At 63.8% G+C, this 40,858-nt stretch carries 37 protein-coding genes and 1 pseudogene; 26 read left to right on the top strand and 12 right to left on the bottom strand.

Annotation, left to right across the window (positions count from 1 at the left end; translation table 11 throughout):
* Window positions 1-357 (top strand): annotated as a pseudogene (locus AC1RRW_RS21295) (hypothetical protein); the annotation flags it as partial.
* 112 nt (window positions 358-469) lie between these two features.
* Here AC1RRW_RS21295 and AC1RRW_RS21290 read toward each other — a convergent pair.
* On the bottom strand, window positions 470-2,839 hold the full coding sequence (locus tag AC1RRW_RS21290) for a hypothetical protein (protein ID WP_492903581.1): 2,370 nt from the start codon (window positions 2,837-2,839) through the stop codon (window positions 470-472).
* 395 nt (window positions 2,840-3,234) lie between these two features.
* Here AC1RRW_RS21290 and AC1RRW_RS21285 point away from each other — a divergent pair, with 395 nt between their 5' ends.
* The 6 genes from AC1RRW_RS21285 to AC1RRW_RS21260 all read left to right on the top strand — a co-directional run bounded on the left by AC1RRW_RS21285 (window position 3,235) and on the right by AC1RRW_RS21260 (window position 9,099).
* Window positions 3,235-4,038: a DNA adenine methylase gene (locus tag AC1RRW_RS21285; protein ID WP_492903579.1), complete on the top strand. Its 804-nt coding sequence runs from the start codon at window positions 3,235-3,237 to the stop codon at window positions 4,036-4,038.
* Window positions 4,035-4,562 carry a hypothetical protein gene (locus AC1RRW_RS21280; RefSeq protein WP_492903578.1) on the top strand — a complete coding sequence of 176 codons (528 nt, stop codon included), beginning with the start codon at window positions 4,035-4,037 and terminating at the stop codon, window positions 4,560-4,562. Before AC1RRW_RS21285 ends, AC1RRW_RS21280 begins: the two co-directional genes overlap by 4 nt.
* Window positions 4,550-6,652: a DEAD/DEAH box helicase family protein gene (locus AC1RRW_RS21275; RefSeq protein ID WP_492903577.1), complete on the top strand. Its 2,103-nt coding sequence runs from the start codon at window positions 4,550-4,552 to the stop codon at window positions 6,650-6,652. The genes AC1RRW_RS21280 and AC1RRW_RS21275 overlap by 13 nt, the downstream gene beginning before the upstream one ends.
* The gene (locus tag AC1RRW_RS21270; protein WP_492903575.1) at window positions 6,639-6,824 is read left to right on the top strand and encodes a hypothetical protein; all 186 of its coding nucleotides are present in this window, start codon (window positions 6,639-6,641) and stop codon (window positions 6,822-6,824) included. Before AC1RRW_RS21275 ends, AC1RRW_RS21270 begins: the two co-directional genes overlap by 14 nt.
* On the top strand, window positions 6,824-8,755 hold the full coding sequence (locus tag AC1RRW_RS21265; RefSeq protein WP_492903573.1) for an AAA family ATPase: 1,932 nt from the start codon (window positions 6,824-6,826) through the stop codon (window positions 8,753-8,755). Before AC1RRW_RS21270 ends, AC1RRW_RS21265 begins: the two co-directional genes overlap by 1 nt.
* Window positions 8,756-8,817: 62 nt before the next feature.
* Window positions 8,818-9,099, top strand: a complete 282-nt coding sequence (locus tag AC1RRW_RS21260; RefSeq protein WP_492903571.1) for a hypothetical protein — start codon at window positions 8,818-8,820, stop codon at window positions 9,097-9,099.
* A gap of 65 nt (window positions 9,100-9,164) precedes the next feature.
* On the opposite strand, the gene AC1RRW_RS21255 is transcribed toward AC1RRW_RS21260, so the two are convergent.
* Together AC1RRW_RS21255 and AC1RRW_RS21250 are read right to left on the bottom strand one after the other, a co-directional pair.
* Complete coding sequence (locus AC1RRW_RS21255) at window positions 9,165-9,365, bottom strand: hypothetical protein (protein WP_492903569.1); 201 nt, start codon at window positions 9,363-9,365, stop codon at window positions 9,165-9,167.
* Between the two features lie 69 nt (window positions 9,366-9,434).
* The gene (locus AC1RRW_RS21250; protein ID WP_492903568.1) at window positions 9,435-10,397 is read right to left on the bottom strand and encodes a C-terminal binding protein; all 963 of its coding nucleotides are present in this window, start codon (window positions 10,395-10,397) and stop codon (window positions 9,435-9,437) included.
* Between the two features lie 151 nt (window positions 10,398-10,548).
* Between AC1RRW_RS21250 and AC1RRW_RS21245 the strand changes: the two genes are divergently transcribed.
* Window positions 10,549-11,517, top strand: a complete 969-nt coding sequence (locus AC1RRW_RS21245) for a Bug family tripartite tricarboxylate transporter substrate binding protein (RefSeq protein WP_492903567.1) — start codon at window positions 10,549-10,551, stop codon at window positions 11,515-11,517.
* A 100-nt stretch (window positions 11,518-11,617) separates the two neighbouring features.
* Here the strand turns inward: AC1RRW_RS21245 and AC1RRW_RS21240 are convergent, their stop codons facing one another.
* The gene (locus tag AC1RRW_RS21240; RefSeq protein ID WP_492903565.1) at window positions 11,618-12,556 is read right to left on the bottom strand and encodes a LysR family transcriptional regulator; all 939 of its coding nucleotides are present in this window, start codon (window positions 12,554-12,556) and stop codon (window positions 11,618-11,620) included.
* A 101-nt stretch (window positions 12,557-12,657) separates the two neighbouring features.
* On the opposite strand from AC1RRW_RS21240, the gene AC1RRW_RS21235 reads away from it, so the two are divergent.
* The 18 genes from AC1RRW_RS21235 to AC1RRW_RS21150 all read left to right on the top strand — a co-directional run bounded on the left by AC1RRW_RS21235 (window position 12,658) and on the right by AC1RRW_RS21150 (window position 35,206).
* Window positions 12,658-13,308 carry an RraA family protein gene (locus tag AC1RRW_RS21235; protein WP_492903563.1) on the top strand — a complete coding sequence of 217 codons (651 nt, stop codon included), beginning with the start codon at window positions 12,658-12,660 and terminating at the stop codon, window positions 13,306-13,308.
* 174 nt (window positions 13,309-13,482) lie between these two features.
* Window positions 13,483-14,397: a transporter substrate-binding domain-containing protein gene (locus AC1RRW_RS21230; protein WP_492903562.1), complete on the top strand. Its 915-nt coding sequence runs from the start codon at window positions 13,483-13,485 to the stop codon at window positions 14,395-14,397.
* Window positions 14,398-14,437: 40 nt separating this feature from the next.
* Window positions 14,438-15,178 carry an amino acid ABC transporter permease gene (locus tag AC1RRW_RS21225; protein ID WP_492903560.1) on the top strand — a complete coding sequence of 247 codons (741 nt, stop codon included), beginning with the start codon at window positions 14,438-14,440 and terminating at the stop codon, window positions 15,176-15,178.
* Window position 15,179: 1 nt separating this feature from the next.
* The gene (locus tag AC1RRW_RS21220) at window positions 15,180-15,878 is read left to right on the top strand and encodes an amino acid ABC transporter permease (RefSeq protein WP_492903558.1); all 699 of its coding nucleotides are present in this window, start codon (window positions 15,180-15,182) and stop codon (window positions 15,876-15,878) included.
* A 9-nt stretch (window positions 15,879-15,887) separates the two neighbouring features.
* The gene (locus tag AC1RRW_RS21215; protein WP_492903556.1) at window positions 15,888-16,625 is read left to right on the top strand and encodes an amino acid ABC transporter ATP-binding protein; all 738 of its coding nucleotides are present in this window, start codon (window positions 15,888-15,890) and stop codon (window positions 16,623-16,625) included.
* A 99-nt stretch (window positions 16,626-16,724) separates the two neighbouring features.
* Complete coding sequence (locus tag AC1RRW_RS21210) at window positions 16,725-18,254, top strand: acyl-CoA carboxylase subunit beta (RefSeq protein ID WP_492903555.1); 1,530 nt, start codon at window positions 16,725-16,727, stop codon at window positions 18,252-18,254.
* A gap of 28 nt (window positions 18,255-18,282) precedes the next feature.
* Window positions 18,283-18,495, top strand: a complete 213-nt coding sequence (locus tag AC1RRW_RS21205; RefSeq protein ID WP_492903553.1) for a hypothetical protein — start codon at window positions 18,283-18,285, stop codon at window positions 18,493-18,495.
* Complete coding sequence (locus AC1RRW_RS21200) at window positions 18,489-19,121, top strand: biotin transporter BioY (protein ID WP_492903551.1); 633 nt, start codon at window positions 18,489-18,491, stop codon at window positions 19,119-19,121. The genes AC1RRW_RS21205 and AC1RRW_RS21200 overlap by 7 nt, the downstream gene beginning before the upstream one ends.
* A 43-nt stretch (window positions 19,122-19,164) precedes the next feature.
* Window positions 19,165-21,165: an acetyl-CoA carboxylase biotin carboxylase subunit gene (locus tag AC1RRW_RS21195; protein ID WP_492903549.1), complete on the top strand. Its 2,001-nt coding sequence runs from the start codon at window positions 19,165-19,167 to the stop codon at window positions 21,163-21,165.
* Window positions 21,165-23,144, top strand: coding sequence for a methylmalonyl-CoA mutase family protein (locus AC1RRW_RS21190; RefSeq protein WP_492903547.1), 1,980 nt, complete (start codon window positions 21,165-21,167; stop codon window positions 23,142-23,144). Before AC1RRW_RS21195 ends, AC1RRW_RS21190 begins: the two co-directional genes overlap by 1 nt.
* The gene (gene scpA, locus AC1RRW_RS21185) at window positions 23,141-25,306 is read left to right on the top strand and encodes a methylmalonyl-CoA mutase (RefSeq protein WP_492903546.1); all 2,166 of its coding nucleotides are present in this window, start codon (window positions 23,141-23,143) and stop codon (window positions 25,304-25,306) included. Before AC1RRW_RS21190 ends, scpA begins: the two co-directional genes overlap by 4 nt.
* A 353-nt stretch (window positions 25,307-25,659) precedes the next feature.
* Window positions 25,660-26,289: an RraA family protein gene (locus AC1RRW_RS21180; protein ID WP_492903545.1), complete on the top strand. Its 630-nt coding sequence runs from the start codon at window positions 25,660-25,662 to the stop codon at window positions 26,287-26,289.
* A gap of 121 nt (window positions 26,290-26,410) precedes the next feature.
* On the top strand, window positions 26,411-27,094 hold the full coding sequence (locus AC1RRW_RS21175) for an RraA family protein (RefSeq protein WP_492903544.1): 684 nt from the start codon (window positions 26,411-26,413) through the stop codon (window positions 27,092-27,094).
* A gap of 101 nt (window positions 27,095-27,195) precedes the next feature.
* Window positions 27,196-28,344, top strand: a complete 1,149-nt coding sequence (locus AC1RRW_RS21170; protein ID WP_492903586.1) for a pyridoxal phosphate-dependent aminotransferase — start codon at window positions 27,196-27,198, stop codon at window positions 28,342-28,344.
* Window positions 28,345-28,428: 84 nt separating this feature from the next.
* Window positions 28,429-31,104 (top strand): alpha-ketoglutarate dehydrogenase, encoded by a 2,676-nt coding sequence (gene mdeB, locus AC1RRW_RS21165; RefSeq protein WP_492903584.1) that lies wholly within the window; start codon window positions 28,429-28,431, stop codon window positions 31,102-31,104.
* A gap of 54 nt (window positions 31,105-31,158) precedes the next feature.
* Window positions 31,159-32,442, top strand: coding sequence for a 2-oxo acid dehydrogenase subunit E2 (locus tag AC1RRW_RS21160; protein ID WP_492903542.1), 1,284 nt, complete (start codon window positions 31,159-31,161; stop codon window positions 32,440-32,442).
* A 10-nt stretch (window positions 32,443-32,452) separates the two neighbouring features.
* A complete protein-coding gene (gene lpdA, locus AC1RRW_RS21155; protein ID WP_492903541.1) occupies window positions 32,453-34,186 on the top strand; it encodes a dihydrolipoyl dehydrogenase in 1,734 nt (577 codons plus the stop codon).
* A gap of 120 nt (window positions 34,187-34,306) precedes the next feature.
* On the top strand, window positions 34,307-35,206 hold the full coding sequence (locus AC1RRW_RS21150; protein WP_492903582.1) for a LysR family transcriptional regulator: 900 nt from the start codon (window positions 34,307-34,309) through the stop codon (window positions 35,204-35,206).
* 38 nt (window positions 35,207-35,244) lie between these two features.
* On the opposite strand, the gene AC1RRW_RS21145 is transcribed toward AC1RRW_RS21150, so the two are convergent.
* The 8 genes from AC1RRW_RS21145 to AC1RRW_RS21110 all read right to left on the bottom strand — a co-directional run.
* A complete protein-coding gene (locus tag AC1RRW_RS21145; RefSeq protein WP_492903539.1) occupies window positions 35,245-35,469 on the bottom strand; it encodes a DUF2274 domain-containing protein in 225 nt (74 codons plus the stop codon).
* Window positions 35,469-36,599, bottom strand: coding sequence for a TraB/TrbI/VirB10 family type IV secretion system protein (locus AC1RRW_RS21140; RefSeq protein WP_492903537.1), 1,131 nt, complete (start codon window positions 36,597-36,599; stop codon window positions 35,469-35,471). Before AC1RRW_RS21140 ends, AC1RRW_RS21145 begins: the two co-directional genes overlap by 1 nt.
* A complete protein-coding gene (trbG, locus tag AC1RRW_RS21135; RefSeq protein ID WP_492903536.1) occupies window positions 36,596-37,573 on the bottom strand; it encodes a P-type conjugative transfer protein TrbG in 978 nt (325 codons plus the stop codon). Before trbG ends, AC1RRW_RS21140 begins: the two co-directional genes overlap by 4 nt.
* The gene (gene trbF / locus AC1RRW_RS21130; RefSeq protein ID WP_492903534.1) at window positions 37,570-38,259 is read right to left on the bottom strand and encodes a conjugal transfer protein TrbF; all 690 of its coding nucleotides are present in this window, start codon (window positions 38,257-38,259) and stop codon (window positions 37,570-37,572) included. Before trbF ends, trbG begins: the two co-directional genes overlap by 4 nt.
* The gene (gene trbL, locus AC1RRW_RS21125; protein WP_492903532.1) at window positions 38,256-39,611 is read right to left on the bottom strand and encodes a P-type conjugative transfer protein TrbL; all 1,356 of its coding nucleotides are present in this window, start codon (window positions 39,609-39,611) and stop codon (window positions 38,256-38,258) included. The genes trbF and trbL overlap by 4 nt, the downstream gene beginning before the upstream one ends.
* Window positions 39,612-39,614: 3 nt before the next feature.
* Window positions 39,615-39,893, bottom strand: a complete 279-nt coding sequence (gene trbK-alt / locus AC1RRW_RS21120; protein WP_492903530.1) for a putative entry exclusion protein TrbK-alt — start codon at window positions 39,891-39,893, stop codon at window positions 39,615-39,617.
* 21 nt (window positions 39,894-39,914) lie between these two features.
* The gene (trbJ, locus tag AC1RRW_RS21115) at window positions 39,915-40,676 is read right to left on the bottom strand and encodes a P-type conjugative transfer protein TrbJ (protein WP_492903528.1); all 762 of its coding nucleotides are present in this window, start codon (window positions 40,674-40,676) and stop codon (window positions 39,915-39,917) included.
* The coding region (locus AC1RRW_RS21110) for a hypothetical protein (RefSeq protein WP_492903526.1) at window positions 40,673-40,858 on the bottom strand (186 nt) is incomplete at its 5' end. The genes AC1RRW_RS21110 and trbJ, both read right to left, overlap by 4 nt.

The raw sequence follows: 40,858 nt of genomic DNA, 5'->3' as shown, positions 1-40,858 counted from the left end.
GACGCCAATTCGCGTTCCCGACCCATCCGCCGCCCCACCGCTCGCCAAATTCACCAGGTATTCGCGGGCGCCCAGATCATTCTGACGCCGGACGACGGCGCTCTCCAGATCGACGTTCGCGGCGATCTGGCGGGCATCCTGACGATGTCTCTCAAGGGCCAAAAGGCGGCCGCCGCGACCGGATCGCTCAGAATGCAAAAAAGCCGCCCTGGAGAGGCGGCTGATTTGGCATCGCAAGTTGAAATGGTTGCGGGGGCGCGCAACTATCTCAACTTGCTTTATTATTCAAAGGATTATTCCCTCTTGTCACAGATGGCTGCGGCGTCTTGTGGTGGACTGTTTCGCAGCGCTGCGTAGAAGCTACTGCTGCCCGAGATCACCGCTTCGCAACATGGCCCGCCTGCCACAGTGCAGGCCGTTTGGCGGAGCCGCTCTACTCATTCGGCGGAAATCGTCAATTGGCTTGACCTCAAGCCGCTTCCCAAACCTGGTTTAGGATCTTGGCCGCCAACGCTGCCTTGTCCTGCGGAAGGAAACGACCGTAGTGGTTCTGAACCATCTCCGGCGTGTCCTGAATGGCATAGCTCGCCTGCTCGTAAGAGCCAGTCTGCTTGAGGATGTGCGTCGCCAGCACGTCGCGGACGTTGTGAGGGCCGTGCGGCAGCAGGCCCTTGATGGCACCGCGGCCGGTGAACGGGTTGTAGATGCCATAGCGCTGGATGGTCAGCCTCCAGGCCTCGTAGAACGTGGTCTGGTCGTAAGCGGGATCCGTGCTCGTCTGCTTCACTGTCTTGACGAAGAAGGTGCCGGAATCCTCGGCTCCTGAGAGCAAAATCTTGCGATGCAGAGTGATGTAGGTCTCGATATGATCATTGAGGCCACCAAGGTTCGGTAGGACCAGCCGGAACGGCTTGCTGCCGAAATATGACGAGTTCGCGTTCTTGAAGGCAACGGCCGGGATCAGAACCTCCCATCCGCCATCCCTGTCACTCCATCGCAGCTCGCCCCGCTTCATGTCCTCAAGCTGGCGTTCCGAGCGTGGCAACTGGCCGCGTGGGCAGACCATCAGCTGCCGTAGGTTCTTCTGCCGCAGCCCAAGGTGCAGGCCGAGGCGCAGCAGGAGAAAGGCACGCACGGCTTCTGCGGCGCCGCGCGGATAGCGAGCAGGATCGGGCATCCGCTTCAGGATCTCCTCGGTGATCTTGCGATACTCCCCGACCGGGCTCGGCGCCTCCAATACCGGCATGATCGGCTCGAACGGATCACGGTGAACTCGCGCGACCCGCTGGATCTCCTTGGCCCGGCCGGTGGCGTGCTTGAAGAAGGCGTCACATGCTCCATCCCAATCGTTCCGCGCGCGTTCGATCTCCTCGGGCGAGACCAAGCCCGGAATCGGACGGACGCGGTGGACGAGTTGTCCATGCTGGCGAAGCCAACCGGTCTCCTGGCGCGCCAAGGCAAGTGCAATGCGCAGCATGTCGACTTCCCAGGCCGTGTAGAAGCCACGGCGGCGCTCGCGCCACTGGACGTACCAGTCCCAGACGCCCGGGAAGACGAGTAGACCGAGGGTCAGGTGCTGGAGCGGAACGCCGTATCCGCGGATAGCGCCTTTCGGCGACGCCGCCAGCCCTCCCAACATCAGACCCAAGTGCTCGATCTTCTGCGAGGTGGTTTCCTCGCCCCACACGCCGTTGCGCTGAAGACCGAATGCCGTGAGCGTCGATGTCTTGAAGCGGATCAGACCCGCCATCTTCATGGTGAGTTGCGGCGGCGCATCGACGACGCCCGACAGGAGATCGGGATCGGTCTCAGGCATCCCGCTGTCCTCCGTGTCACTCTGATCGAATCCCCGCACAGGCTCAGTTCGGCCATACGCGACACCCGGGAATCGGATGGCATAGCGCTGTTTGACCGTGGCGGCCTGGAAACGGCGGTAGTCAGTTGCGCCGCTGATGATCACACGCCTGACCCACTCGACAATCTTTTCTCGCTCCGCAAGAGGCAGAGAATTGAAGTTGTCTGGAAGATGCCAGGCCAATCGCCGGCGCTCCGATGGGCTGATATCATCCAGTTCGTGACCTCTGACGGCTCGGCCCTGATGGGGCAACTTCGCCCGGAAATACCCCTCGGGAAGTCGATAACGTCGCTCGACGCGGCGCAAGATTTCCATGCTCTCGACGCTGATCGGCGCCTTCATGCCCTGAACCCAGCTTCGGATGGCCTTGACGTCGAAGCTCTCGTCGGCGCGGACGATGGCCCGGTGCAGGTGCCAATAGCTCTCGCCATGACGTTGCATGTGCAGGGTCAAGGCCTCGCGAAACGTGGCCGGGTCGTCCCAGCGTCCGTCTATCGGCTGAGGAAACTCCTTCACCGGCTTCGGCTTGGCGCCCCGCTTCTGCTTTTGGCGAAACGGCTCCGATTTAGGGGTGGACGCGGGCGATCCGAAAAGATCCGGCTGAAGGTGAGCCCCGCAGACAGACGGTAGCCGCTTCTCTTTCCTCGAAGGCGAGGTAACGTTGTCGTTGCCTGCCGTGACGCGCAAGCGAGGTTCGAGTTCTATTCTGGCTGCGGCATCGAGCGCGCGCACAATTGCGTCGAGCGCCGGCCGAATCTCTTCCTTGATCTCGATCAGCCGCGGATGAACGATGCCGCAATTCTCCGAGATAGCCCTCCAATCGACACCCCTGCCCCTGGCGGGCGGGTATTCTCGATGGGCGATCAAGCTCAGCAGATAGGATTGGAGGCGCCCGGTATCGGCATGCAGGAAAGGCGTCAGACGCTTTCGGCAGAAGTCGGCGATCTTGGCGGAGAGAAGGTGGGAATTCCATTCGGTATGCATATGACGCGATCTGCCACATAGGTTTGTGAGATCGCGCAGCTACCCGATTCGATCGGCATAAGGCTCCATGCGCTGACGTTCGAAAGCAGCCAAAAAGTGGGCGCTACTCAGAGCCCGCCTTGGGCGTGCCCTTCCGGCCTATAGCGGCAATCCGCGCCAAGAACTCGGAGTGGAACGAGCACAATTCCGGATTCGGCAACTTGCGGTATTGCACTCTTAGGCCGAAAGCCTGTTCCTGTTGCCTTGAGCTTGTCGCAATCTATGAAGGATGCAAAATTGACCGCGGCCATTCGAGACAAAATGCCTACTCTGCTCCTCCGCATTGTTGATTTGGTGCTGCGTGCTGCGTCGCAACCTGCCTGCATCCCACTCTCGGACGCGTGGGGCTGCAAGTAGTGCCGCAATCCAAACCGCTGCGCCCCTTTTTTAGCTATTATGGCGGAAAATGGCGCGATGCCGTCAAGCTCTACCCAGCGCCTAAGCATAATACGATCATCGAACCGTTTGCAGGCTCGGCGGGCTATAGCCTACGTCACCATCAGAAGTCGGTAATCCTATACGAGATCGACCCGGTGGTCGTCGCGGTTTGGAAGTATCTGATCGGCGTCAAGCCCAGCGAAATCCTGGCCATACCGGACTTGAAACCCGACGAGAGCTGCGACGATCTTCATGTGGCGCAGGAGGCGCGATGGCTTGTCGGCTTTTGGCTAAACCGTGCCGTGTCGAGCCCACGTAAGTCGCCTTCAGCGTGGATGCGCGCCGGCATCCGTCCGGGCTCATTCTGGGGCGAGCGAGTACGCAACACGATCGCAACCCAAGTCGACGCGATCCGACATTGGGAGGTCCACAACAGTGGCTATATCGAATGCCCGGACGCTCTAGAGGCGACCTGGTTTATCGACCCGCCCTATCAGGTCGCCGGGCGCCATTATCGCTTCGGTTCCGAGATCATTGACTATGCCGCACTTGGCGAATGGTGCCACGCGCGCCAGGGGCAAACCATCGTCTGCGAAAATGAAGGCGCCGACTGGTTGCCGTTCCGGGGTCTCGCGTCGACTAAGACAACGCGAGCCAGTCGCTCGTCCGAAGTCTATTGGTTGAATGATTTCGCCGCCGAGCAGGACGATGACGGACCACAAGACGAGGCTCAATCCAAGACGCAGGCGGATCTCTTCTCAGATGCGGTGCGCAAGGAATGACTGCTCGGACGCGCCTTCTCCACGCTGCGCTGCTACAGGCGTTAGATGGAACAATCGCGTACAATAGTGAGATCGCGCGGAAACCGCTGCTAGTTGATCTGCAGCCCCCCGAGACGCTGCGCCTTAGGGTCTATATGTATTCGCTGGTCGGCGGCATAGGCGAGCGAGCGCGACGTGAATATAAAGTGGTGCTTCGCGTTCCGGCACAGGATGTCGGCGCCTATGGCAGCTTCGACCATTCGGACGGACGGTTCACGTGCGTCATTGGTTATGACGCCGCGCTCGAGCTGTTCGTGCTGTGGGATGCGAGCCTGCACCCGCGTTTCAAGAATGGTGGAAATTTGCAGGTGCGCGAGGATGTTGTTCGCACGGCAGCGGCAGCGGGTAGAGCAGAGGCAGTCCGAACGCTGACCAGTGGTGCCCGTGAAATCGTGCTTGCCTGTCAATCCACAGGCCTACGCGATGCCCTGCGGCGGCGCATCGCGACTACTGGCGGTCTGATGGAGGGCGAATGCCTGACCTAGCCGCTTTAAATCTGCAGGTCGCTTATCACAAAGGTCGCGATGATATCGCGCGCGACTTTTATCTACCTTGCATGAAGCGCACCATACGCTATGACCGGGCGGTCGGCTATTTCCGCAGCACAGCGTTTCTGATTGCTTGGCCCGCACTTAAAGGCTTTATCGCCCGCGATGCAAAAATGCGGGTGCTTTGCTCGCAAGTGCTTGCAGATGAAGATGTTACTGCGCTCGAGCAAGGCTATACGGCCCGCGCCGATGCGGTACTCGGCGCCCGACTGCGCGCGGAAGTAGCCTTGATGCTCGGAGACCCAATGCTCCGCGATCCCGCCAGGGTGCTCGCTGGACTGGTGGCGAGCGGGACTCTCCAACTCCAAATAGCAATTCTGCGCGCGTCGGGCTCAGCATCCGCGCAAGCGCGGATTTTTCACGACAAGCTCGGCCTCTTTCATGATGCGGCGGGCAATATCGTCGTCTTCAAGGGATCGATGAACGAGACTTGGTCTGGCCTGGCGGCCGACGGGAACCTTGAGTCGATCGATGTTGCGGCGAGCTGGCTCGGCGGGCGCGATCTGGAGCGCTGCCGGGTCGAGCAGGCCTATTTCGACGATCTATGGGCGCGCCGCTATCCGGGATTGCTCGTGCGGCCTTTTCCCGAAGTTGCACGCGAGGAACTCACCCGCGCAGCGCCTGCCGATCTCGACGAGGCGATTGATCGGCTGATCGCGCTCGAGCGCTCGAGCGCCGATGCTCGCGGTCGTGTGCTCAAATCGCACCAAGCGCTCGGGCTTGCCTCCTGGGCAGCCAATGACCGGCGCGGTATTTTGGCTTTCGCAACGGGTGCGGGCAAGACCTTCACTGCGATCACCGCGATCCGCGAGGCGCTCTCTCGCTTTGGTGAAGCGATAATGGTCGTAGTGCCTGACCGCACGCTGTTCGCGCAATGGGACAAGGAGTTGCGAGAGACACTCGCCGATCTCGATCCGCGCATCCTGCGTGCGGGGGCCGGGCATAGTGGTTGGCGGAGGAACCTCAGTTACTGGACCCAGCCAAGCGACCAACCCCGCCTGGTTCTTGCAACCATCAAGACTGCGTCGAGTGCAGATTTTCTCGGGCGCCTGGCCGGCGGCCCCAAGCTGATGCTGGTCGCCGATGAGGTACATCGCCTTGGATCGGTCCAGCATCGTCAATTGATGTGCGAAGATCGGTTTGGCGCGCGTCTGGGATTGAGCGCGACGCCGGAGCGTTTCGGTGATCCCGCGGGCACGTACGCGATCCTCGATTTCTTCAAGGCCATCCTGACGCCGCGCTATAATCTTGTCGATGCGATCCGCGACAGTGTGCTCACGCCCTATTTTTATCGTCCCCACGGCGTCGAACTTGAAGCGGATGAAGCGAAGGCCTGGCATGCAGCCAGCCAAGAGATCGCGCGGCTGCGGGCGCGTCAGTTGTCCGGCGATGCATCGCCCAATCTTGGCCAACGGCTTCAGCAAGCACTCTTTGCGCGGGCGCGGATCGTTAAGCAGGCGCGCTCCAAGGTCCGTCTGGCCGTTGACATTCTCCGTGGACACTATCGGTCCGGCGAACGCTGGTTAATCTATTGCGACGACGGCAGGCAGCTTGCCGAGGTCGACGCCGCCCTTGCGGCAATAGGCATCAACACGGTTCCCTATCATTCAACAATGGCTGGCGATCGTGCTGCGACCTTGCGATGGCTTGAGGTCCGCGGCGGTGTCGTCACTGCGATCAAATGCCTCGACGAGGGAGTCGATGTGCCTTCGATCACTCATGCTTTGATTCTTGCCTCATCGAAGAACCCGCGCGAGTTCATCCAGCGCCGCGGGCGGGTGCTTCGGCGCGCCGAAGGTAAGGCACTCGCCTATATCCATGATGCTATCGTGTTGCCGCCCCTAGAAGAAGACGCCGCCCGTGCGGACGCAGACGTGATGACCGCGGGTGAGCTTGCGCGCGCGATCGAATTCGCGTCATTTGCCGCGAACCCGGCCGCTGGCGCGGACCTTGAGCGATTCGCGGTTCGCGCGGGCATCGATTGGGAGCAGCTGGGTCAAGCCGGAGAAGAAGATGCGCAAGACTGACCTCGAGGGCATCCGCGCAGTAATCCACCGCGTTCGAGCGGAGCGCTTTGCGGATCTGAGCGAGACGTTTCTTGATGCGGTACTCGACATTGAAGCAACATCAGTCGAGGACGATGCCGGTGCGCAACGCCGCATCCGTGAGGCCGTCGCACAACTTGATGAGCAGGTCTGATGCTTCGGCTAAACCAGCTCGAAATCGAAGGTTTCGGACCTTTTGCCGACCGACAGATCGTCAAGTTCCCGCCTGGCGACGGCGTTGTCGTGATCTATGGCGAGAATATGCGCGGCAAGACCACGCTGCTCAATGCGATCCGCTATGTCTTTTTCGGCCGGGTGTTGGGCCGCGCCCGGCGCGAGCGTCATATCCATGTCCTGTCGAATCGCGAACGCGCCGCGCAGAACAAATTCGGGTTCAGCGTAACGCTCAGTTTCGACTTCGATGGTGATGGCTATGAACTGTACCGTAGCCACCGTCCAAGAGTTGCGCAACCTTCGACTGACAGCGACTATCAAAGCGAAATACTGCTTAAGCGTGGACGCGACGTGCTCAGCCAACAGGATCTTGAGCGTGTGCTCGCCCAAATCTTTCCCTGGGAGATTTCACGCTTCTTCCTGTTCGATGGCGAGTTGCTTCAGGAATACGAAGAACTTATTATCAACGATAGCGAGAGCGGCCCCCAGATTTCGAGTGCCATTGAGCGCATTCTGGGCGTCCCTATCCTAAAGGCGGGACGCCGCCACCTGCGCACTCTCGCCGAAGAAGCGCAGCGCGATGTTGCTGCGGAAGCATCTCGACACACTGATACCGCCATCCTGGGCAATGCGTTGGCCCAAGCGATCACAATCCGACAGGCGCAGCGAGGTGAGCTCGAGCGGCAGGAGCAGGAACTGGCCGATCTCAACAAGAAGAAGATCGAACTCGACGAGAGGTTAACTTCGAACAGTCGTGCCGCCGATCTGATGGCGCGTCGACAGGATGCGCTCGATAGGGCAGTGGCAGCGGCCAAGGAACAAGGCCCGCTGCGGACCGAGGTCAAGCGATTAATGGCTGAGGGTTGGCGCGCAGTAGTGCTGCCGCCGGTCCGGCGCCTGCGCGAACAAGCGACCGCGTCGCTCGGCGAGTTGCTTGATGCCAGCGTGCTCGACTTGCGCGCCCGCGCGATTGCAACAGGGCATTGCGATGTATGCGAGCAGACGGTTGGTGAAGACACGCGCGCTAAACTCCGCGCCGGGCTGCAACAAACCGCTTCCCCTACCAGCATAGCTGCGCTGGCACAGCTGCGTGCGCTTAATGGTTTTAACGACACGGACGTTTCAGGCGAAGTGCGCCAGCTTGTCCGTCGAATCGAAGCCTTGCAGGTCGAACAACAGCACCGGACCGAAGAAGCAGGCGAGCTTCTCGGGCAGTTGGCCGATTCCGATCAGGAGTCGGTGCGCAGCACCAGCGCAAACCATGCAGAGGTGCTCAAGCATATTGGCATCGTTGAGAAGGGAATCGAACAACAGCGCGCCGCACTAGAGGAGCAGGAGCGCGTCGTCGAACGGCTCAATCGGCAACTCCAGCAGCGATCTTCACCAGGAAACCTCGCGGGCCTCGAAAGTCGTGCGAAGCTGCTCAGCGACAGCGAAGCTGTGTTCGATGCGGCGATTCAAGAATACAAGCAGGATCTCCGCATGCGCGTGGAGAAGAGTGCAACCGAACTATTCCTCGCCATGAGCACGGAACGTACCGATTATGCCGGACTGCGGATCAACGAGGACTACGGCCTCACCATTCTTCACCAGGACGGCACCCCGGAGGATGCTCGTTCGGCGGGAGCTGAGCACGTGGTAGCCTTGTCGCTGATGGGTGCGCTTCAACAGAACGCGCCGTTACGCGGGCCTATCGTCATGGACTCGCCTTTCGGTCGCCTTGATGATGGACACACCTCCAACGTGTTGCGAGGACTGTATCGAATGGCGAGCCAGGTCATACTGCTCGTGTATGAAGCGGAAGTTGGGCGCGGACGCGCGCGTGAGCTACTTGGATCTCGGCTGCTTGCAGAATATGAGCTCCGTAAGATCAACAGCCGGCGGACCGAAATCGTCGAGGTCCAGCAATGAGCGAGCAGGACCGCCGTAGCATTGGACTCACCCCCGAGTCTCAACGCCTAATGGATGAGATCATGCATCTCGATTGGTTCAACGAGCAGCAGGATGTCGCTCGATTGGCCATGGCTTGTGCGTTACGTGCCGATCTCACACCAAGCAGCACCCCAGGAGTTGATACGCGCTGGAACAGCGGCTTGTTCGATCCTTCGGGCGATCTTATCGCGTTGGTCGGCGCCTTTCATCCCACCATCACCACACCGGTGCGTGCGGCGGAATCCTTAGTAAATTCAGGCCTGCGCATCATTCATGAACGGCTTGTTGCCCGAGGAGATGCGCTTGATGCATTGCTGACGTAGATGTCGACAGCCTACTTCATAGGGGTCTCGGCCCTCCTGCGACCATCGCCTTCCAAATGCTGCGATCAGCTTCGATAGTTATGCGAACCGGCCATGTTGGCCTTGCTCATTGAAGGAATCGATTGGCGGCGGACGGTCGCCCCGGAACCGGTCAGGCGCCCTGAGGCTGTCTCCCCGCCTTCACCGACTTCGGCATCAAAAGCCTGGCCGACTTCATCCGCGAGCACAAAGCCAATCGTGGCGACAGCAAAAACCGCGGCGGGCAAAAGCCCGGGTCATGACCGGACGCTTACGTTTGAAAGACCGGGTTCTCCGCCCTTCCCAGCGAAGAGCCGTCACGCCCGCCCGACCTGCCCGACCACGTTCCACGGAGGCTTTCCCTCGAGGACACGCATGGCATTGCGGGCGACCGTTTCGCGCATCTCGATTTCCGCTTCACGTGAATAGTATGCCGTGTGGGGATTGATCAGGCAGCGCCCCGCCAACCACGGCTCGCCATTGCACCAGGCGTCGATCAATCTGCCGGCTTTCGGCGGCTCGTCAGGAAGCACATCCAGGGCGACCGCCGCGAGATGTCCGGATTTCAGCGGCTCATAAAGTATGTCGAGGTTGGCGATGACGCCGCCCCGGGCCGTGTTCACCAGCATCGAACCCGAGCGCATCCGTTCGATGAAGTCTTCATCGATCATGCCTTGCGTCTCCGTTGTGAGCGGCGCGTGGAGACTCACGATGTCCGTCTCGCGGAGCAGATCATCGAGCTCCTCGGCGCGCCGACAGCCGAATACCTTCTCCTGGCCTTGGGGCAGATAAGGATCATAGAAGATCGCCTGGAAGCCGAGCGTCCGGCATTTGAGCAGGGCACGGCCACCAATTCGCCCTGCCCCGATCATCCCAACGGTCAAGGTCGAGGTCCGGCGGATCGCCCGGTTCACGTTCTGCTGCCAGGTCGAGGGCAAGCCGGCGGCGAGCGCATCATACGCCAGGATTCCCCGGGACAAGGCAAAGATCATCGCCACGGCCGTGTCGCTCACCTCCTCGACACCATAGGCGGGATTGTTGCAGGCGATGACGCCATGCCGGTCCGTCGCGGAGAGGTCGATGTTTTCGTAACCAACGCCGTATCGGATCACAGCTCGAAGCTTCGGATGCTCTTTCAGGAAGCGGTCATCCACGCGTTCCCGCCATACCAGCGCGACCTCGATGTCGCGATGCCGATGCGGGGCATAGGCTCCGCCCAGAATCGCGCGCTCGAGCGATGGCTCCGCGATGTGAGAAGTGATCCAGACGGACTCTTTCATGCGGTGAAAAGAAAGCGCTTTTTCCCCCGAGCCCAATATTTTGAGCGACTACCTACGGGAGCCGCTTCGAATTGGACCGTGCGCGAAGCGGGATGCCCTATGGCGCCAACGAGAATCGGGCCAACGGTCCGAGGCATGATGGGGAAATCAGATGTTCGCTCCTTCCCGGCGGGACTTCGCGCTCGGCTTGTCCGCCACGCTCCTCCCCGTGACTGCACGTGCTCAGCAGTGGCCCGAAGGCGTCACCCAGATTACCGTACCATTCGCGGCTGGCGGATCAGTCGATGCCATGGGGCGCATCGTCGCCGACGGGCTTCGGGAACGCACCGGTTCCAACTTCATCGTCGAGAATCGGCCGGGCGCGTCCGGTAGCATCGGTGCCAATGCCGTCGCCAAGTCCCGCCCCGACGGCAAGAACTGGCTGCTGACCTTCGACACGCATGCGGTCATCCCCGCCCTACTTCCACGGCTGCCGTTCGATCCGAACAAGGACCTCGTCCCGGTTCTACTGATCGGGTTCGCTCCGATGGTCATCGTGACCAAGGCTGACAGCAAGATTGGGACCATCGACGATCTCATTGATCGCGGGCGTAAGGGCAACGTCAATTACGGAACGGGTGGTCCCGGGACACTGGCGCATCTGGCGATGACCTTGCTCGCGAAATCCGCGAACGCCAATCTTCAGCATGTCGCCTATCGCGGCGGCGCGCCGGCGGTCAACGACGCGATCGCGGGTCATATCGATGCCTTTGCGGGATCCGTAACGATCGTCGCCGAGCACGTGAAGGCCGGTACGCTGAGGATCCTCGCCCAGACCAGCGCGGAGCGATCACCCTATCTTCCCGATATCCGCACTCTCAAGGAGGCTGGCTACGAAGGGATCGATGCGAAGTCCTGGTGGGGCATCTTTGCGCCCGCGGGAACGCCGGCCGCCATTCTGAAGGCATTCAACGATCATGCAGCCGCCGTATTCAAGGACCCGAAGGTTCAGAAGCTTCTGGTCGAAGCCCAGCAGGTCGAGCTCGCACTCCTGCGGGATGCCGATTTTGCGACATTCTACCGTGACCAGGAGAAGCGATGGGGCGCGGTCGTAAAGGAGTACAACATCACGGGCGGGTGAGAATAACTCTCTCGGCGACCAGCTTCAGGACCTTCTTAACCATGACTTCACCGAACCCCTTAGCCGACGGCGGCATCGCGATCCCGCAAGCCTCCTTAAGCTATCCGGCGAGCGGTGCCGGCTTCGCCGCATGGGCAATCCTTTCAGTCTCAACGTGTTGCCGAACGATCTCGATGAGGGCGGTGAGAGCGGGATTCTGATCGTTCGTGTTCCACGCCATGCCGATCGTCACCACGTCCACGTTCTGAATCAACGGCCTGAACACGACCTTGGCAGGGCTGAGGCTGCTGATGCTGTTCGGCACGAGAGCTACTCCGAGGCCACAGGTCACGAAGGCGATCTGAGAGACGACGGCAGCGGCCTCGTGAAGGATATGCGGCGAGAACCCCGCTCTGACGCAGGCCGCTATGATGCTGTCGTAGTAGAATGGGCTAATGCGCCGCGGAAATAAGACCATGGGCTCGCCCGCCAGGTCGGCGAGGTCGATTTTCTGCCTCTGAGCGAGCTTGTGTTCCAACGGGATGGCGGCGACGAGCTGATCGCTGACGATCGGTTCGGTCGAAATGTCGGGAAGCGGATTTCCGATGCGTCCGAACACGATGTCGATCTGACGTCCGCGCAAGGCGTCGATCGCCGCCGCGGTGTCCAGTTCCGTTATCGAAAGCGTTGTCCGATCAAATCTCTGGCGAAAATTTCGGGTCACCTCCGGCAGGATGGTGAGCATAGCCGAAGTGATCGCGCCAACGGAGAGAGAGGCTGCCCGTCCGGAACGAGCCTCAAGGACCAAGCTCTCAATCCGCTTCGCCTGATCCGCGAGCCGCTGAACCGAAGGGAGGATCGCTTCGCCCTCGGGCGTGAGAGCAACCCCTCTCTGCGATCGGTCGAAGAGGCGCACCCCCAGGACCCGTTCTAGAATTTGAATCTGCTGGCTGAGCGGCGGCTGGGAGATACCGAGCTTTTCGGCCGCTCGACCGAAATGCCGCATCTCGGCTACTGCCAGAAAATACCACAACTGTCGGAGGAGGCGAAAATCGATCACGGGCCATATGTTTTGTATATCGACTGGGGTTGTCAATAGGATTGGGAAAACCCCCTCAAGCCATGAAATGTGCGCCAACACGCACTCAATGGGCTTGAAAGATGCTGGACAGGCTAAGAAAACTCGATACTTGCACCGTATCCGACGGGTTGGACACCCTCGGTCTGGCTGGCGCCACGATCGGAGTGCGTCCGCTTTGGAAGTGCCCGAAGATCGTAGGGCGCGCGATGACCATCCAGGCCGGCCCCAAGACGAGCACGGCGCCCACCGATCACCTCAATACGCCCGCGATCGAAGCAGGCGGCCCCGAGACCATCCTCGTGATCGCGAACGACGGGCGGGAGGACGTCTCGTGTTGGGGCGACATCGTGTCGAATGCCTCGATCGCCAAGGGCATCCGCGGCGTCGTCATCGACGGCGCCTGCCGCGATATCGACGCCAGCGAAGAGCTCGGCTTTCCGGTCTTCGGACGGGCGGTCGTGCCCGTCAGCGCCCGCAATCGTATCGTCCAAGTCGACTACAACAAGCCGATCAAGTTCGCGTCGGTATCGGTAGCCCCCGGCGACTACGTCATCGCGGATGGAAGCGGCATCGTCTTCGTTCCTGCGGATCGCATCGCCGAGGTGCTGGATATCGCGGAACGCATCGCAAGGAAGCAGAGCGCCATGGTCGCGGCCGTGCGCGCCGGGCGTTCAGTCGTTGAAGTAATGCACGATCGGGAATTTGAGAAGGCGGCCCAGGGTTCGGCCTGAGCGCGGCTCCTGCCCACTCGCGAGCGGCCATTCGGGACGGGTCGCGAGACGATCTTGAGGCTCGGTCTTCAAGAGCCGAGCCCCGGGAACTTACCACAAGATCGACGAGCACCCATCAGGTGCCGCGACGTGCCAGCGAAATGAGCTGGCACACCCATCAGAGAGGGAAATCACATGAAGAAGTCGATGTTCAGGGCTACCTTGGTCGTTGCCGCGACCGGTGCCTGGATGGGCGGAGCGCTCGCCCAGGAGCTCACGGGCACGCTGAAGAAGATCGCCGACACGGGAGAGATCGTGGTCTCGTATCGAGACGCATCAATTCCGTTTTCCTATCTCGACGGGTCACAGAAACCCGTCGGCTACGCGTTCGAACTCTGCAATCTCGTCGCGGATGCCATCAAAGCCAAGATCAACAAGCCCGACACCAAGGTCCGGTACGCGCTGGTCAGCTCGGCCACGCGCATCCCGCTGCTGCTCAACGGCACGATCGATCTCGAGTGCGGATCGACCACCAACACCGCCGAGCGCCAACGCCAGGTCGCGTTCTCCAACACATATTTCGTTGCGAGCAACCGGATTCTCGTCAAGAAGGCGTCGAATATCAAAAGCCTCGAAGACCTTCGCGGCAAGACGGTGGCCTCGGCCGCAGGCACGACCAACATCAAGCAGATCACGGAGATCAATGCCGAGAAGAAGCTCGGCATGAACGTCATCGCCGGCAAGGATCTGGCGGAAGCCTTCCTACTTCTCGAATCCGATCGCGCCTCGGCTCTCGTCCAGGACGATATCTTGCTGTCGAGCCTGTCGGCGAGCTCCCGCGCGCCGAAGGACTACGTGATCATCGGCGAGCCGCTATCCTTCGAAGCGTATGCGCCGATGGTCCGCCGCGAGGACGCTCCTTTCAAGACGGCAGTGGATGAGGCCGTGGCGAAGCTCCTCACCGGGGGCAAGGCCGAGGAACTCTACAAGAAGTGGTTCCAGGGACCGATCCCGCCCAACAACGTCAACCTAGACCTCGCCATGAGCCCCTCGCTCAAGCGGGCAATGGCCAACCCGACCGATTCCGACGCGGCCGCGGCCTACAAGTAATCGCTCTCGACGCCTTGCAGCTCAAGAATCGGCCGGGACCATGAATTACGCTTGGAGCTGGGGCATCTTCTTCGAACCTGCCCCGGACGGATCACCGACCTATGCGCACATGATCCTGGCCGGTTTGAACCGGACGATCATCATCGCGGCGTGCGCCTGGACGCTCGCCCTGCTTATCGGCATCCCGATCGGGATACTGCGCCATATCGGCGGCGCGGCCGGATATCTCGGCCGGGCCTATGTCGAGTTATTCAGGAACATCCCCCTGCTGGCGCAGATGTTCCTCTGGTACTTCGTCTTGCCGGAGTTCCTTCCGGAGCCTCTCAAGACCTTTTTCAAGCAGTCGCCCTCCGCCCCGCTGATTCTCGCGACGCTTTCACTCGGCTTCTACACGGCGGCACGAATTGCCGAACAAGTCCGCGCCGGTCTGAACTCGATTCCCCCAGCGCAAGCTGCCGCAGGCGCCGCGCTCGGCCTTCGCCGTGGCCAGACCTACCGTTATGTCCTGATCCCCAGGGCTTTTCGCGTCATCTTGCCATCCCTGACCTCGGAATCGATCAATATCGTCAAGAACTCCGCCGTCGCTCTCACCATCGGCGTGATGGAACTGACGTCGAGTGCGAGAACGATCCAGGAATTCTCATTCCAGATCTTCGAGCCGTTCATCGTGGTCACGATCGTCTATCTGATCATCAACACCATCATCATCTCCCTGATGAAGCTCATCACTCGCCGGACGGCCGTGCCTGGCATCGGTTCATCCTTGCCGAGGAGTTCTTAAGATGAGCTTCGATTTCAAGGTCATCCTCGACAACATCGGCTACCTCTTCCGCGAGGGGATGGCCTTCACGGTGACATTAACGCTGGTCGCGGGTTGCTTGGGATTCGTCCTCGGGATCGGCCTGGCGGTGGCCCGTGAGTCACGCAGCCGGATCGCCTCCTTCCTGGCCGGTCTCTACGTCGACGGGTTCCGGTCGCTGCCGCTCGTTCTCGTCATTTTCTGGTTCTTCTTTCTCGTGCCGCTCGTCCTGCAATGGGCGACGGGCGCGGCCAGACCCGTGGCCATCGGGGCGACCTGGTCTGCCTACATCACCTTCACGTTGTTCGAGGCGGCCTACTTCTGCGAAATCATCCGCACCGGCATCAATGGCGTGTCGCGCGGCCAATCCGCTGCCGGGCGAGCACTGGGACTGACCGAGCGCCAGATTTTCTCGTACGTCGTCTTCCCACAGGCAATCCGGAACGCGACCCCGCTCATTCTGACCCAGGTCATCATCCTGTTTCAGGACACGTCGCTCGTATACGTGCTCTCGATCACCGATTTTCTGGGAGCCGCCGGAAAAATCGCCCAGAGAGATGGCCGTCTGGCTGAAATGTATCTCTTCGGCGCCGTCGTTTACTTCGTGATCTGCTTCTCCGCGTCCTCGATCGTTCGGTACCTCGAGGGGCGTCGGCTCAAAACCAGCGCTGTCAAACGGTGAGGTGCTAGCGTGACACCAGTTATCCGTATCGAAGACGTATCCAAGCATTACGGCCCGATCCAGGTCCTTCGGAACTGCAATCTCGTAGTCAATCGGGGCGAGGTCGTGGTCGTCTGCGGTCCCTCGGGATCGGGCAAGTCGACACTCATCAAGACGGTGAACGGGCTCGAGCCGATCCAGGGAGGTCGGATTCTCGTCGAGGATGTCGATGTCGGGTCGGCGGGCTCCGGGCTGCCCCTCCTGCGCGCTCGCGCCGGCATGGTCTTCCAGAGCTTCGAGCTCTTCCAGCACCTCACCGTGCTCGAAAATCTGCTGCTGGCGCAGGTGAAGGTTCTCGGACGCGGCAGGAAAGAAAGCGAAGGCAAGGCAAAAGCCCTGCTCGCGCGGGTGGCCATGCAGGACCACGCGCACAAGTTTCCCGCACAGCTCTCCGGCGGCCAGCAACAGCGCGTGGCCATCGCCCGAGCGCTTTGCATGGACCCGATGCTCATGCTGTTCGACGAGCCGACGTCCGCCCTCGATCCGGAGATGATCAACGAGGTTCTCGACGTCATGACCTCCTTGGCGAAGGAAGGAATGACCATGGTCGTAGTAACCCACGAGATGGGTTTCGCGCGGCGGGTCGCGGATCGGGTCGTGTTCATGGACAAGGGCGAGATCGTCGAGGACACACCAAAGGATACGTTCTTCTCGACCCCGCAATCGACCCGGGCGCGCGATTTCCTCGCGAGGATCATCGCGCATTGAGCCCGCACGGGCCGTCGGTACCGCCTCGACCTTCAACGGCCCGTCTTCCTCCCGGGGAGCAACCAGCCGCCCGGCGGCCAATCGATCGACGAGTCACAGATGCTTCATATCCTCTCCGACCTCAAAACCCGCCGCGAAGGCGCCCGCAAGGGCGGCGGCGAGCGCCGCATCGAGGCGCAGCACAAGCGCGGCAAGCTCACCGCCCGCGAGCGCATCGAACTCCTGCTCGACAAGGACTCCTTCGAGGAGTTCGACATGTTCGTGCAGCATCGCTGCGTCGATTTCGGCATGGACAAGGGCGAGAAGATCCCCGGCGACGGCGTCGTCACCGGCTGGGGCACGGTCAATGGCCGCACCGTCTTCGTCTTCTCCAAGGATTTCACGGTCCTCGGCGGCTCGCTCTCCGAGACGCACGCGCAGAAGATCATCAAGATCCAGGACATGGCGCTGAAGATGCGCAGCCCCATCGTCGGCCTGTTCGACGCCGGCGGCGCCCGCATCCAGGAGGGCGTCGCGGCGCTCGGCGGCTATGGCGAGGTCTTCAAGCGCAACGTGCAGGCCTCTGGCGTCATCCCGCAGATCTCGGTGATCATGGGCCCCTGCGCCGGCGGCGACGTCTATTCGCCGGCGATGACCGACTTCATCTTCATGGTCCGCGACACCAGCTACATGTTCGTCACCGGGCCGGAGGTGGTGAAGACCGTCACCAACGAGACCGTGACCTCCGAGGAGCTGGGCGGCGCCAAGGTCCACACCTCCAAATCCTCGGTCGCCGACGGCTCCTTCGAGAACGATGTCGAGGCGCTGCTGCAGGTGCGCCGCCTGATCGACTTCCTGCCGGCCAACAACACCGTCGGCGTGCCGGAATGGCCGAGCTTCGACGTGCCCGACCGTGTCGACATGAGCCTCGACACGCTGGTGCCGGACAATCCGAACAAACCCTACGACATCAAGGAATTGATCCTGAAGGTCGTCGACGAGGGCGATTTCTTCGAGATCCAGGAAGCCTACGCCAGGAACATCGTCACCGGCTTCGCCCGGATCGAGGGCCGCACCGTCGGCATCGTCGCCAATCAGCCGATGGTGCTGGCCGGCGTGCTCGATTCCGACGCCAGCCGGAAAGGGGCCCGCTTCGTGCGCTATTGCGACGCCTTCGAGATCCCGATCGTCACTCTGGTCGATGTCCCCGGCTTCCTGCCGGGCACGGCGCAGGAATATGGCGGCCTGATCAAGCACGGCGCCAAGCTGCTCTTCGCCTACAGCGAATGCACCGTGCCGCTGGTCACGGTCATCACGCGAAAAGCCTTCGGCGGCGCCTATGACGTGATGGCCTCCAAGCATATCGGCGCCGACGTCAACTATGCCTGGCCGACGGCGCAGATCGCGGTGATGGGCGCCAAGGGCGCGGTCGAGATCATCTTCCGCGGCGGCGATGCCGAGACCATCGCGCGCCAGACCAGGGAATATGAGGACCGCTTCATGTCCCCCTTCGTCGCGGCCGAGCGCGGCTATATCGACGAAGTGATCATGCCGCACTCGACCCGCCGGCGCATCGCCCGGGCGCTCGCCATGCTGCGCACCAAGAACGTCGAGCGGCCCTGGCGCAAGCACGACAACATCCCGCTGTGAGCGGGTGCCAATCCGGGCGGAAATGCCAATGCAGAATGCCGACACTCGATCGGACCGCTTCGAGGAGCTCGGAAGGCTCCTAAACCAGATCGCGGAAGTATGTCCCGATCCGGATCATGCGACCGAGATCATCGATGAAATCTCGCAGTTGCTCTGGCTGGTCAGCAGCCTGGATCCCGAGGCGGAGCAGGTGATCCACGCCTCCGAATACCTCGCCGGGTTCAAAGCCTCCCGATGCTGATCCCTACGATCTTCTATCTCGCCGGGCACTGGCTCGGATCCAAGGAAAAGAACATGCTCGTCGCCGCGAACGCCGCTTCCCCGCTCGTCGATCGGATCTGGCCCGGGACCACTTCTTACCGCTTCATTCGCACGACAATGCTGATCATCATCGGCGTGCTTCTGCTGACGGTATCAGCGCACGTTCAAGTGCCGTTCTGGCCCGTGAAAATGTCCATGCAGACCTTTGCGGTTCTCTGCCTGGGCGTATCCTACGGCAGCCGACTGGGATCTGCCGCGGTCCTCGCGTACCTCACTCTCGGCATTGCAGGCGCACCGGTTTTCGTCAGCGGGGGCGGAGCCGCCTATTTCGGAGGGCCGACGACAGGTTACCTGCTCGGTTTCCTGGTTGCCACGTGGGCCCTTGGCCGCTTCAGCGAAAAGGGGTTGCTGAAGAACGCTCGAAGCACCTTCGCCTGCCTGCTGATAGCGGACGCGATCATCATGACCTGTGGTGCCGTCTGGTTGGCGACGTTGATCGGGTTTGAACGCGCCTTCCATCTCGGCTTCCTGATCTTCGTCCCCGCCGAAGCTCTCAAACTCGCGCTCGCGACGGCCCTCACCCGGGTTTCCCAGCGCGTCCTTTGATTTTCCGGCGACGGTTGCCGCGCCGCATCTTGAGAAGCTATTCATGTTCACGAAAATTCTGATCGCGAACCGTGGCGAGATCGCCTGCCGCGTCATCAAGACGGCAAAGCGCATGGGCATCGGGACGGTGGCGGTCTATTCCGATGCCGACCGCGATGCGCTGCATGTCGAGATGGCGGACGAGGCCGTGCATATCGGCGCCGCCCCGGCCGCCGAATCCTATCTCCAGATCGACAAGATCATCGCCGCCTGCAAGCAGACGGGTGCCGAAGCCGTCCACCCCGGCTATGGCTTCCTCTCCGAGCGCGAGGCCTTCGCCACGGCGCTGAAGGAGAACGGCATCGTCTTCATCGGGCCCAATCCCGGCGCCATCGCCGCGATGGGCGACAAGATCGAATCGAAGAAGGCGGCGGCCGCCGCCAAGGTCTCGACGGTTCCCGGCTTCCTCGGCGTGATCGAGAGCCCGGAGCACGCGGTCAAGATCGCCGACGAGATCGGCTATCCCGTGATGATCAAGGCTTCGGCCGGCGGCGGCGGCAAGGGCATGCGCATCGCCCATTCGGCCGGCGAGGTCGCCGAGGGCTTCGCCCGGGCGAAGTCGGAGGCGGCGTCCTCCTTCGGCGACGACCGCGTCTTCGTCGAGAAGTTCATCGTCGACCCCCGCCATATCGAGATCCAGGTGCTGGGCGACAAGCACGGCAACGTCATCTATCTCGGCGAGCGCGAATGCTCGATCCAGCGCCGCAACCAGAAGGTGCTGGAGGAGGCGCCGTCGCCGCTGCTCGACGAGGCGACCCGCCGCAGGATGGGCGAGCAGGCGGTCGCGCTGGCCAAGGCGGTGAACTACGACAGCGCCGGCACGGTCGAGTTCGTCGCCGGCCAGGACCGTTCCTTTTATTTTCTGGAGATGAACACCCGCCTGCAGGTCGAGCACCCGGTGACGGAGATGATCACCGGCATCGACCTTGTCGAGCAGATGATCCGCGTCGCCTATGGCGAGAAGCTCGCGATCAGCCAGGCCGATGTGAAGCTCGATGGCTGGGCGGTCGAATCCAGAGTCTATGCCGAGGACCCGACCCGCAACTTCCTGCCCTCGACCGGGCGGCTCGTGACCTATCGCCCGCCGGGCGAGGGGCCGGATGGCGACGCCACCGTGCGCAACGACACCGGCGTGTTCGAGGGCGGCGAGATCTCGATCTATTACGACCCGATGATCGCCAAGCTGGTGACGCACGCGCCGACGCGCGAGGCGGCGATCAAGGCGCAGGCGCGCGCGCTCGACGCCTTCGCCATCGACGGCATCCGCCACAACATCCCGTTCGTCGCGGCGGTGATGCAGCATCCGCGCTGGATCTCGGGCAATCTCTCGACCGGCTTCATCGCCGAGGAATTCCCTGAGGGCTTTTCCCTGCCGCAGCCGGAGGGCGAGATCGCCTTGCGCATGGCGGCGATCGCGATCGCCTGCGACCATCGCCTGAACAGCCGCAAGCGCCACGTCTCGGCGCAGATGGAAGGCTGGCGCAAGGTCGAGTTCGAGCGCACCCGCATCGTCTCGCTCGGCGGTGAGCGCTTCGAGGGGCAGGTTTCGGAGCAGGGTGGGGCGGTGACGATCGCGTTCCCCGAGCGCAGCCTGACGATCGCCAGCGACTGGCGGCCGGGCGAGCCGGTCTGGCGCGGCACGATCGATGGCGTCGCCATCGCCGCGCAGATCCGGCCGATCCTGAACGGCGTCGCGCTCGGCCATGCCGGCGCCTATGCAAACGCGCATGTCTACACGCCGCGCGAGGCGGAGCTGGCGGCGCTGATGCCGGAGAAGGCCGCGGCCGACACCGGCAAGTTCCTGCTCTGCCCGATGCCGGGCCTGGTCAAGTCGATCGGGGTCACGGTCGGGCAGGAGGTCAAGGCCGGCGAGCCGCTCGCCATGGTCGAGGCGATGAAGATGGAGAACGCGCTGCGCGCCGAGAAGGACGTCACCATCGCCAAGATCATGGCGAAGGAGGGCGATTCCCTCGCCGTCGACGCCGTCATTATGGAATTCGGCTGATGGCGGCTGCCTCACCCGACCTCCCCTATCTCGACGCCTTCCCCGCACCGTCGCGCGACGCGTGGCGCACCGCCGTCGACAAGGTGCTGAAGGGCGCCGATTTCGAGAAGAAGCTGGTCGGGTGCAATGCCGACGGCATCCCCGTCGAACCGCTCTACGCTGCGGCTTCGGGCGAACGCGCCTTCCGGGCCGAGGCCGGGCGCTGGCATGTCGCGGCGCGGCTCGACCATCCTCACGCGGATGAAGCGCAGGCGCTCGCCATGGCCGATCTCGAAGGCGGCGCCGAGATGCTGACGCTCGCCTTCGCCGGTGCCCGCGCCGCGCGCGGCTACGGCCTCATAGCCGACAACGTCGCGATGCTCGACCGGGCGCTCGAGGGCGTCATGCTCGACCTGGTACGGCTGCGGCTCGACCCGGCACCGCAAGGCCGCGTCAATGCTCTGATGCTCGCGGCTCTGATCGAGAAGCGCGGCCATGCCTCCGCCGAGCTCTCGGTGGAATTCGGGCTCGATCCCATCGGTGTTCTCGCCAGCCATGGCGCGCTCGCGGCGCCCTGGCCGGAAGTCGGCCGCCGGCTGGCGACCGTGATCGCGGCGCTGAAGCAGCGCGGCTTCAAGGGTCCCTTCATCACGGTCGACACCCGCCCCTGGCACGAGGCCGGCGCCAGCGAAGCGCAGGAGCTCGGCGCCGCCCTCGCGACGGCCGTAGCCTATCTGCGTGCGCTGGAAGCGCACGGCCTGACGCTGGCCGAGGCGCGCGACGCCATCGCCTTCACGCTCGTCGCCGATACGGACGAATTCCTGACGGTCGCGAAATTTCGCGCCGCTCGCCTGCTCTGGAACCGAGTGCAGCAGGCCTGCGGGCTCAAGCAGAAGCCCGCGACGATCCATGCCGAGACGGCCTGGCGCGCCCTCACCCGGCGCGACCCCTGGGTCAACCTGCTGCGTGGCACCATCGCCGCCTTCGCGGCTGGGGTCGGCGGCGCCGATTCGCTGACCGTCCTGCCCTTCACCGCGGCGCTCGGCCTGCCGGACGCTTTCGCCCGCCGCGTGGCGCGCAATACCCAGCTCATCCTGCTGGAGGAATCCAATCTCTGGCGCGTCGCCGATCCGGCCGCCGGCGCGGGCGGTTTCGAGGCCCTGACCCAGGCGCTGTGCGAGCGAGGTTGGAGCCGGTTCCAGGATTTCGAAGGCGAGCGCACTGAGGATCTGCAAGGCTTGCTTGCGGGTCTCACCAACGGCACTGTCCAGCACAGTCTAGCGGATGAACGCCGCGCCTCCGCCATGGCGGTTGCAACCCGCCGAAGGCCGATCACCGGCACCAGCGAGTTTCCCAATATCCGGGAGGGCCGCGTGACGGTGATCGACATCGCTTCGGTCCCTCCGATTGAGCGGGAGCGTTTGGACAGCCTCGCCGCGCAAGCCTCGGAAGAACGCATCCTCGCCCGCATCCCGGGAGCAGCCGCACACAACGAATCCGTGTCCAGCCCTCAGGGCCCGAGCATTGAAGTCTTGCCTTCGATCAGGTCGTCCGAACCGTTTGAAAGCCTGCGCGACAAATCGGACGCCTCCCCGCAGCGGCCCGTCGTCTTTCTGGCGACGCTCGGCTCCATCGCCGCCTTCACCGCGCGCGCCGGCTTCGCCCGCAACCTGTTCGAGGCCGGCGGCCTCGCTGCTCCAAGCGGCGACGATTTCGCCAGGAGCGGGACCACCGATCTGGAGGCCTTGGTCTCTGCATTCCGTGCCTCGGGCGCGAAGCTCGCCTGCCTATGTGGCTCGGATGCCGCCTACGCCGACGAAGGCGTGTCTTCGGCGGAAGCACTCGCCGAGGCGGGGGCAACCCTCTGGCTGGCTGGCCGCCCGGCTGACGAGGCACCACTCCGAAGGGCGGGCGTGTCGCGTTTCGTCTTCGTGGGATGCGACGTCATCGAAACCCTGGAGTACGCCCAAGCTCTCGCCGGAAATGGGAGCAAGCCATGACCGCGATCCCGGATTTCACGAAGCTCGCCTTCGCCGACACCGTTGCCGGCACGAGCGCGCCGCAGGCCAGCGGCGAGCCCTGGCAGACGCCGGAAGACATCCCGGTCAAGCCGCTCTACACAGTTGCCGATCGCGACGGCCTGCCTTTCGTCGATACCCTGCCGGGCATCGCGCCCTATCTGCGCGGCCCCTACCCGACCATGTACGTCAACCAGCCCTGGACGATCCGGCAATATGCCGGCTTCTCCACGGCGGAGGACTCCAACGCCTTCTACCGGCGCAACCTCGCCGCCGGCCAGAAGGGGCTCTCGGTCGCCTTCGATCTCGCCACCCATCGCGGCTATGACAGCGACCATCCGCGCGTCGGCGGCGATGTCGGCATGGCCGGCGTCGCGATCGATTCGATCTACGACATGCGCACGCTGTTCTCCGGCATCCCGCTCGACCAGATGAGCGTATCGATGACGATGAACGGCGCCGTGCTGCCGGTTCTGGCGCTCTATATCGTCGCAGCGGAAGAACAGGGCGTGCCGGCGGCCAAGCTCTCGGGGACCATCCAGAACGACATCCTCAAGGAGTTCATGGTCCGCAACACCTATATCTACCCGCCCTCGCCCTCGATGCGGATCATCGGCGACATCTTCGCCTACACCTCGGCGAACATGCCGAAGTTCAACTCGATCTCGATCTCCGGCTATCACATGCAGGAGGCCGGAGCGACGCAGGACCTGGAGCTCGGCTACACCCTCGCCGACGGCGTCGAATACATCCGCGCCGGCCAGCAGGCGGGCCTGGGCGTCGACGTCTTCGCGCCGCGGCTCTCCTTCTTCTGGGCCATCGGCATGAACTTCTTCATGGAGGTGGCGAAGCTCCGAGCGGCGCGATTGATCTGGGCCAAGCTGGTCAAGGATTTCGGGGCGCAGAACGAGAAATCCCTTCCCTTGCGCACCCATTGCCAGACCTCGGGCTGGTCGCTGACGGCGCAGGACGTGTTCAACAACGTGCCGCGCACCATGATCGAGGCGATGGCGGCGACGCAGGGGCACACCCAGTCGCTGCACACCAACGCCCTCGACGAGGCGCTGGCCCTGCCGACCGACTTTTCCGCCCGCATCGCCCGCAACACCCAGATCGTGCTGCAGCAGGAGAGCGGCACGACACGGATCATCGATCCCTGGGGCGGCTCCTATTATGTCGAGCGACTGACCGCCGAACTCGCCGCCAAGGCCTGGGGTCACATCCAGGAGGTCGAGGCGCTGGGCGGCATGGCCAAGGCGATCGAAGCCGGCATCCCCAAGCTCCGGATCGAGGAAGCCGCCGCCAAGACCCAGGCGCGCATCGACGGCCGCCAGCAGGCGATCATCGGCGTCAACATCTACAAGCCGGAGAACGAGGCGGCGATCGACGTGCTCAAGGTCGACAACGCCTCGGTCCGCGCCCAGCAGCTCGACAAGCTCCGGCGACTCAAGGCCGAGCGCGATGAGGCGGAGACGCAAGCGGCGCTCACTGCCCTCACCAATGGCGCGCAAGGCGACGGCAATCTGCTCGACCTCGCGGTCAAGGCGGCGCGGGCCAAGGCCACCGTCGGCGAGATCTCGATGGCGATGGAAAAGGTGTTCGGGCGCCATCGCGCCGAGATCAAGGCGATCTCGGGCGTCTACAAGCGGGAGGTCGGCGAGATGAACCCTGCCGTGACGCGCGTGCAGTTGATGTGCGAGGCCTTCGAGGAGGCGGATGGGCGCCGCCCGCGCATCCTCGTCGCCAAGATGGGCCAGGACGGACACGACCGCGGCCAGAAGGTGATCGCCTCGGCCTTCGCCGATCTCGGCTTCGACGTCGATATCGGCCCGCTCTTCGCGACACCCGACGAGGCGGCGCGCCAGGCGGTCGAGAACGACGTCCACATCGTCGGCGTCTCGTCGCTGGCGGCAGGCCACCTCACGCTTGTGCCGGAGCTGAAGGCGGCGCTCGCCAAGGCCGGCCGGCCCGACATCATGATCGTCGTCGGCGGCGTCATCCCGCCGCAGGATTTCGACGCCCTGATCGAAGCCGGCGCCAGCGCGATCTTCCCGCCCGGCACGGTCATCGCCGACGCAGCCGAGAAGCTCCTGCAGGAGCTCAATGGGCGCCTGGGCTACACGCAGCGCAGCACAGCGGAGTGAAGCCGGGGACTGAGGCTTCGCGCCGCGGCCCGCAAGGAAACAGCCGCAGAACCTAGATCGATATTTTCAGGATATCGCCCTCGCCTGCCAATCGAAATGGACGCGCCCATTCAAAGCGGGAAGATGGTCCCCGTTGTCAGCGAGGGGCAAGATTTCCTCGTCGTAGCTCGGAGAAACCATCGCGGTCGCTTTCATATCGGCTGATCTCATCGGCCCGTCCGCCGAGGGGCATTTGGCGTTCTCGCGCGGGATCGAGTGCCTCCGACGAGAAGGCCCAGCCACCTCCGGTTTTGAAACATCGTCTTCCGCTTTAGCCGCCCCCCGGGGACGGCAAAGCCACGCAGGAAATCAGCATGTCTGGAACGCAAGAGCTAGTGCGGCAATCGGCAGAAGGAACAGCCTCCCTGTTTGCGAGCGTCGCGACCGCCCTCATCAGCGACAACCTTGATAGGTTGCCTGGCGCGGTCGGGCTTCGACCGTTCCATAACGGTCGTCATATGGTCGGAACGGCGCTGACAGTGCGCACGCGTCCCGGCGACAACCTGGTCATTCACCAGGCGCTCGAACTGGTGAAGCCCGGTGACGTCATCGTCGTAGATGGCGGTGGCGCCGTCGATCGAGCATTGATCGGCGAGATCATGGCGGCGATCGCCGCAAAGCGAGGCGCTGCTGGGTTCGTGCTCGACGGAGCCATCCGCGATGCGGCCGACCTCGCGATCGGCGACTTTCCGGTTTTTGCGCGCGCCGCGATTCACCGTGGCCCCTACAAGAGCGGCCCCGGCGAAATCAATGTGCCGGTGTCTATCGGCGGGCAGGTCATCAGCCCTAGAGACATCGTTGTCGGTGACCAGGACGGAGTCGTCGCGTTCGCTCCGGCGCTGGCTGAATCGCTCATCGCTGCGGTCCGGGCACAAGCAGCCAAAGAAGCCGAGATGATGCAGAGCATCGCTGCCGGCACCTACAAAGGCGCCTATGCCAAGTAATCCGTTCGAGCCACCCGGGACGGGGGGCCGTTCAGAACTTCCGGCGCTCGCCAGCGCAGCCTCTCCCGTCGATCGAATTCGAGACATTGGCCACATCGGCCGTCCCCCTAAGGAGACCAGCATGACCAGCAATCCCAAGAAGGCCAGCGCCGAAGATCGCGAGCTCGTCGAGCTGTTTGTTGGCCTGGACACCCCCGGCGTTTCCGACGCTCTGGACAAGCTCGGCCTACACGGTCAGGCCTTCGGCATTCGTCCGCTCGCCGACTATTCCAACGTGATCGTCGGTCCGGCCTTCACCGTCAAATACGTCCCGGCCTCGTCTCCTGCCGGAACGGTCGGCGACTTCATCGATGACGTCGCCGAAGGCGACATCATCGTGATCGACAATGAGGGCCGTACCGACTGCACGGTCTGGGGCGACATCATGACCCAATACTCCGGCATTCGCGGGATCGCCGGAACCGTGATTAACGGCGTCTGTCGCGACGTGAACCGCGCCCTGAACGACAGCTACCCGATCTTCAGCGTCGGCCGTTTCATGCGTACCGGCAAGGACCGAGTCCAGGTCGAGAGCGTGAACGGCACCGTGTCGGTCGGAACCGTCCGCGTGGTTTCGCGCGACATCATCGTGGCGGACTCCAACGGCGTCGTGATCGTTCCGCGGGACCGGGCACGCGACGTCGCCAACACAGCGCGCGCCATCGAGAAGAGCGAGAGCGCGATCCGCGAACGCATCGAGCAGGGCGCAACGATCGGCGAGGCTCGTGCGGCGATGGGCTATCATACGCTTCAGAGGAAGGCGTGATGGCCGCGCCCGCCCTCTCCTTGCCGCCGTCGGATGACGATCAGGCCTTTGGGCTGAATCGCTTCCTGGCCGCCGCGCAACCTTCGGCCACCTACAAGGTCATGGACCGGGTCGCGGCGAAACGTGCCGCCGGAGCGCAGGTGATTTCGCTGAGCGCGGGCGAGCCCGATTTCGATACACCCGAGCACGTGCGGGAGGCCGGTATCACGGCGATCCGTTCGGGACAGACCCGCTACACCCAGGTTGCGGGCCTGCGCCCCCTGCGCGAAGCCATCGCCGAGAAATTTCGGCGCGAGAATGGCCTGGCGGTCGACTGGAGGGATACGCTTGTTTGCAGCGGCGGCAAGCAGGTCATCTTCAACGCGATGGCGGCGACGCTGAACGAAGGCGACGAGGTCATCATCCCAGCGCCATACTGGGTCAGCTATCCCGAGATCGTCCAGCTCTGCGGCGGCAAGTCCGTCGTCGTGCCTTGCGGGCCGGAAAGCGGCTTCAGGCTGACCGCCGAAGCGCTGGAGACGGCGATCACGCCCAGGACACGCTGGATCATCCTCAACTCGCCGTCGAATCCGACGGGCGCCGTTTATTCGCGTGAGGATTTGCTCGCGCTGGCCAAGATCCTGCTGGCGCACCCCCACGTGCTGATCTTCTCGGACGACATCTACGAGCACCTGATCTTCGACGGCGCCGAGTTCCATACGATCGCCCAGGTCGAGCCCCGACTGATCGGGCGCACGTTGACAATGAACGGCGTCTCAAAGGCCTACGCCATGACCGGATGGCGTATCGGCTTCGGCACGGGACCGCACTGGCTCATCGAGAACATGGAGAAGCTCCAGGGCCAACAGACGTCCGGTGCCTGCACCATTTCCCAGCACGCCGCTCTGGCCGCTCTGACCGGGCCCCAGGACTTCGTTCGGGAATCGAGGGAGGTCTTCCAGCGGCGTCGCGACATGATGGTCGAACGCCTCAACCGAGCGCCCGGCCTGCGATGCGACACACCCGGGGGAGCGTTCTATGCCTTCCCGTCCTGCGAGGAGCTGATCGGCAAGACCACGGCCGCCGGCACGAGACTGGGCTCGGACGAGGACGTCGTGAACGCCCTTCTCGACGAGGCCGGTGTCGCGACGGTCCACGGCAGCGCTTTCGGGCTGCCCAGGTTCTTCCGCATCGCCTACGCGCTCGATGACCGAACGCTGGCCCGAGCCTGTGACGCCATCGTCGACTTCTGCAAGGCGCTGAAGCCGTAAGGCGCCAGCCACCGCCCCTGACACAACCGCCGCCTTCCGGCGGCGGCGCAGACCTGCGCCGTGACCAATGAGACGGAGAGCACCGTGAATTCCTTGTCCAACCGGGGAGCTTTCTCCCGCGCCGACGATGCCGATCCCGCGGAAACGACAGACTGGCTGGAGTCGCTGGAGTCCGTAGCGAAGGTCGAGGGAGAGGCGAGAGCACGCTTCCTGCTCGATGCCCTTGAACGACGCGCAAAGGAAATCGGGATCGTCGAGGACAGCCTTCCCTACTCGCCGTACCGAAACACGATCGAGATCGAGAAGCAACCGCCTTTCCCGGGCGATCTGGCGATGGAAGAGCGTATCACCTCGATCATTCGCTGGAACGCGCTGGCGATGGTCGTTCGAGCCAATCGGGCCTACGGCGAACTCGGCGGGCATGTCGCGAGCTATGCGTCCGCGGCCGAGATCTTCGAGCTCGGCTTCAATCACTTCTTCCGCGCCGCGAACGATAAGGATGGCGGCGATCTCGTCTTCTTCCAGCCGCACTCGGCCCCCGGCGTCTATGCCCGAGCCTTCCTCGAGGGGCGTCTGAACGAAGACAATCTGGCGCATTACCGCCAGGAGATCACCGGCGCGGGCCTCTGCTCCTACCCTCACCCCTGGCTGATGCCGGAATTCTGGCAATTCCCGACCGGCTCGATGGGCATCGGCCCGATCAGCGCCATCTACCAGGCGCGCTTCATGCGGTACATGCGCGATCGGAAGCTGCACGATACCGACGAGCAGCATGTCTGGGGTGTCTTCGGCGACGGCGAAATGGACGAGCCGGAGTCGATCGCGGCCCTGTCGCTCGCCGCCCGGGAGAACCTCGACAACCTGACCTTCATCGTGAACTGCAACCTCCAGCGCCTGGACGGGCCGGTGCGCGGGAACGGCCAGATCATCCAGGAACTCGAGAGCCTCTTCAGGGGCGCCGGGTGGAACGTCATCAAGGTTCTGTGGGGTTCGGAATGGGATCCGATCTTCGCGCGCGACACCTCTCACAGCCTGCTGAAGCGTTTCGCGGAGACGACCGACGGCAAGTACCAGACGCTCGGCGCCAAGGACGGCGCCTACAACCTCGTCCATTTCTTCGACGGCGACCCGGAGGTCCGTAAGCTGGTCGCACACATGTCCGACAAGGACATCGACCAGCTCAAGCGCGGCGGCCACGATTTCCGGAAGCTCTATGCTGCCTTCCTCGCCGCGAAGAATACCAAGGGCCGTCCGACCGTCATCCTGGCCAAGACCAAGAAGGGCTACGGCATGGGGGGAGCCGGCGAATCCCGCATGACCGCCCACCAGGCCAAGAAGCTCGACGTCGACGCGCTGCTCGCCTTCCGGGACAAGTTCTCGCTGCCGCTAACCAACGGACAGGTCGAGAACCTGGAGTTCTACCGTCCGGCCGAAGGCTCGGCAGAGATGGAGTACCTGCATGCGCGCCGTCGTGAGCTAGGCGGCTATCTCCCGGCGCGGCGCCGGACTGCGGAAGTCATCACGGTGCCCGCGATGCCGAGCTACGCCGAGTTCGCGCTGAAGGCGGACGGTAAGGAGATGTCGACCACTCTCGCGGTCGTGCGGCTCTTCAGCAATCTGTTGAAGAGCAAGGATTTCGGTCCCCGTATCGTGCCGATCGTTGCCGACGAGGCTCGCACCTTCGGCATGGACAATCTTTTCCGCCAGGTTGGCATCTACTCGCCGGTCGGGCAGCTCTACGAGCCGGAAGATGCCGGTTCGATGCTCTACTACAAGGAAGCAGTCGACGGGCAGCTTTTGGAAGAAGGTATCACCGAGGCTGGAGCGATTTCGTCCTGGGTCGCTGCGGCGACCTCATACAGCGTCCACGGCAAGCCGATGCTGCCGTTCTACATCTACTATTCGATGTTCGGTTTCCAGCGGATCGGCGACCTCATCTGGGCCGCAGCCGACCAGCGCGCCCGCGGCTTCCTGATCGGAGCGACGGCCGGTCGAACCACGCTCGGAGGCGAGGGCTTGCAGCATCAGGACGGCAACAGCCACCTGATGGCGGCGATGGTGCCGAACTGCCGCGCCTACGATCCCACCTACGCCTATGAGATGGCGATCATCCTCGATCACGGCGCCCGACGCATGATGGAGGAGCAGGTCGACGAGTTCTACTACATCACCGCCATGAACGAGGGCTATGCGCAGCCCTCCATGCCGGAGAAGGTCACCGAAGGCATCATCAAGGGCCTGTACTCGCTGAGCGGACCTGCGACCGGACAAGCGGCGGCGCGTCTTCTCGGGTCCGGTGCGATCCTTCCGGAGGTGGTGGCTGCGGCATCGCTCCTGTCGTCGGACTGGGGGATCGAAGCCGAGGTCCTCAGCGCGACGAGCTTCAGCGAGCTGGCTCGCGAAGCCCGCGAGGTCGAGCGTCACCGCATCCTGACGGGAGACGTTTCGGCGCAAAGCCATGTCGAGCGATTGCTGCCGGGCGACGCACCGATCGTCGCGGCCACCGACTATGTCCGGGCCTATCCGCAGCTCATCGCTTCCTATGTCGACGCACCCTTCGTCGCGCTCGGGACGGACGGGTTCGGACGCTCCGACACGCGCCCTGCCCTAAGGGCCTTCTTCGAGGTCGACCGCCGGCATGTGGTCCTGGCCGCACTCTACGCCCTGGCACGGAAGGGAACGATCGCTCCCGATATCGTGCCGAAGGCGATCGAGAAATACGGCCTGGAACCCGCCGCGACGGCTCCATGGCTGCGCTGATCGCCTTCCGAAGCCCCGCCGAACATCGTTGATCGCGCTTTCTGGAGAAATTCCTTGAGCTCACATCAAACCGTCGAGCTGCCTTCCATCGGCGACTACAAGGACGTCCCGGTGATCGAAGTGCTGGTAAAGCCGGGCGATATCGTCGCCGTCGACACGCCGCTGCTCGTCCTCGAGTCCGACAAGGCGACCCTCGAGGTCCCCTCGCCATACGCCGGGCGCGTTGTCGAGCTCATGGTCGAGATCGGTCGCAGGGTTTCCGAGGGAATCCCGGTCGCGGTGATCGACGTGGAAGGCGAACAGACCGCCCCCGCTCCGGCCACCGCGGCCCAGCAGGCCCCGAGCCCCTCGACTGCTGCGGCACCGGAGCCCGTCGCGCCGGTACCGCAGCCGGTCGCGCCTCCTGCGCCCGCGAGAAAGGACGCCGAAACCGTCGCGGCCGGATCGGGCGCGCATGCGACGCCGTCCATCCGAGCTTTCGCACGGGAGCTCGGCGTCGACCTCGCCCGGGTCAAGGCGAGCGGTCCCAAGGGGCGGGTGCTGCGCGAGGACGTGCTCGCGTTCGTGAAGGCGAAGATGGCCGCGCCGTCGGAGCCGGGCGGCGGATTCTCGCTGCCACCGATGCCCTCCTTCGACTTCGAGAGGTACGGGCCGATCAAGCGCGTCCCGCTCTCGCGCATCCAGCGCATTTCGGGAACGACGCTCCATCGAAACTGGCTGCACATCCCTCACGTCACGAACTTCGACAGCGCCGATGTCACCGAACTCGAGGCATTCCGCGTCGCGCTCAATGCCGAGAAGCGCGACCCCTCAGTCAAGCTCACCATGGTCGCCTTCCTGATCAAGGCCTCGGCCATCGCGCTTGCCGCCCATCCACGCTTCAACGCTTCGCTCGAAGGCGAGACGATCATCCAGAAGAAGTACATCCATGTCGGCTTCGCGGTGGACACCCCGAACGGCCTCCTGGTTCCGGTCATCCGCGATTGCGATCGCAAGGGGCTGGTGGAGATCGGCGCGGAAATGGGCGTGCTTTCCGAGAAGGCGCGGCAGGGCAAGCTCCAGGCTCGCGACATGGAGGGCGGATGCTTTTCGATTTCCTCTCTCGGGGGGATCGGCGGCGAAGGCTTCACGCCGATCATCAACGCCCCCGAGGTTGCGATCCTCGGCGCGGCGCGATCCAGGATGGAGCCCCGCTGGGACGGGCAGGCCTTCCAACCAAGGTTGATCATGCCGCTCAGCCTGTCCTGGGATCATCGCGTCGTCGACGGCGTCGCCGCCGCTCGCTTCCTTGGCCATATCGCGACGCTGCTCGGCGACCTTCGCCGCGCGATGCTCTGAGGAGAACGGCATGGCCAAGGTTGAACTGACCGTTCCGGAGCTCGGCGATTTTCACGACGTTCCCATCGCCGAGATTTTCGTCAAGGCGGGCGACCAGATCGACGTCGAGCAAACGATCGCATCTATCGAGAGCGACAAGGCGACGATGGACGTCCCCTCGCCTGTCGCGGGAACGATCCCGTCCCTGAACGTCTCCCCGGGAGATCGCGTCTCAACCGGTTCCCTCATGGGATTCATCGAAACCGAGGCTGCCGAACCGGTACCCCCCAGCGATCAATCGGCTCCCTCTGAAACGGCGCCTGATCCAGCCGCTCGTCCCGGGGCGGGCAACGCGACTGGCTACGACTTCGATCTCGTCGTCATCGGTGGCGGACCCGGCGGGTATTCCGCCGCTTTCAGGGCCGCCGATCTCGGCTTGCGTGTTGCCCTCGTCGACAGCCGCGATCAGCTCGGCGGCGTTTGCTTGAACGTCGGCTGCATTCCGTCCAAGGCGCTGTTGCACGTCGCCGCGATCAAGGAGGAAGCGCTCCGTCTCGCGGCCCATGGGCTCACCTTCGCGGAACCGCAGATCGATCTCGACGCACTGCGCGGCTTCAAGAACGCGACGGTGAAGCGACTCACCGATGGTCTCGACTTCATGGCCAAGGCCCGCAAGGTCGAACGCATCACGGGAACGGCTCGGTTCGGCGATCCCAATCGACTCGACATCGCGTTGCCGAACGGAGAGATGCGATCCGTGCGCTTCGCTTCCTGCATCATCGCGGCGGGTTCCTCGCCCGTCGCATTGCCTCATCTGCCCACCGATCCCCGCATCGTCGACTCCACCGGCGCTCTGGAGCTGCCCTGTGCGCCCAAACGGATGCTTGTCGTCGGCGGCGGAATCATTGGTCTTGAAATGGCGACGGTCTACTGCGCGCTCGGCGCCCGCGTGGATGTCGTCGAGCAAGCCGACCGCATCCTGAACGGCGTCGACCGTGATCTCGTCGCGATCTGGACGAAGCAGAATGCCGCGCGTTTCGATCGCATCATGACGGGGACGCGGCTCGAGGAGGTTGTGCCCGGACCGGAGGGGCTGAGCGCCCGCTTCGACAACGGCCAGGCCGAAGCAAAATACGACCTCATTCTCCAGGCTGCCGGCAGGAGGCCCAACGGTGGCGGCCTGTCCCTGGACGCGGCGGGCATCGCCGCGAACAACGGCTTTATCGGGGTCGATCGGCAGATGCGGACCAATGTTCCGCACATCTTTGCCATCGGCGATATCGTTGGCCAGCCCATGCTCGCGCACAAGGCGGTCCACGAGGGGCATGTGGCCGCCGAGGTCGCCGCCGGACACAAGGCAGCATTCGACGCGCTGGTGATCCCGTCCGTCGCCTATCTCGATCCGGAGATCGCCTGGGTCGGAGTGACGGAGGAATCCGCCAAGGCCGAAGGGCTCGCCGTCGACGTTGCCAAGTTCCCGTGGAGCGCCTCCGGCCGTGCGATAGCTAATTCGGCCGACTACGGTACGACGAAGCTCATCTTCGCGAAGGAAACCGGCCGCATCGTTGGTGGCGCAATCATCGGCCCCAGCGCCGGCGACATGATCGGTGAAGTCTGTCTCGCCATCGAGATGGGGGCGGATGCGACCGATATCGGCCGCACGATCCATCCTCACCCGACGCTGGGCGAGAGCATCGGAATGGCGGCGGAGGTCGCGAAGGGTACCTGCACCGATGTACCTCCCAAAATGCGTCGCGCCACGTAGGGAAAGCAGCATCAGTAACACGCCCTTACTTCGCTTTGCTCACCTTCCCATCAACTAATGAAAGTACCGAACTCAATAATTAACGCGCAACGATGATAAAAATTCCACTCATCTGGAGTACTGCCCCTGGTCATAGAGCTGCGTCATCTTCGTTATTGCATTGCAGCGGCTGACCATGGCAGCTTTCGAAAAGCGGCCGTGGCACTTGGGATTCAGGAGTCGGCGATCAGTCGACGCATCCGCGATCTCGAGGACGAACTTGGCGCATCTCTATTTCATCGACACAACGGCGGTGTCTCGCTGACATTGGCAGGTCAGAGATTCCTGCGGCGGGCACGCAAGGCACTTCAGCAGATTAGTGACGGCGCAAGAGACGTTGGAGCGATCGGGCGCGTCGAGGCAGGAAGGGTCAAGGTCGGCATTTTCTCGTCCTTCGCCTCCGGTTTCCTGGCCGACCTCTTCCGTACCTATGATCAGCAGCATTCAGATGTGCGGCTTGATTTCATCGACGGCGCACCGGCCGAGCACGTTGCCGCCGTCCGCCAGCTTCGACTCGACGTGGCCTTTCTAACAGGAATGCGCGACTGGCCAGACTGCGAGACGGAGCATCTCTGGTCAGAGCGCGTGTTCGTGGTGCTGCCCGATACGCATGCGCTGGCCGAGAAGGACGAACTGGATTGGCCGGATCTAACGACGGAGGCCTTCATCGTTAGCGAGGCAGCGTCAGGTCTGGAGATACACGACTATCTCTTACATCGGCTTGCCGATCTCGGGCATCATCCCGAGATCCAGATCCAATATGTTGGCCGACACAATTTACTGGCGGCGGTCGCCGTCGGCCGCGGCCTGACGCTGACCAGCGAGGCGGCTGCGGCGGTGCAAATACCAGGTGTTGCCTATCGACCGATCGCCAACGAGCAGCTTCCATTCAGAGCGGTCTGGTCTGTGCGCAACGACAATCCTGCTCTGCGCCGACTGCTCAGCCTCGCGCGCACGATGTCCAAGTCAGCGGGCCAGTAGTTATTCATGATGTCTAACTGCCTGATTTGAAGCACACATCACCGTCCAGCTTCGCGCCGCGCCTTCGCAAACCCGCGATCGGTCGCAATGAAGCGCTCCAGCATCGGCACAACTAGCTTCATAGGCTCGGCCGCGGGCTGTCCCGTCTCGCGTGCCAACACTTCGGCATAGGTCTTGAGATCGCGGTGGAGCGCTGCGGGCAGTTCGAGCATCACCTTGACCGGCTTGTCGTCGGCGATCGGACCGAGCTTCAGCTTCGTCATCATTTGTCTCGATAGGGTTCGAATACCAAGTCGCGCGTCACGATGACTCTGACCGGGAAGCCCGGCCGGATAGTCAGGGTCGGTGCGACGTTGAGCTGACGCCGGACGATCTGCTGGCCGGCATCGTTGATGGTATCCTGGCCGCCGCTGCGGATGGCGCGCAGAAGGCGGTTCTCGTCGTTGATTGCGAGTTCGGCGCCGATCGAGAGCAAGGTCGAGAGGCCGGCGGCCTTGGCGAGATCCCACCAGTGATAATCGACGCCGTCCTCGAGGCCGGCATAGCCTCGCGTGTCGGCACCGGGCTGACGCTCCAGCACCATCGAGCGGCCGTTGGGCAGGATGAGCCGGTTCCAGACCAGCAGCACGCGGCGCTGCCCGAACTGCACGTTGTTGTCGTATTGGCCAATGATGCGCGTGCCCTGCGGCACGAGCAGGATGCGGCCGGTCGGGCTGTCATAGATATGCTCCGTTACCTGCGCGGTGATCTGCCCGGGCAGATCGGAGCGAATGCCGGTGATGAGCGCAGCCGGAATTACCGCGCCGGCCTGGAGCACGAAGGGCGAGGCCGGCGCCATGACGCGATCGGATGCGGTCGTGCGGCGATCGACGGGCGCGTTCAGGAAGGCGAGCTGCTTGTCCTGCGCGGTCGGCTGACCGGGCTGGCCGGTGAAGTCGAGACCGGCCGGATTTTGCGAGCCGCCCGGCGTCCCGGGCGCGGCCGGCGAGCCCGCCCGCGACTGGAAGAACACGGTGCTGGTGCGCGCGGCTTCCTCCTCGGCTTTCCGACGTTGCTCCGCCTCATCGACGCTGGGCATCGCGATAGCGGGTGGCGCAACGCCAGCGTCGAGGATCGGCTTGCCGAGATCGCCGGGCAGCGGCGGCCCGAGGACCGGGCCGGTATAGTCGCGCGGTAGGCCGGCGAGGCCATCAGCGGGCTGCCGGTTGGCGGTCGAGTAAAGCTCCTCGCCCTCCTTGCCGGCATGGCGGGTCTGCAGCGCGTAGATCAGCGCGCCGCCGACGCCGAGCGAGGCGGCCACGCTGATGCCGGCGAGGACCTTGCGCGACAGGCGGGTGACGCGCGGCGGCTCGGCGCGCAGCCGCATCGGTTCGGTGGGTTCGGTCTCGCTCATGACGACGGCCTTCCATCGGTGCGGGTGATCCTGACGGTCTGCTGCTTGCCGCCGCTGCCGAGGCGCAGCTCGGCCGCACCGAACAGGCGGTCGACGATCAGGATGTGCTGATGGACGCGGCTATTGGCGATCTGGGCTTCGCCCTCCGGGCCGATCACGAATATCGGCGGCATCTCGCCCTGGACGATGCCGCGCGGGAACTCGACATAGACGCGGCGGCCGTCGTCATAGGCGGCGACCGGCCGCCATGGTGGATTGTCGCCGGTCAGGCCATAGCGGTAGTTGCGCGCGGTGGCGGCCGGAATGACCGGCGTTGCCGGCATGGCCTGACGCTGGCCAGCGGATTGCGGATAGGCCCAGGAGACGGCCGGCATGTAGGGCTTCTCGCCGGAACGCAGCTCGAGCATATAGGTGCGCCGGTCGGTGGTGATGACGAGATTGGTGCTGATGTCGGCGCGCGAGGGTTTTACCAGCACATGAACGCGGCGAGTGACGCCGCTGCCGCTCTCGGTGTCGCCGATGATCCAGCGGGCGGTATCGCCGGCGGCGATCGGGCCGGCACCGGTCAGGCTCTCGCCGGGTTCCAACGCGATATTGGTGATCTGGCCGGGCGCGGCATAGACCTGATAGAGCGCGCCCTCGCTCCAGGGATAAATCTGGATGGCGTTGTAATAGCCCTCGCGGCGCGGCTGGACGCGTGCTGCCAGATTGGCGTTCTCGACGCGCGCGGTTGGCATATTGGCGGCGGTTCCACCGCGCGCCGGCGTCCAGGCCGGCGGGATATGCAGCGGCCTCGGCCGATTATCGGTGGCGGCGGCCGGCACCGCAGGCAAAGGGGCCACATCGGCGTCGTAGCTGATCTCCGGGGGCTTTTCGGTAGCGCAGCCCGCCAACATCGTCGCGGACAGCAGCAAAGCCGGAAACGCGGGTTTACGGAAAGACGGTGTTCCGCCCTTGCGGATCGTCGGGCTCATTGGCTCATCTCCCGCGACCAGTTAATGGCGTTGACGTAGATGCCGAGTGGATTGGCTTTCAGCCGCTCGGCATCGCGCGGCGGCTGCAGCACGATGGTCAGGATCGCGGTCCAGCGTTCGGTCGCGGAGAGCTTGCCGTCCTCGTAACGGCGCTCCGTCCAGGCGACGCGGAAGGAGTCCGGCGAGGCGCGAATGACGCTGGAGACTTCGACGGCGACCTGCTGCTTGCCGACCTTGGCGAAGGGATCGTTAGCGCGGGCATAGTCGTTGAGCGCGCCCGCGCCGCGATCGGTGGACCAGTCATAGGCGCGCAGCCAGTTCTGGCGGACAATGACCGGATCGGCCGGGATGCTCCTGACCTGCTCGACGAAGCGGGCGAGATGCCAGGCGATCTGCGGATCGGTCGGGCGGTAGTCGGCAGTTGCTGCAGCAATGGTCTGCGCCTCGCCGAGCCGATCGACCTGCACGACCCAGGGCACGACGGTGCCGTGCGCGGATTGCCAGACGAGCGCCGCGGCGAAACCGGCCGAGAGGATCAGCGACCCGAAGGCCATGATGCGCCAGTTCCTGGCTTGCACACGGGCCGAGCCGATGCGCTCGTCCCAGATTTGCGCGGCCTTCTGGTAGGGCGTCTCGGGCTCGGGTGTCCGGCCATAATGCGTGGCGGGTCGTCGAAAGAGGTTCATGAGCGGTTGCCCTCGGAGAGATTGACGGAAGAGCCCGAGCCGTGGCTGTCGCCGGAGCGGACGGCATGGGCTGCGGCGCTGACGCCGTGAGAGATCTGCTGCGAGCGCTTCATGCGGCTGGCCCAGGCCGGCGGACCAGCCTTGGTGGATGCCGGCGTTGCCGAGGCGACGGCGGTGCCGCCGACCGTGCCCTTGGTCGAGGATCCGCCGGTCGCGCCGAAGCCTCCCTTCACGCCGTCGTCGAAGCTGGACTTGAGGCTCTCAGCCGCGCGGGCTGCGGCTCGTCGCAAGGGAGACATGGCGGCCGATCCCGCGGCGTGGGCTATGCCGCCAAGGCCTGAAGCGACGCCTGCGGCGCCGGACTGGCCCAGCGATCCCAGCGTATAGGCGGATGATGTCGCGCCGGCAGCCGCCGCTCCGCCGCGCACGGCAGTTGCGCTCCCGGAGATGGCTGCGGCTCCTCCCTTAGCGGCCAGGCTTGTCACGCCGGCCGCGGCCACTGCCGCGCCGCCGACGGCCAGCCCCGTGCCAACCGCCGCGCCGGCGCCGAGTTGCGGACCGCCCGAGACGAGACCATTGGCGATGCCGGGGCCGAAGATGCCGAGGCCGAGCAGGGAGAGCGCCGCGAGCACGATCGCCATCGCTTGGTCGATGGTCGGGTTCTGCCCGGCGGCGCCTTGCGTGAACTGTGAGAACAGCGTCGAGCCGATGCCGATGATGACGGCGAGCACCAGCACTTTGATGCCCGAGGAGATGACATGGCCGAGGACGCGTTCGGCCATAAAGGCGGTCTTGCCGAAGAGACCGAAGGGGATCAGCACGAAGCCGGCGAGCGTCGAAAGCTTGAACTCGATCAGCGTGACGAAGAGCTGCACGGCCAGGATGAAGAAGGCGAGCAAGATGAGCGCCCAGGCAAAGAGCAGGCAGGCGATCTGGATGAAGTTCTCGAAAAAGGAGATCCAGCCCATCAGGCTGGAGATCGATTCCAGCAGCGGCCGACCGGCGTCGAGCCCGGTCTGCGCGACCTTGCCCGGGCGCAGCAGATCCTGGGCCGAGAAGCCGGTGCCGCTGGCCTTCAGCCCCAGCCTCGAAAAGCTCTCGAAGACGATCTTCGCGAGGTTGTTCCAGTTGGAGATCAACCAGGCGAAGACGCCGACGAACAGGGTCTTCTTGATGAGCCGCGCGATGATGTCGTCATCGGCGCCCCAGCTCCAGAACAGCGCCGCCAGCGTCACGTCGATGACGATCAGCGTGGTCGCGATGAAGGCGACCTCTCCCGACAGCAGGCCGAAGCCGGAGTCGATATAGCGGGTGAAGGTGCCGAGGAACTGGTCGATGACGCCGGTGCCCATGCCTCAGCGTCCTTCGCTCGAAGCTGACGATGGCGCCTTGCCGAGGAAGCGGTCACGGGTTTCCGCCCAGACGCGCAGGCATGCGGCGTCGTTCGCCGCGGCCTGCCCGAGCTGCTGGCAGCGGCGCTGCCCTTCGCGCAGCGGATCGGTTTCAGGGCGGAGCTGCCGAACCGGAGGGGATGCTGGCGCGTCGTCCTCGCGGGTCAGCTCGATCACCGTCGCCGTGATGGCGACGGCGATGAACAGGATGGCGCCGACGCGCGCCAGCATCTTGCTGTCCATAACGATGCTCCCGCTCTGGGGTCAGTTGCCGTTGAACATCCGCACGCTGCCGGGCTGGTAGCCCGAGCCCGGCGCGAGGAAGCGGCGGCGCTGCTCGCGACCCTGTTCGGCGGCGGCCGTGCGCTCGGCTTCGGTCAGCGCGCCGGCGCGGCCATTGGCGGAGATCAGCGCGACGAGGTCAGAAAGCTGCTGGGACTGAAGTGCGAGCAACTGGTTGCCGGCCTGCGTCGCCTGCAAGGCGCCGGTCGCGCTCTGGCTTTGGGTGACCAGCGTCGACATCTGCGTGCGATTGCTGTCGATATTGCCGACCACGCCGGCCTGGATGCGCATCGCGTCCTGCAGGCCGCCGACCGTATTCTGCCAGCGCGAGCGCGCATTGCTGACGAGCTGCTGATCGGTCGCCGACAGCGAGACGCTGCCGTATCTTTGGCTGAACATCTGGTCGATCTGCTGGACGTTGAAGGCGATGTTCCGCGCTTGGCTGATAAGCTGCTGCGTTTTCTGCACCGATTGCTGGATCTGCTGGAGCGCGGAGAACGGCAGGTTCGCGAGATTGCGCGCCTGATTGATCAGCATCTGCGCCTGGTTCTGCAGCGAGGTGATCTGATTGGTGATCTGCTGCAGGGTGCGCGCGGCCGTCAGCACGTTCTGGGCATAGTTCGAGGGGTCGAAGACGATAAGGGCCTGCGCCGGCGTCGCGATCATGGGCGACACAATGATCGGCATGGACATCATGGCGGCGGCGATCAGCGCGGTGCGTGAGCGGAAACGGCGAAAAATCATGATTGGATCTCCTGTTCGGCTTCGGGGACGAGGGGCGGGGATGTCGGGATGAGATCCGCGGCCCAGCCAGCACTGCGGGCGCGGAGCCAGGCGGCGAGGAAACCTTCGCGGCCGTGTTCGGCGACGAGGTTCGTGATCAGCGTCTGGTCGATTTTTGAGGAAGCGGCGCAGAGCGCGAGGCC

The sequence above is a fragment of the Allobosea sp. GW821-FHT12C12 genome, from assembly GCF_058807355.1.
Note: the sequence above shows the minus strand (reverse complement) of the source record. Positions and strands in the feature narration are given on the sequence as shown.

Bases quoted from the DNA above. Each gene is read 5' to 3' on its own strand.
- AC1RRW_RS21290 (WP_492903581.1), bottom strand. From the start codon at position 2,839: ATGCATACCGAATGGAATTCCCACCTTCTCTCCGCCAAGATCGCCGAC.
- trbJ (WP_492903528.1), bottom strand. From the start codon at position 40,676: ATGATTTTTCGCCGTTTCCGCTCACGCACCGCGCTGATCGCCGCCGCC.
- AC1RRW_RS21230 (WP_492903562.1), top strand. From the start codon at position 13,483: ATGAAGAAGTCGATGTTCAGGGCTACCTTGGTCGTTGCCGCGACCGGT.
- AC1RRW_RS21235 (WP_492903563.1), top strand. From the start codon at position 12,658: ATGCTGGACAGGCTAAGAAAACTCGATACTTGCACCGTATCCGACGGG.
- trbL (WP_492903532.1), bottom strand. From the start codon at position 39,611: ATGGGCACCGGCGTCATCGACCAGTTCCTCGGCACCTTCACCCGCTAT.
- AC1RRW_RS21170 (WP_492903586.1), top strand. From the start codon at position 27,196: ATGGACCGGGTCGCGGCGAAACGTGCCGCCGGAGCGCAGGTGATTTCG.
- AC1RRW_RS21200 (WP_492903551.1), top strand. From the start codon at position 18,489: ATGCTGATCCCTACGATCTTCTATCTCGCCGGGCACTGGCTCGGATCC.
- AC1RRW_RS21145 (WP_492903539.1), bottom strand. From the start codon at position 35,469: ATGACGAAGCTGAAGCTCGGTCCGATCGCCGACGACAAGCCGGTCAAG.
- AC1RRW_RS21195 (WP_492903549.1), top strand. From the start codon at position 19,165: ATGTTCACGAAAATTCTGATCGCGAACCGTGGCGAGATCGCCTGCCGC.
- AC1RRW_RS21225 (WP_492903560.1), top strand. From the start codon at position 14,438: ATGAATTACGCTTGGAGCTGGGGCATCTTCTTCGAACCTGCCCCGGAC.
- AC1RRW_RS21265 (WP_492903573.1), top strand. From the start codon at position 6,824: ATGCTTCGGCTAAACCAGCTCGAAATCGAAGGTTTCGGACCTTTTGCC.
- AC1RRW_RS21210 (WP_492903555.1), top strand. From the start codon at position 16,725: ATGCTTCATATCCTCTCCGACCTCAAAACCCGCCGCGAAGGCGCCCGC.
- AC1RRW_RS21245 (WP_492903567.1), top strand. From the start codon at position 10,549: ATGTTCGCTCCTTCCCGGCGGGACTTCGCGCTCGGCTTGTCCGCCACG.
- AC1RRW_RS21190 (WP_492903547.1), top strand. From the start codon at position 21,165: ATGGCGGCTGCCTCACCCGACCTCCCCTATCTCGACGCCTTCCCCGCA.
- AC1RRW_RS21205 (WP_492903553.1), top strand. From the start codon at position 18,283: ATGCAGAATGCCGACACTCGATCGGACCGCTTCGAGGAGCTCGGAAGG.
- lpdA (WP_492903541.1), top strand. From the start codon at position 32,453: ATGGCCAAGGTTGAACTGACCGTTCCGGAGCTCGGCGATTTTCACGAC.
- trbF (WP_492903534.1), bottom strand. From the start codon at position 38,259: ATGAACCTCTTTCGACGACCCGCCACGCATTATGGCCGGACACCCGAG.
- AC1RRW_RS21270 (WP_492903575.1), top strand. From the start codon at position 6,639: ATGCGCAAGACTGACCTCGAGGGCATCCGCGCAGTAATCCACCGCGTT.
- trbG (WP_492903536.1), bottom strand. From the start codon at position 37,573: ATGAGCCCGACGATCCGCAAGGGCGGAACACCGTCTTTCCGTAAACCC.
- trbK-alt (WP_492903530.1), bottom strand. From the start codon at position 39,893: ATGGACAGCAAGATGCTGGCGCGCGTCGGCGCCATCCTGTTCATCGCC.
- AC1RRW_RS21140 (WP_492903537.1), bottom strand. From the start codon at position 36,599: ATGAGCGAGACCGAACCCACCGAACCGATGCGGCTGCGCGCCGAGCCG.
- AC1RRW_RS21180 (WP_492903545.1), top strand. From the start codon at position 25,660: ATGTCTGGAACGCAAGAGCTAGTGCGGCAATCGGCAGAAGGAACAGCC.
- scpA (WP_492903546.1), top strand. From the start codon at position 23,141: ATGACCGCGATCCCGGATTTCACGAAGCTCGCCTTCGCCGACACCGTT.
- AC1RRW_RS21220 (WP_492903558.1), top strand. From the start codon at position 15,180: ATGAGCTTCGATTTCAAGGTCATCCTCGACAACATCGGCTACCTCTTC.
- AC1RRW_RS21250 (WP_492903568.1), bottom strand. From the start codon at position 10,397: ATGAAAGAGTCCGTCTGGATCACTTCTCACATCGCGGAGCCATCGCTC.
- AC1RRW_RS21280 (WP_492903578.1), top strand. From the start codon at position 4,035: ATGACTGCTCGGACGCGCCTTCTCCACGCTGCGCTGCTACAGGCGTTA.
- AC1RRW_RS21175 (WP_492903544.1), top strand. From the start codon at position 26,411: ATGACCAGCAATCCCAAGAAGGCCAGCGCCGAAGATCGCGAGCTCGTC.
- AC1RRW_RS21260 (WP_492903571.1), top strand. From the start codon at position 8,818: ATGCATCTCGATTGGTTCAACGAGCAGCAGGATGTCGCTCGATTGGCC.
- AC1RRW_RS21275 (WP_492903577.1), top strand. From the start codon at position 4,550: ATGCCTGACCTAGCCGCTTTAAATCTGCAGGTCGCTTATCACAAAGGT.